This is a genomic window from Stakelama saccharophila, assembly GCF_032229225.1.
Classification (GTDB): Bacteria; Pseudomonadota; Alphaproteobacteria; order Sphingomonadales; family Sphingomonadaceae; genus Sphingomonas; species Sphingomonas saccharophila.
In genome coordinates this window covers 1,914,346-1,970,379 of the sequence record NZ_CP135076.1, presented here as the reverse complement: position 1 = coordinate 1,970,379, position 56,034 = coordinate 1,914,346, and the positions used below count along the sequence as shown (strand labels likewise).

The 56,034-nt window shown below is 65.0% G+C and carries 55 protein-coding genes and 4 tRNA genes (2 of these 59 cut by a window edge); 37 read left to right on the top strand and 22 right to left on the bottom strand.

Going from position 1 to position 56,034, the window contains the following annotated elements; genetic code table 11:
* A protein-coding gene (locus tag RPR59_RS09170) for an SPOR domain-containing protein (protein ID WP_313913290.1) crosses the window boundary here: on the bottom strand, positions 1-175 show its start. It extends 815 nt beyond the left edge of the window; 175 of the gene's 990 nt are visible here — the first part of the coding sequence; it begins with the start codon at positions 173-175; its stop codon lies beyond the left edge, outside the window.
* A 159-nt stretch (positions 176-334) separates the two neighbouring features.
* On the opposite strand from RPR59_RS09170, the gene RPR59_RS09165 reads away from it, so the two are divergent.
* From RPR59_RS09165 to RPR59_RS09155, 3 genes are read left to right on the top strand one after another with little or no spacing between them, the layout of a single operon-like run.
* A complete protein-coding gene (locus RPR59_RS09165; protein WP_313913288.1) occupies positions 335-1,051 on the top strand; it encodes an AAA family ATPase in 717 nt (238 codons plus the stop codon).
* 3 nt (positions 1,052-1,054) lie between these two features.
* The gene (locus RPR59_RS09160; protein WP_313913286.1) at positions 1,055-1,663 is read left to right on the top strand and encodes a hypothetical protein; all 609 of its coding nucleotides are present in this window, start codon (positions 1,055-1,057) and stop codon (positions 1,661-1,663) included.
* A 16-nt stretch (positions 1,664-1,679) separates the two neighbouring features.
* Positions 1,680-2,996 carry an SPOR domain-containing protein gene (locus RPR59_RS09155; protein ID WP_313913284.1) on the top strand — a complete coding sequence of 439 codons (1,317 nt, stop codon included), beginning with the start codon at positions 1,680-1,682 and terminating at the stop codon, positions 2,994-2,996.
* Positions 2,997-3,012: 16 nt separating this feature from the next.
* On the opposite strand, the gene RPR59_RS09150 is transcribed toward RPR59_RS09155, so the two are convergent.
* The 5 genes from RPR59_RS09150 to RPR59_RS09130 form a co-directional block, all read right to left on the bottom strand.
* Positions 3,013-4,224 carry a dihydroorotase gene (locus RPR59_RS09150; protein WP_313913282.1) on the bottom strand — a complete coding sequence of 404 codons (1,212 nt, stop codon included), beginning with the start codon at positions 4,222-4,224 and terminating at the stop codon, positions 3,013-3,015.
* Complete coding sequence (locus RPR59_RS09145; protein ID WP_313913280.1) at positions 4,221-5,210, bottom strand: aspartate carbamoyltransferase catalytic subunit; 990 nt, start codon at positions 5,208-5,210, stop codon at positions 4,221-4,223. The genes RPR59_RS09150 and RPR59_RS09145 overlap by 4 nt, the downstream gene beginning before the upstream one ends.
* A gap of 49 nt (positions 5,211-5,259) precedes the next feature.
* Complete coding sequence (gene ruvX / locus RPR59_RS09140; protein WP_313913278.1) at positions 5,260-5,730, bottom strand: Holliday junction resolvase RuvX; 471 nt, start codon at positions 5,728-5,730, stop codon at positions 5,260-5,262.
* Between the two features lie 88 nt (positions 5,731-5,818).
* A complete protein-coding gene (locus tag RPR59_RS09135; protein ID WP_313913275.1) occupies positions 5,819-6,169 on the bottom strand; it encodes a DUF4168 domain-containing protein in 351 nt (116 codons plus the stop codon).
* Between the two features lie 109 nt (positions 6,170-6,278).
* Positions 6,279-7,391, bottom strand: coding sequence for a DUF3089 domain-containing protein (locus RPR59_RS09130; protein ID WP_313913273.1), 1,113 nt, complete (start codon positions 7,389-7,391; stop codon positions 6,279-6,281).
* Positions 7,392-7,543: 152 nt separating this feature from the next.
* Here RPR59_RS09130 and gatC point away from each other — a divergent pair, with 152 nt between their 5' ends.
* The 5 genes from gatC to RPR59_RS09105 all read left to right on the top strand — a co-directional run bounded on the left by gatC (position 7,544) and on the right by RPR59_RS09105 (position 12,106).
* Positions 7,544-7,831 (top strand): Asp-tRNA(Asn)/Glu-tRNA(Gln) amidotransferase subunit GatC, encoded by a 288-nt coding sequence (gene gatC / locus RPR59_RS09125; protein ID WP_313913271.1) that lies wholly within the window; start codon positions 7,544-7,546, stop codon positions 7,829-7,831.
* Positions 7,832-7,957: 126 nt separating this feature from the next.
* Positions 7,958-9,442: an Asp-tRNA(Asn)/Glu-tRNA(Gln) amidotransferase subunit GatA gene (gene gatA, locus RPR59_RS09120; RefSeq protein ID WP_313913269.1), complete on the top strand. Its 1,485-nt coding sequence runs from the start codon at positions 7,958-7,960 to the stop codon at positions 9,440-9,442.
* Positions 9,439-9,807 carry a hypothetical protein gene (locus RPR59_RS09115; RefSeq protein WP_313913267.1) on the top strand — a complete coding sequence of 123 codons (369 nt, stop codon included), beginning with the start codon at positions 9,439-9,441 and terminating at the stop codon, positions 9,805-9,807. Before gatA ends, RPR59_RS09115 begins: the two co-directional genes overlap by 4 nt.
* Complete coding sequence (gene gatB / locus RPR59_RS09110) at positions 9,804-11,306, top strand: Asp-tRNA(Asn)/Glu-tRNA(Gln) amidotransferase subunit GatB (protein WP_313913265.1); 1,503 nt, start codon at positions 9,804-9,806, stop codon at positions 11,304-11,306. The genes RPR59_RS09115 and gatB overlap by 4 nt, the downstream gene beginning before the upstream one ends.
* Positions 11,307-11,446: 140 nt before the next feature.
* The gene (locus RPR59_RS09105) at positions 11,447-12,106 is read left to right on the top strand and encodes a peptidylprolyl isomerase (protein ID WP_432280255.1); all 660 of its coding nucleotides are present in this window, start codon (positions 11,447-11,449) and stop codon (positions 12,104-12,106) included.
* A 209-nt stretch (positions 12,107-12,315) separates the two neighbouring features.
* On the opposite strand, the gene RPR59_RS09100 is transcribed toward RPR59_RS09105, so the two are convergent.
* Together RPR59_RS09100 and RPR59_RS09095 are read right to left on the bottom strand one after the other, a co-directional pair.
* A complete protein-coding gene (locus tag RPR59_RS09100) occupies positions 12,316-12,531 on the bottom strand; it encodes a hypothetical protein (RefSeq protein WP_313913263.1) in 216 nt (71 codons plus the stop codon).
* Positions 12,528-12,800, bottom strand: coding sequence for a hypothetical protein (locus RPR59_RS09095; RefSeq protein WP_313913261.1), 273 nt, complete (start codon positions 12,798-12,800; stop codon positions 12,528-12,530). Before RPR59_RS09095 ends, RPR59_RS09100 begins: the two co-directional genes overlap by 4 nt.
* 115 nt (positions 12,801-12,915) lie before the next feature.
* Between RPR59_RS09095 and RPR59_RS09090 the strand changes: the two genes are divergently transcribed.
* The 5 genes from RPR59_RS09090 (at position 12,916) to clpX (ending at position 17,988) form a co-directional block, all read left to right on the top strand.
* A tRNA-Leu gene (locus RPR59_RS09090) sits at positions 12,916-13,000 on the top strand.
* A gap of 65 nt (positions 13,001-13,065) precedes the next feature.
* The gene (gene tig / locus RPR59_RS09085; RefSeq protein ID WP_313913260.1) at positions 13,066-14,745 is read left to right on the top strand and encodes a trigger factor; all 1,680 of its coding nucleotides are present in this window, start codon (positions 13,066-13,068) and stop codon (positions 14,743-14,745) included.
* Positions 14,746-14,858: 113 nt separating this feature from the next.
* On the top strand, positions 14,859-15,782 hold the full coding sequence (locus RPR59_RS09080; RefSeq protein ID WP_313913258.1) for a glycosyltransferase family 2 protein: 924 nt from the start codon (positions 14,859-14,861) through the stop codon (positions 15,780-15,782).
* Between the two features lie 78 nt (positions 15,783-15,860).
* Entirely contained in the window at positions 15,861-16,523 is a 663-nt protein-coding gene (locus RPR59_RS09075) for an ATP-dependent Clp protease proteolytic subunit (protein ID WP_313913256.1), read from the top strand.
* A gap of 190 nt (positions 16,524-16,713) precedes the next feature.
* Complete coding sequence (gene clpX / locus RPR59_RS09070; protein WP_313913254.1) at positions 16,714-17,988, top strand: ATP-dependent Clp protease ATP-binding subunit ClpX; 1,275 nt, start codon at positions 16,714-16,716, stop codon at positions 17,986-17,988.
* A 135-nt stretch (positions 17,989-18,123) separates the two neighbouring features.
* On the opposite strand, the gene RPR59_RS09065 is transcribed toward clpX, so the two are convergent.
* Both RPR59_RS09065 and RPR59_RS09060 read right to left on the bottom strand, forming a co-directional pair.
* Entirely contained in the window at positions 18,124-18,426 is a 303-nt protein-coding gene (locus RPR59_RS09065; protein ID WP_313913252.1) for a hypothetical protein, read from the bottom strand.
* 8 nt (positions 18,427-18,434) lie between these two features.
* Positions 18,435-20,120: a M1 family metallopeptidase gene (locus RPR59_RS09060; RefSeq protein ID WP_313913250.1), complete on the bottom strand. Its 1,686-nt coding sequence runs from the start codon at positions 20,118-20,120 to the stop codon at positions 18,435-18,437.
* 109 nt (positions 20,121-20,229) lie between these two features.
* Here RPR59_RS09060 and lon point away from each other — a divergent pair, with 109 nt between their 5' ends.
* The 5 genes from lon to RPR59_RS09035 all read left to right on the top strand — a co-directional run bounded on the left by lon (position 20,230) and on the right by RPR59_RS09035 (position 27,985).
* Positions 20,230-22,626: an endopeptidase La gene (gene lon, locus RPR59_RS09055; RefSeq protein WP_313913249.1), complete on the top strand. Its 2,397-nt coding sequence runs from the start codon at positions 20,230-20,232 to the stop codon at positions 22,624-22,626.
* A gap of 145 nt (positions 22,627-22,771) precedes the next feature.
* Complete coding sequence (locus RPR59_RS09050) at positions 22,772-23,044, top strand: HU family DNA-binding protein (RefSeq protein ID WP_313913247.1); 273 nt, start codon at positions 22,772-22,774, stop codon at positions 23,042-23,044.
* An 80-nt stretch (positions 23,045-23,124) separates the two neighbouring features.
* Positions 23,125-23,199 (top strand) — tRNA-Val (locus RPR59_RS09045).
* 403 nt (positions 23,200-23,602) lie between these two features.
* The gene (locus tag RPR59_RS09040; RefSeq protein WP_313913244.1) at positions 23,603-25,198 is read left to right on the top strand and encodes a hypothetical protein; all 1,596 of its coding nucleotides are present in this window, start codon (positions 23,603-23,605) and stop codon (positions 25,196-25,198) included.
* 84 nt (positions 25,199-25,282) lie between these two features.
* Positions 25,283-27,985, top strand: a complete 2,703-nt coding sequence (locus tag RPR59_RS09035; RefSeq protein WP_313913242.1) for a TonB-dependent receptor domain-containing protein — start codon at positions 25,283-25,285, stop codon at positions 27,983-27,985.
* Positions 27,986-28,075: 90 nt separating this feature from the next.
* On the opposite strand, the gene RPR59_RS09030 is transcribed toward RPR59_RS09035, so the two are convergent.
* Entirely contained in the window at positions 28,076-28,750 is a 675-nt protein-coding gene (locus RPR59_RS09030) for a prolyl hydroxylase family protein (RefSeq protein ID WP_432280311.1), read from the bottom strand.
* A 184-nt stretch (positions 28,751-28,934) separates the two neighbouring features.
* Between RPR59_RS09030 and RPR59_RS09025 the strand changes: the two genes are divergently transcribed.
* The 9 genes from RPR59_RS09025 to RPR59_RS08985 all read left to right on the top strand — a co-directional run bounded on the left by RPR59_RS09025 (position 28,935) and on the right by RPR59_RS08985 (position 34,973).
* A tRNA-His gene (locus RPR59_RS09025) sits at positions 28,935-29,011 on the top strand.
* A 34-nt stretch (positions 29,012-29,045) separates the two neighbouring features.
* On the top strand, positions 29,046-30,101 hold the full coding sequence (locus RPR59_RS09020) for a Glu/Leu/Phe/Val family dehydrogenase (protein ID WP_313913240.1): 1,056 nt from the start codon (positions 29,046-29,048) through the stop codon (positions 30,099-30,101).
* Positions 30,102-30,185: 84 nt separating this feature from the next.
* A complete protein-coding gene (ccmC, locus tag RPR59_RS09015; RefSeq protein ID WP_313913237.1) occupies positions 30,186-30,911 on the top strand; it encodes a heme ABC transporter permease CcmC in 726 nt (241 codons plus the stop codon).
* Entirely contained in the window at positions 30,908-31,036 is a 129-nt protein-coding gene (locus RPR59_RS09010) for a hypothetical protein (RefSeq protein WP_313913236.1), read from the top strand. Before ccmC ends, RPR59_RS09010 begins: the two co-directional genes overlap by 4 nt.
* Positions 31,033-31,467: a cytochrome c maturation protein CcmE gene (ccmE, locus tag RPR59_RS09005; RefSeq protein WP_313913234.1), complete on the top strand. Its 435-nt coding sequence runs from the start codon at positions 31,033-31,035 to the stop codon at positions 31,465-31,467. The genes RPR59_RS09010 and ccmE overlap by 4 nt, the downstream gene beginning before the upstream one ends.
* Positions 31,464-33,398, top strand: a complete 1,935-nt coding sequence (locus RPR59_RS09000) for a heme lyase CcmF/NrfE family subunit (protein WP_313913231.1) — start codon at positions 31,464-31,466, stop codon at positions 33,396-33,398. The genes ccmE and RPR59_RS09000 overlap by 4 nt, the downstream gene beginning before the upstream one ends.
* Positions 33,395-33,922, top strand: a complete 528-nt coding sequence (locus RPR59_RS08995) for a redoxin family protein (protein WP_313913229.1) — start codon at positions 33,395-33,397, stop codon at positions 33,920-33,922. Before RPR59_RS09000 ends, RPR59_RS08995 begins: the two co-directional genes overlap by 4 nt.
* Positions 33,919-34,332: a cytochrome c-type biogenesis protein gene (locus tag RPR59_RS08990; RefSeq protein WP_313913227.1), complete on the top strand. Its 414-nt coding sequence runs from the start codon at positions 33,919-33,921 to the stop codon at positions 34,330-34,332. The genes RPR59_RS08995 and RPR59_RS08990 overlap by 4 nt, the downstream gene beginning before the upstream one ends.
* Positions 34,332-34,973 carry a tetratricopeptide repeat protein gene (locus RPR59_RS08985; RefSeq protein ID WP_313913225.1) on the top strand — a complete coding sequence of 214 codons (642 nt, stop codon included), beginning with the start codon at positions 34,332-34,334 and terminating at the stop codon, positions 34,971-34,973. Before RPR59_RS08990 ends, RPR59_RS08985 begins: the two co-directional genes overlap by 1 nt.
* A gap of 66 nt (positions 34,974-35,039) precedes the next feature.
* Here the strand turns inward: RPR59_RS08985 and RPR59_RS08980 are convergent, their stop codons facing one another.
* Positions 35,040-35,258 (bottom strand): DUF3072 domain-containing protein, encoded by a 219-nt coding sequence (locus RPR59_RS08980; RefSeq protein WP_313913223.1) that lies wholly within the window; start codon positions 35,256-35,258, stop codon positions 35,040-35,042.
* Between the two features lie 43 nt (positions 35,259-35,301).
* Positions 35,302-36,414 (bottom strand): alanine dehydrogenase, encoded by a 1,113-nt coding sequence (ald, locus tag RPR59_RS08975; protein ID WP_313913221.1) that lies wholly within the window; start codon positions 36,412-36,414, stop codon positions 35,302-35,304.
* A 144-nt stretch (positions 36,415-36,558) separates the two neighbouring features.
* On the opposite strand from ald, the gene RPR59_RS08970 reads away from it, so the two are divergent.
* The 4 genes from RPR59_RS08970 (at position 36,559) to RPR59_RS08955 (ending at position 39,731) form a co-directional block, all read left to right on the top strand.
* Entirely contained in the window at positions 36,559-37,032 is a 474-nt protein-coding gene (locus tag RPR59_RS08970; RefSeq protein WP_313913219.1) for an Lrp/AsnC family transcriptional regulator, read from the top strand.
* Between the two features lie 156 nt (positions 37,033-37,188).
* Entirely contained in the window at positions 37,189-39,084 is a 1,896-nt protein-coding gene (locus tag RPR59_RS08965) for a potassium transporter Kup (RefSeq protein WP_313918432.1), read from the top strand.
* On the top strand, positions 39,081-39,599 hold the full coding sequence (locus RPR59_RS08960) for a 2'-5' RNA ligase family protein (RefSeq protein WP_313913218.1): 519 nt from the start codon (positions 39,081-39,083) through the stop codon (positions 39,597-39,599). Before RPR59_RS08965 ends, RPR59_RS08960 begins: the two co-directional genes overlap by 4 nt.
* 55 nt (positions 39,600-39,654) lie before the next feature.
* Positions 39,655-39,731: transfer RNA gene (locus tag RPR59_RS08955), tRNA-Met, on the top strand.
* Positions 39,732-39,757: 26 nt separating this feature from the next.
* Here RPR59_RS08955 and RPR59_RS08950 read toward each other — a convergent pair.
* Both RPR59_RS08950 and tyrS read right to left on the bottom strand, forming a co-directional pair.
* Complete coding sequence (locus RPR59_RS08950; RefSeq protein ID WP_313913215.1) at positions 39,758-40,054, bottom strand: PilZ domain-containing protein; 297 nt, start codon at positions 40,052-40,054, stop codon at positions 39,758-39,760.
* A 113-nt stretch (positions 40,055-40,167) separates the two neighbouring features.
* A complete protein-coding gene (gene tyrS, locus RPR59_RS08945) occupies positions 40,168-41,403 on the bottom strand; it encodes a tyrosine--tRNA ligase (RefSeq protein ID WP_313913213.1) in 1,236 nt (411 codons plus the stop codon).
* 76 nt (positions 41,404-41,479) lie between these two features.
* Between tyrS and RPR59_RS08940 the strand changes: the two genes are divergently transcribed.
* From RPR59_RS08940 to RPR59_RS08920, 5 genes are read left to right on the top strand one after another with little or no spacing between them, the layout of a single operon-like run.
* The gene (locus tag RPR59_RS08940) at positions 41,480-42,034 is read left to right on the top strand and encodes a DOMON-like domain-containing protein (RefSeq protein WP_313913211.1); all 555 of its coding nucleotides are present in this window, start codon (positions 41,480-41,482) and stop codon (positions 42,032-42,034) included.
* 3 nt (positions 42,035-42,037) lie between these two features.
* Positions 42,038-43,234, top strand: a complete 1,197-nt coding sequence (locus RPR59_RS08935) for an exo-beta-N-acetylmuramidase NamZ family protein (protein ID WP_313913209.1) — start codon at positions 42,038-42,040, stop codon at positions 43,232-43,234.
* Between the two features lie 60 nt (positions 43,235-43,294).
* Positions 43,295-44,470, top strand: coding sequence for a hypothetical protein (locus RPR59_RS08930; protein ID WP_313913207.1), 1,176 nt, complete (start codon positions 43,295-43,297; stop codon positions 44,468-44,470).
* A 35-nt stretch (positions 44,471-44,505) separates the two neighbouring features.
* Positions 44,506-45,606 carry a DUF2336 domain-containing protein gene (locus RPR59_RS08925; RefSeq protein ID WP_313913205.1) on the top strand — a complete coding sequence of 367 codons (1,101 nt, stop codon included), beginning with the start codon at positions 44,506-44,508 and terminating at the stop codon, positions 45,604-45,606.
* 5 nt (positions 45,607-45,611) lie between these two features.
* On the top strand, positions 45,612-47,000 hold the full coding sequence (locus RPR59_RS08920) for a sensor histidine kinase (protein WP_313913204.1): 1,389 nt from the start codon (positions 45,612-45,614) through the stop codon (positions 46,998-47,000).
* A 78-nt stretch (positions 47,001-47,078) separates the two neighbouring features.
* Here the strand turns inward: RPR59_RS08920 and RPR59_RS08915 are convergent, their stop codons facing one another.
* A complete protein-coding gene (locus tag RPR59_RS08915) occupies positions 47,079-48,362 on the bottom strand; it encodes a citrate synthase (RefSeq protein ID WP_313913201.1) in 1,284 nt (427 codons plus the stop codon).
* Between the two features lie 35 nt (positions 48,363-48,397).
* The gene (gene gltX, locus RPR59_RS08910) at positions 48,398-49,825 is read right to left on the bottom strand and encodes a glutamate--tRNA ligase (RefSeq protein ID WP_313913200.1); all 1,428 of its coding nucleotides are present in this window, start codon (positions 49,823-49,825) and stop codon (positions 48,398-48,400) included.
* 29 nt (positions 49,826-49,854) lie between these two features.
* Here gltX and RPR59_RS08905 point away from each other — a divergent pair, with 29 nt between their 5' ends.
* The gene (locus RPR59_RS08905) at positions 49,855-52,017 is read left to right on the top strand and encodes a ComEC/Rec2 family competence protein (protein WP_313913198.1); all 2,163 of its coding nucleotides are present in this window, start codon (positions 49,855-49,857) and stop codon (positions 52,015-52,017) included.
* 23 nt (positions 52,018-52,040) lie between these two features.
* Here the strand turns inward: RPR59_RS08905 and lexA are convergent, their stop codons facing one another.
* The 5 genes in view from lexA to trpD are tightly spaced (at most 54 nt apart) and all read right to left on the bottom strand, a layout consistent with a single transcriptional unit that may run on beyond the window.
* Positions 52,041-52,715 carry a transcriptional repressor LexA gene (gene lexA / locus RPR59_RS08900; RefSeq protein ID WP_313913196.1) on the bottom strand — a complete coding sequence of 225 codons (675 nt, stop codon included), beginning with the start codon at positions 52,713-52,715 and terminating at the stop codon, positions 52,041-52,043.
* Positions 52,716-52,769: 54 nt separating this feature from the next.
* Entirely contained in the window at positions 52,770-53,948 is a 1,179-nt protein-coding gene (locus tag RPR59_RS08895; RefSeq protein ID WP_313913194.1) for a molybdopterin molybdotransferase MoeA, read from the bottom strand.
* Positions 53,945-54,415, bottom strand: coding sequence for a cyclic pyranopterin monophosphate synthase MoaC (gene moaC, locus RPR59_RS08890; RefSeq protein ID WP_313913192.1), 471 nt, complete (start codon positions 54,413-54,415; stop codon positions 53,945-53,947). Before moaC ends, RPR59_RS08895 begins: the two co-directional genes overlap by 4 nt.
* A complete protein-coding gene (gene trpC / locus RPR59_RS08885; RefSeq protein ID WP_313913190.1) occupies positions 54,412-55,197 on the bottom strand; it encodes an indole-3-glycerol phosphate synthase TrpC in 786 nt (261 codons plus the stop codon). Before trpC ends, moaC begins: the two co-directional genes overlap by 4 nt.
* On the bottom strand, positions 55,194-56,034 hold the 3' portion of the coding sequence (gene trpD / locus RPR59_RS08880; protein ID WP_313913188.1) for an anthranilate phosphoribosyltransferase. The gene runs 155 nt beyond the window's last position; 841 of the gene's 996 nt are visible here — the last part of the coding sequence; its start codon lies beyond the right edge, outside the window — the gene reads right to left on this strand; the stop codon is at positions 55,194-55,196. Before trpD ends, trpC begins: the two co-directional genes overlap by 4 nt.

Sequence of the window (56,034 nt, the reverse complement as noted above, 5' to 3'; positions counted from 1 at the left end):
CGGCGTCGCCCTGTTCGGCCGGCTTGCGCCACTCAGCCACCGCTTGCGTATAGTCGCCACGTGTCCACGCCGCCACGCCGTCCTTCACGTCGGCATGCGCGGGCGCGGCCGGTGCCAGACTAAACCAGGCCATGCCCGCGGCGATCGCGATCTGTCGGGTGATGGAGGTACGCATCGTGTCATCCCTTCGGGTATCGGACATTAACCATGCCCGGCAAAACTTTCATCTTCGCTAATCGAGCCTGCCCGGCGGACGATCCCCCGTCGCGTTAACCGCTTCTTATCCCCCGCCATGGCATCGCAGTACCGGAACAGGAAAAGATCAGGGGATCCAATGCGCGTTCTCGCAATGGCATCGCAGAAGGGCGGGTCCGGCAAGACCACGCTTTCCGGCCACCTGGCCGTGCAGGCACAATTGGCGGGACAGGGGCCGGTCGTGCTGATCGACATCGATCCGCAGGGTTCGCTCTCCGACTGGTGGAACGAGCGCGAAACGGACTATCCCGCTTATGCGCAGACGACGGTTGCGCGCTTGTCTGCCGATCTGGAGGTTCTGCGCCAGCAGGGCTTTCACCTGGCGGTGATCGACACCCCGCCGGCCATAACCATGGCTATCCAGAGCGTCATCCAGGTGGCCGAACTGATCGTCATCCCTACCCGGCCGAGCCCGCACGACCTGCGCGCCGTCGGCGCCACGGTCGACCTGTGCGAACGCGCCGGCAAGCCGCTGATCTTCGTCGTCAACGCCGCCACGCCGAAGGCGCGGATCACGTCGGAAGCGGCCGTCGCGCTGTCGCAGCACGGAACGGTCGCCCCGGTCACGGTGCATCAGCGCACCGATTTCGCATCGTCGATGATCGATGGCCGCACAGTCATGGAGGTCGACGCCAATTCGCGTTCGGCTCGCGAAATCGTCGAATTGTGGACCTACGTCTCGGACCGGCTGGAAAGGAATTTCCGCCGCACGGTCTTCCGCGCCCCGCCGCAGACTCAAGGCTTCGCGCCGCAGCGCCAGGCGGGAAGCGGCTTCGGTCGCCGGGTGGTGAGCTGAGCCATGAACATGTTCGCCAATACCAAGCGTACCGCCTCGCTTTCATCGTCGCTCCTGGCGCGCAAGGGTCAGGCCAGGCCGGCGATGCGCCCACAGGGCTTCGTGGGCATGAGTACGGAGAATCTCGAGGATCTCGGCTGGAACGACATGGGCGATGCCGCGGTCGCCGAGCAGATTTCGCCGAAACCGATGCCCGACCCCGCAGCGGCCGAGGTGCCGCAGGTGCTTCGCCAGCGTGAGGAACTGGGGTCCCGCATTTCGTCGCCGGAGCCGGATGGTGCTCGTGGGGCAGGGGAGCCGCTGAAGGTGGCGGACGAGAGCGAAACCGTCACCCAGGCGGCGGTTGTGATCGAAACCGAAGATACCGAGTGCGAGCGGCCGGTGTCGTTGAACACGGCGGCGCGGTTGCGGCGCGAAACGCGCAAGAAGCGCGGCAAGGCGGCCTTCACATTGCGGCTCGATCCCGACAGGCATCTGCGCCTGCGGCTCGCTGCCGCGATTCGCGGTCGATCGGCGCAGAATCTCGTCACCGAGGCGCTCGACGCCTTTCTCGACACCATTCCGGCGGTGGACGGCCTGTATCAGCAGGTCGCGGCCGACAAGCGACGCTGAGTCATTGGGGGAACACATGAACAGCCGAACGATTCTCAGCCTGAGTGTATCGGCGCTGATCCTTGGCGGCACGGTGGTGGGCTGCGCCAGCACCCACCCGACGCTGGCCCGCGCCGCAGCGTCGTCCGAACAGCTCGACAGCATGGCTGGCAAGGCGCGGGAGGCATTGGCGGCCGATAAAAATGCCGATGCGGTGCATTATGCCGAGCAGCTCGTCGCGGCGGCGCCGCGCAACGCGAACTACCGCGCCTTGCTCGGGCGCAGCTATCTTGCGTCCGGCCGCTTTCTGTCGGCGGAGCAGGCGCTCGGCGACGCGCTCAGCCTGTCGCCGCGCGATGGCAACGTCGCGCTGAACCTGGTCCTGGCTCAGACGGCGCAGGGCAAATGGGATGCGGCGCGCGAAACGCTGACCGATCATGGCGATCGCATCGACCCGATCGATCGCGGCCTGGCACTCGCGCTGGCCGGCGATCCGGAAGGCGCACTGGGCATATTGAGCCAGGCGGCGCGCGGTCCCTCGGCGAGCGCGCGTGCGCGCCAGAATTATGCGCTGGCATTGGCGCTGGCGGGGCAGTGGTCGGCGGCGAAGGCGGTCGCCTCCGTCGACGTCCCAGCATCCCAGCTCGACGCGCGGATGACACAATGGGCGCAGTTCGCGCAGCCGAAGCGTGCCTCCGATCAGGTGGCATCGCTGCTCGGCGTACAGCCCGTCGCCGATAGCGGGCAGCCGGTGCAACTGGCGCTGAACGATTCCGGCGCGCAACTCGCGGCGGCGTCGGTAGTCTCGCCCGGCGACGATTTCGTCGCCGTATCGCCGGCCGTCGAAAACGACATGTCCATTGCGGTAGCGGAGCCCGACGCCGTGCCGGCGCCGGTCGCTACTTCCGCAGCCCCGGCCGCGATGCCGGAGATTCGCTTTGCAGCGCGTCGCGAGGTCGTGCAGGACATCCCGGTGCGCGTCCCTCATGCAGCGCCGCAGGCGGTGGCGAAGGCGGATCGTACCGCGTCCGAGCCGCGCGCGCCGAAAGCCCTGACCAGCGGCAACTTCTACGTCCAACTGGGCGCGTATGAGAATGCCGCAGTGGCGAAGGACAAATGGCGGCACATGCGTCACCGCATCCAGCGTCTGGCAAGCCTGACGCCTTCGGGTATGAGCGCGAGCGTGGACGGCCGGCAGTTCTACCGTCTTTCCGTGGGCGGCTATTCCCGCGGAGATGCCGTTTCGCTTTGCCGGCAGGTGCGCGCACATGGCGGCAACTGCTTCGTGCGCGGCGACGCCGGCGATCAGATGGCGCAGTGGGTGCGCAAGGATGTGCAACTCGCCTCGCGCTGACCGACGCGTTCCGACGTCAGTGCTCGACGCCGCCCTTGAAGCGCTTCAGGACGCGCCCCTGCACGGGTAAGCCGTCGAACGGGGTATTGCCCGCCTGAGCCGCCATTCTGTCGGCGTCGATCCGCCAGGGCCTGTCCGGATCGATCACGATCAGATCGGCGGGCTGGCCGGGGCGCAACAGGCCTGTATCCAGTCCGAGAACTTCCGCAGGATTGCGCGCCAGCAGCGCGAACAGGCGGTCGAGCGTTAGATGTTCGTCGCGTACCAGTCCCAGCCCGAGCGCCAGCAGGGTGTCGGCTCCAGCCGCGCCCGGGGCGGAATCGGCGAAAGGCAGTCGTTTGGCCTCCGGCCCGCGCGGGTCGTGGCCCGAACTCAGAACATCGATCGTGCCGTCCGCCAGCGCGGCGAGCGCCGCCTGGCGATCCTCTTCGCTGCGCAGGGGCGGTGAAAGATGGGCGAAGGTTCGGAAATCGCTCATGGCGATATCGGACAGGAAGAGGTGGGCCGGTGTAACGCCGCATGTAACGGCCACCCCGCGGCGCTTTGCCTGACGCACCAACTCGAAACCGGCGGCGGTCGTGACCTGGCGAAAATGCAGGCGGGCCCCGGTTTCCTCCGTAAGCGCGATATCGCGGGCAATCGCAAGCGGCTCGGCAAGGGCGGGAGCAGCGGATAGTCCCAGACGGGTCGCCGTCTCGCCTTCCGTCGCCACCGCGCCGCGCGTCAATCGACCGTCTTCGGCATGGGCGATGACCGTCAGGCCGCAATCGCGGGCATAGCCGAGTACCTTGCGCATCACGCCCGAATCTTCGATCCAGGTGCGGCCCGTCGAGACGGCCCGGGCGCCGGCCTGCTGCATGGTCGCCATCTCGGAAAGGTCGCGGCCCGCCAGCGCCTGTGTCGCGGCCGCGATCGGGTGGATCCACAGGTCCGGCTTGCCCATCATCGCCGCGCGCTGGACGATACCGGGATCGTCGAGCACCGGCGACTGGTCCGGCATAAGGCCGACGCGGACGATGCCGCCGAAGGCGAATGCGGCCTTGTCGATGGCGAACGCCCCCAGATCCACGATGCCGGGCGCCAGGATGGCGCCGCCGAGATCGATCGTCTCGCCCTCGGCTTCCGCGGAGGTCGTGGCGGCGATTTCGTCGCCGGCGACGACGAGATCGCCGTTGCGTTCCCCGCTTTCGGGACAAACCAAGCGCGCATCGGTGAAGCGCAGGCTCATGCCCAGCCCTCCACGCCGCGGGCGCGCCGGGTCAGCACGTCCAGGCAGGCCATGCGTACGGCAACGCCCATCTCCACCTGTTCGGTAATGGCGGAACGCGCCGTATCGTCGGCGACCTCCGAGCTGATCTCCACGCCGCGATTCATCGGGCCGGGATGCATCACCAGCGCGTCCGGCCGGGCGTGCTGAAGGCGTTCCGGCGTAAGGCCGTAGCGCAGATGATATTCGCGCGTGGACGGGATGAAGGCCCCGTTCATACGCTCGTTCTGCAGGCGCAGCATCATGACCACATCGGCCCCTTCCAGCGCGGCGTCGAAATCCGTGAACGGCGTTACCGCCATGCGATCGACCGCCGCCGGCATCAGGGTCGAGGGTGCGACGACGCGAACTTCGGCTGCCAGTGCGGTGAGGGCGAGCATGTTCGAGCGCGCCACCCGGCTGTGCAGCACATCGCCGCAGATTACGATGCGCTGTCCGGCGATGTCGCCGCGCCGTCGCCGTATCGTCAGCGCATCGAGCAATGCCTGGGTGGGATGTTCGTGCCAGCCGTCCCCGGCATTCAGGACCGGGCAGTTCACCTTGTCGGCGATCAGTTGCACCGCGCCCGAACTGCCGTGGCGGATGACGATCACATCGGCGCGCATCGCGTTCAGCGTCATCGCCGTGTCGATCAGGGTTTCGCCCTTCTTCACGCTCGACTGCGCGGCGTGCATGTTGACGACATCGGCGCCGAGCCGCTTGCCGGCGATCTCGAACGACAACAGCGTCCGCGTCGAATTTTCGAAAAACGCGTTGATCTGCGTGATGCCGTCGAGGCGGTGGTCGCTCTTGGCGCGGTCGCGGTTGCGCTCCACCCACTGCTCCGCCTCGTCGAGCAGGAACATGATCTCGTGCGGTTGCAGGCCCGCGATACCGGTCAAGTGCCGGTGCGGAAAGGCTTCACTGCCGTTCAGCACGGCGGCGGGGCGGTGGTCGGATGCTGGCATCAAAGGGACCGCGTAGCGACGCCGGCGCGGCCAGGCAAGAGGCGCCGCATCAACGCTCGGTGACGTTCGCAAGCGCGTCGATCGCGCCTTGCAGGATATAGGAAGCCGCCATCTTGTCGACCAGATCGGCGCGCCGTGCGCGGCTGCGATCTTCGGCGATCATTTGCCGTTCGACGGCCTGGGTCGACCAGCGCTCGTCCCAGAGCAGGATCGGCGGTCCCATGTCTTCGCAATTCCGGGCGAAGGCCCGTGTCGATTGCGTGCGAGGCGAATCGGTGCCGTCGAGGTTGAGGGGAAGGCCGATGACCAGCCCGCGCACCGCCTGGCCGGCGATCAGGTCCGCGAGCGCAGCCTTGTCCCTGGTGAATTTCGTGCGGCGGATAAGGGCGGCGGGATTGGCGAAATGCCAGCCGGCGTCACAAAGAGCCGTGCCGATCGTCTTGCTGCCGACATCCAGCCCCATCAATCTGCCGCCGAGCGGCAATACATCGCGGAAGGCGTACGCATCGGTGGTGATCATGCCGACGGCTCTAGCGCCCCGCGGGGAAGAGGTCGATGGCAAGGAGCGCGCCGTCTTTCGGCGTCCGCTCCCTGCCGTCGCGCAGCGGTTACTTCGCCGGCTCGGCCTTTGCCACGACCGCGGACTGGACACGCTTTTGCAGTGTCTTGTCGCTCTGGGCGGCCTTGGCGATGGCATTGAAGCGTGCGGGCTTCAGCCCATGCGATTGCAGCGCGGCGATCATCTTCTTCTGCTTGGCGGCCGGCTGCAACGAGCCGTCTTGCTGGATGCCCTGCAAGTCCACCACGGTCGAGGCGAAAGCATCGACTTCCGTGTCGCTCACATCCTTGGCCGGCGTGATCGTCTGCGGTGCGGCCGGCGCGGCATCCTGCGCCTGTGCCATCGGGGCGGCGAGCGTGCAGCCCGCAAGAATGAACGCCGAAAAAATCGGGGTCTTCATGTATCGATCTCCATATTCGGGGAAAAACGCGGACGCGAGTGGGTGTTTGCGGAGGCGCGGGTCAAGCAAAGCGATGACGGCCCGTGCCGAAGACAGGGTGGGCCGTTCCTCAGTGATGTCCCGCTTCGAACGCCTTGAACCGGCGCGCCGCATCCTTGCGAACATTCGCCCAGAACAGCGAATAGTCGAACACGTGATAGTTGTTCCCCGGCAGGACATAAGGGCCGACTTCCGGCGGGGCGCCGATCTTCAGAATGCCGCGCCCGGTACACCGCGCCGGAACCCGGCCCGCAATGATCCGGGCCGACTTCATATCGGCGGAAGGATAGAGCGTGCCGAGATTGGCATCCGCGGATGCCGTTTCGTCGGCGCCACCGGTCAGCGGATTGGTGCAGACCACGGGCGTGTCCTTGCGCGGCTGACCGGTGAATCCCCGCGTCGCATCAAACGTGTCGAAGATCAGCGACGGATCGGCAGGTTCGGCGAAGCTTTGCCAGGAAAGAATGCAGCCCGCCTGGTCCGCCGTTTGGCAGGCGGGCAAGCCCATGGCAGGAAGATCGGCCGTCTCCGACACCGGCCAGCCCACGACATAGGCGGCGACGATACGGTCGGCGAGCGGCGTGCCGGCGATCCGCTCCTTCAGCAGGCGCGACAGGTGCAGGGCGCCCTGGCTGTGCCCGGCCAGGATGATGGGGCGGTCGGGGCCGATTTCCCGCAGGAACTGGTCGAAAGCAGAGTCCACGTCGCCATAGGCGAGGTCGAGCGCCTGGTTCGCGGCCGCCTCGTCGGTCAGGAAGGCGCCGAATGTCGCCTGCCGATAACGCGGTGCCCAGATCGCGCCGATGGCGTTGAAGGCGCTCGCCTGTCCGCGCAGGAACAGCGCGGCACGGCTGTTCGCTTCCTTGTCGTCCAGTGGCGCGTTCCAGTGGGTGCGCTTCAGGTACGAGGTCGGATGGATGAAGAACACGGCCGCCGGTGGATCGCCGGCCGGTTCATACCCGTCGGGCGTCCACAAGGCGGGATTGCCCGGTTTGTCCGGGCGCGCGATCCACATGGCCGGATCGGCATAGGCGCTGGATTGGGTCTCCGGCTGCGATTCGAAGCCGACACGCGGCACCATCGTCCGGCGGAGAATCTCGGCTCCGAAATAACGATAGGCAAAGGCGGCGGCGAGGGCGAGCATGACAAGGATCGCGATCAGGTAGAGGAATTTCCGGGCCAACGCGGCGCTCCGTGTTGCGGTGCAGCATAAACGTGTGAAGTGCAATTCCGCTCCCGTGCGCCATGCTTGCCGATTGTGCAAGTTGGGCAGGGCGTGGCCGGCCGCTCTTTGCCGTTGCGCTCCCCGCGCGCACGGTGCTAGCCGCATGACCCATGTCCGTAACCAAGGAAACCGTCGCGCGCGTGGCGAATCTCGCCCGGATCGCGCTGACCGAGGAAGAGCTGGAGCGCCTTGCGCCCGAACTTGACAACATCATCGGCTGGGTGGAACAGCTCGGCGAGGTCGACACCGCCAATGTCGAACCGACCACCGCCGTCATTCCCAATCGCTTACGCCTGCGCGAGGATGTCGTGACCGACGGCAATTGCCGCGCCGACGTGCTCGCCAACGCGCCCCAGGCCGAACATGGCTTCTTCGCCGTGCCCAAGGTGATCGAATAGTGAATTGCTTCCGGAATTCCTCCGTCCGCACTGGGCTTGTCGAAGTGCCGTCCTTCTGCTCGATCGGGCAAGAAGAAGTGCGGGGAGTCGACGCGCTCAGCCCCAATGGTTTCGGGAGGCGCGATCATGACTGAATTGACCGATCTCGGCCTGCGCGCCCTGCGCGACGGCATCCGTGCGGGCGAATTCTCGGCGCGCGAAGTCGCCGATGCGCATATCGAGCAGGTGGCGAAGGCGAAGGAACTCAATGCGTTCCTCGTCGACACGCCCGACCATGCGCTCGCCGCGGCCAAGGCAGCCGATGATGCGAAGGCGAAAGGTGACACGCTCGCCCCGCTCGCCGGGGTGCCGCTGGGCATCAAGGACCTGTTCTGCACCAAGGGCGTCGCGGCGACCGCCGGCAGTCATATCCTCGAAGGGTTCAAGCCGCCCTACGAATCCAGCGTCTCGCAGCGCTTGTGGGACGCGGGCGCGGGCATGCTCGGCAAGCTCAACATGGACCAGTTCGCGATGGGCTCGTCGAACGAGACGAGCGCCTTCGGCAATGTGAAGTCGCCTTGGCGGAGGAGCGACGGCGGCAATGCCGTGCTGACGCCGGGCGGTTCGTCTGGCGGATCGTCGGCGGCGGTCGCGGCGCGGCTGTGTCCGGCGGCGACCGGCACAGACACTGGCGGGTCGATCCGCCAGCCTGCGGCGTTCACCGGCATTGCCGGGATCAAGCCGACCTATGGCCGCTGCTCGCGCTGGGGCGTGATCGCCTTTGCCAGCTCGCTCGATCAGGCGGGCGCGATGGCGCGCGACGTGACCGACTGCGCGATCCTGCTCGAACAGATGGCGGGCTTCGATCCCAAGGACGCGACCTCGCTCGACGCGCCGGTGCCCGATTGGGAAGCGGGATTGTCGAGCGATCTCAAGGGCAAGCGCATCGGTGTTCCCAGGGAATATCGCATGGATGGCATGCCCGCCGAGATCGGGGCGCTGTGGCAGCAGGGCATCGCTTGGGTGAAGGATGCCGGCGCCGAGGTGGTCGAGGTGTCGCTGCCGCACACCAAATACGCGCTGCCGGCTTATTACATCATCGCGCCGGCGGAGGCGTCGTCGAACCTCGCGCGCTATGACGGGGTTCGTTACGGCCAGCGCGACCTGCCTGACGGCGCGAACCTGCAGGAAATGTATGCGGCGACGCGCGACCACGGTTTTGGCGACGAGGTGAAGCGGCGGGTGATCATCGGCACCTATGTGCTGTCGGCGGGTTTCTACGACGCCTATTACACGCAGGCGCAGAAGGTCCGCACGTTGATCGCGCGCGACTTCGACATGGCCTGGGAGAGTTGCGATCTGCTGCTGACCCCGACCGCACCGTCTGCCGCATTCGGGCTGGGCGAGAAGTCGGACGATCCGATCGCCATGTACCTGAACGACGTCTTCACCGTGCCGAGTTCGCTTGCCGGACTGCCGGCGATGAGCGTGCCGGGCGGCCTCGACAAGCAGGGCCTGCCGCTGGGGCTTCAGATCATCGGCAAGGCGATGGACGAACAGGGCGTGCTCAACGCCGGGCTGGCGCTGGAAGAGCGCGCCGGGTTCACCGCGCGGCCGGAGGCCTGGTGGTGACAAAGCCTTCAATAGACAGCGACGAGCTTACGGCATTCGTGGCTTCTACCTTGAAAGCCATAGCGGCTGGAGTCGAGGATGCCTCCGACCAGACCAGCGTCGAAATGAACGACTTCGTGTTTGGTTTTGACATGCCCGAAGCGGTGAGCTTCGATTTGGCAGTTTCGGCCACAAGGAATATTGCGAAGGGCGGTGGTCTAAAAGTCCATGTAGCCTCGTTGATCGCTGGCGAAGGGAAGCTATCGAGCGAGCAAAAAGCGGAAGAAATTTCGCGGATTGCATTCGACGTGAAATGGAAAGCGGTCGATCGGGTGGCGAAGCCCGATGCCCATAAATACGATCGTTACAGCGAGCTAAAAGAATGACCGAGAGTTCTTACCGCATCCAGGGGGCAACGGGCGAGTGGGAGGTCGTGATCGGCCTCGAGGTACATGCACAGGTCACGTCGAAGGCCAAGCTGTTTTCGGGCGCATCGACCGCATTTGGGGCGGAGCCGAATACGCAGGTATCGCTGGTCGACGCGGCGATGCCGGGCATGCTTCCGGTGCCGAACAAGGAATGTATCCGCCAGGCGGTGCGCACCGGCATGGCGCTGAATGCCGTCATCAACAAATGGTCGCGTTTCGACCGCAAGAATTACTTCTACGCCGATCTGCCGCAGGGATATCAGATTTCGCAACTTTACCACCCGCTGGTGGGCGAGGGCGTGATCGAGGTGAGCCTCGACGAAAAGGATCCGGAAGCCGAGATCAAGGAAATCGGTGTCGAGCGTATCCATGTCGAGCAGGACGCCGGCAAGCTGATGCACGACCAGCATCCAACACGCTCCTATGTCGATCTCAACCGGTCGGGTGTGGCGCTGATGGAGATCGTCAGCCGACCTGACATGCGTTCTCCTTCCGAAGCAGGTGCTTACGTCAAGAAGCTCAGATCGATTCTCCGTTACGTCGGCAGTTGCGACGGCAATATGGAAGAAGGGTCTATGCGCGCCGACGTCAACGTGTCGGTGCGCAAGCCGGGCGGCGACCTGGGCACGCGGACGGAGACGAAGAACGTCAACTCGGTCCGCTTCGTCATGGCCGCGATCGAGTTCGAGGCGCAGCGCCAGGTCGATGTGCTGGAGGGCGGCGGCAAGGTGGTGCAGGAAACGCGCCTTTTCGATCCCGACAAGGGCGAGACGCGGTCGATGCGTTCCAAGGAGGAAGCGCATGACTATCGTTACTTCCCGGATCCTGATCTGCTGCCGCTGGTGCTCGACGACGCGTTTCTAGACGAGTGCCGCGCGACGCTGCCCGAACTGCCTGACGCCAAGCGCCGCCGGTACGAAAGCGAGTTGGGCCTGCCCGCCTATAATGCTGCGGTGCTGACCGCCGAGGCGGAGACGGCGCGCTGGTTCGAGGCGCTGCTCGCCGAAAGCGCGCGGTTGCAGAAGAAGGGTGAGGCAGAAGTCGCCAAGGCGGCGTCGAACTGGCTGATTTCCGAGCTGTTCGGTGCCTTGAATCGGCTCGGCAAGGACATCGAGAACAGCCCCGTCAGCCCGGAACACGGGGCGGAGTTGCTCGGGCTCGTCGCCGATGGCACCATCTCCAACACCATCGCCAAGCAGGTGCTGGAGATCATGCTCGAAACCGGCGACGCGCCCGCGAAGATCGTGGAGGACAAGGGGCTCAAGCAGACCAGCGACACCGGCGCGATCGAGGCCGAGATCGCCAAGGTGCTGGAGGCGAACCAGGACAAGGTCGCCGAATATCGTGGTGGCAAGGACAAGCTGTTCGGTTTCTTCGTCGGCCAGACGATGAAGGCGATGGGAGGAAAGGCCAACCCGCAGGTCGTCAACGAACTGCTCAAGAAGGCTCTGGGATAGAGGGTATGCGCGGCCACGCCACATCCGTTCGCCCTGAGCCTGTCGAAGGGCTGATCTTGCTTGCGCGAGGCAGAAGGGCAGTGCTTCGACAAGCTCAGCACGGACGGACTGGTGCGATTATGTGCTTCATTGCGGGGGTGATGGTAGCGGTCGCGGCACTGCTCGCGATGCCGGCGCTGGCGCAGGATACACCTGCACCGAATGCCAAGGGGCAGGTGTTCGTCCGGCTCGACACCAGCGCGGGGCCGATGACGCTGGCGATCGAGACGGAGAAGGCGCCGGTCACGGCGAAGAATTTCCTGCGTTACGTCGACTCCGGACGGCTCGACGGGCGCAGCTTCTACCGGGTCGTGAAGGTGCAGGACGAATTCGGCTTCGTGCAGTTCGGGATGGATGGCGATCCGAAGCTCAGCTATCCGCCGATCGCGCACGAACCGACGATCGAGACGGGGCTGCATCACACCGACGGCACCATTTCGATCGCGCGGCTGGAGCCGGGCAGTGCGCGCGGCGAGTTCACCATCGTCGTCGGCGACAACCGCCCCTCCTTCGATGCGCATCCCGGCAAGCCCAGGGACAATCTGGGCTATGCCGCGTTCGGTCGCATCGTGTCGGGCCGAGATACGCTGATCAAGATACTCGACACGCCCGTCGATCCCGACAAGGCGGCGGACAGCGGCGTTTTCAAGGGAGAAATGCCCGCCGATCCCGTAAAGATCGTCCAGGCGAGGCGCGTGCCGGCTCCGGCGGAGGTGGCGCCGGACCTCCCGACAGCGGCAGGCAGCGGGGCGTCCGAATAAGCTCGAATCCAGGGTTTCGGGCGGCGGCGCTTGCGGCTTTGGGCTCCTGCCTGCGCAGGAGCACGGCCGGGATGTCGCACCTCCCGGTGCGCGAGCCGGCTCCTGCACTGCAATCGCTCCTGTTCTTGCGGACGTCGAGACGTCGCCGGCACGTCCATCTGTGCAAACGGACGCTGGGTCGAGTCCGGCAAAACGCCCGAGGGTAGGCGCTATTGCGCGTCGTCGTCCTGGTTCTTCACCCGTCCGCCGGTGCCGCCGACGCCGTCGGCCAGCCCGGGATCGGTGAACGTTTCAGGCTCCTCGCCGCCTTCGCCGCGGTCCACGGCGTCGGATCGGCTTTCGACGATCTGCTCGATGTCGCTGCGCTCGTCCTGATCCGGGCGAGGCGGGCTGTCGGGGTGCGGTTTGCGGTCGTCGTCTGTCATCCAATGTCCTTTCCATCGATAGGCTGGCCCGGCGCCGGGTTCGGCATCGGCGTGTGCCCCGGTTCGGGCACGTCCACATCCGGACCCGGCGGATTGATCTCGGGCGGCGGCGTTACCGGCTGTCCCGGCTGCGGCTCGCCGGGCGTCTCCGGCGGCGGGGTGGTCGGCTGCGGCCCGGGTTGCGGCGGGGTTTCGGGCGGGTGGGTGCCGGGAAGCGGGAAGGGCTCCGGATTGGGGGCAGGGGCTGGTTCGGCGGGGTTGGTCGCCATTGTGCGTCTCCATCATTCGGTATTGGGAACGCTTGCCCGGGCGCTGGGTTGCTTCGCACCTTGCCCCGGCCGTCCGCCGTGCGTATAGACCGCCGCCGACCGGCGGTGTCCGCTAGCGGGCGTGGCGGAACTGGTAGACGCGCTTGGTTTAGGTCCAAGTATCGAAAGATGTGGGGGTTCGAGTCCCTTCGCCCGCACCAGTCTCGCCGCGTTGCGCGGGACTGGACACCGTGATCCGAAATTCTTTAGATTTGAAAGCGTAGGAATGCAGACTGTCGAGACGTTGAACGAAGGCCTCAAGCGCGCCTACACCCTGACGATCACCGCCAAGGACATCGACGCGAAGGTCGATGCCGAGGTCAAGCGCGTCGCGCCGCAGGTCCGCATGCCGGGCTTTCGTCCCGGCAAGGTGCCGGCCAACCTGATCCGCAAGATGCATGGCGAGGCGCTGGCGGGCGATGCGCTGAATTCGACGATCCAGGAGGGCGTGCAGTCGGTGATCGCCGATAACAAGCTGCGCCCGGCGATGCAGCCTTCGGTCGAACTTGCCGACGGCTATGAGCCCGGCAAGGATGCCGAGATCAAGATCGAGATGGAGGTCCTGCCCGACGTTCCCACGCCGTCGATCGACGGCCTGAAGCTGGAACGCCTGACGGTGCCGGCAACCGACGAGCAGATCGACGAACAGACGCAGAAGCTCGCCGAGCAGCAGAAGCAGTTCGAGGACGCGCCCAAGAGCCGCAAGGCGAAGGAAGGCGACCAGGTCGTCATGGATTTCGTCGGCAAGGTCGATGGCGAGCCGTTCGAGGGCGGCACCGGCGAGGACATGGCCGTCGAGATCGGCTCCGGCCGCCTGATCCCCGGCTTCGAGGACCAACTCGTCGGCGTGAAGGCGGGCGAGGAAAAGACCATCGAGGTCAATTTCCCCGAGGATTACGGCGCCAAGGAACTGGCCGGCAAGGCGGCGACGTTCGATCTGAGCGTGAAGGCGGTCAAGGTCGCCGGCGAAACCAAGGTCGATGACGAATTTGCCAAGAATCTGGGTCTCGAAAGCCTGGAGCAGCTCAAGGGGCTGTTGAAGGGTCAGATCGAGCAGGAACTGAACGGCCTGACGCGCACGCATATGAAGCGCAAGCTGCTCGACCAGCTCGCCGAAGGACATGACTTCCCGGTGCCGCCGTCGATGGTCGAGGCCGAGTTCAACCAGATCTGGCAGCAGCTCGAGCACGAAGCGAGCCACGAGGAGGACCCCGAGGCCGCGAAGAAGGAGCTGGAAGACGATCGCGACGAATATCGCGCGATCGCCGAGCGCCGGGTTCGCCTGGGCCTGCTCCTGTCCGAAATCGGCCAGGAAAACGGCGTGGAGGTGACGCAGCAGGAAATGAGCCGCCTGATCATGCAGGCCGCCCAGCAATATGGTCCCGAGGATCGCGAGCGTTTCATCCAATATGTCCAGCAGGAGCCGATGGCCGCCGCGCAGCTCCGCGCGCCCCTTTATGAGGACAAGGTCGTCGACTTCCTGTTCGACAAGGCGGAGATCACCGAACGCGAAGTGACGCGCGAGGAACTGGAAGCCGCGATCGAGGCCGAAGACGACAGCGAGGCGGAAAAGGCCAAGGCCGCGCCGAAGGCTGCCGCCAAGAAGCCGGCGGCGAAGAAGTCCGCTGCGAAGAAGGCGGACGACAAGCCGGCCGACGAGAAGGCGGAGGCCAAGGCTCCCGCGAAGAAGGCGGCGGCGAAGAAGGACGAAGCCGAGGACGAGAAGCCCGCAGCGCCCGCCAAGAAGACGGCAGCGAAGAAGGCTCCGGCCAAGGCTGCGGCTACGAAGAAGGCGTCGTCGAAGGATGCTGCCGAAGAGAAGCCGGCGGCTAAGAAGCCCGCTGCCAAGAAGGCATCCACGGCGAAAAAGCCGGCCGCGAAGAAATCCAGCGCGGCGGAAAAGTGATCTGACGATCCGGCCCCTCGTTCCAGATCGGAACGAGGGGTTTTCGTTTCGATGGGATATCGCAACGGCACAAAAGGGTCGAACCGGTTCCGGAATGGCTCTATGGCGGGGCGATGACGATGCGTATCGCGGTGCTGCTGCCCTGCTACAACGAAGAGGCCGCGATCGGGCAGACCGTCGCGGCCTTTCGTTCGGCGCTGCCCGACGCTGCCATCTATGTGTACGACAACAATAGCGGCGACGCGACGGTCGACCGGGCGCGCGAAGCGGGTGCGCTCGTGCGCCGGGAACGCATCCAGGGCAAGGGAAACGTCGTGCGGCGGATGTTCGCCGATGTCGATGCCGATATCTATGTCATGGCCGATGGCGACGCGACCTACGACGCGGCTGCTGCACCCGCGATGGTCGACCGGTTGGTGACGGACCAACTCGATATGATCGTCGGCACGCGGATTCATCAGGCAGCGGATGCCTATCGGCGCGGGCACGTGATGGGCAACCGGATGATGACCGCTCTGCTCGCCAGCCTGTTCGGGCGCAGCTTCACCGATATTTTCTCCGGCTACCGCGTTTTTTCGCGCCGGTTCGTGAAAAGCTTTCCGGTCCTGTCGGAAGGTTTCGAGATCGAGACCGAGATCAGCGTTCATGCGCTGGAGCTGAAGATGCCGGTGGGCGAGGTGGAAACCGCTTATTGCGCGCGGCCCGAAGGGTCGGCGTCGAAGCTGAACACCTATGGCGACGGTTTGCGTATCGCGCGCACGATCCTGACACTCTACCGGGTCGAGCGGCCCTTGTGGTTTTTCGGCACGGTCGGCGCGATGCTCGCGCTGATCGCGATCATCCTCGCCGTTCCGCTCGCGGTGACGTATCTGGAGACCGGGCTGGTGCCGCGCTTTCCCACGGCGATCCTGGCGACCGGCCTGATGATCCTCGCCTCGCTCAGCGGCTTCGCGGGGCTGATCCTCGACACCGTGGTGCGCGGCCGCAGGGAAGTGCGGCGGCTCGCTTATCTGTCCCAACCGGCGCCCGGTTCGTGACGCAAACCTGTCAAGGCCTTGCGCGCGCGGGTGCGAGCGCCGATGTTCCACGGCGATAACCTCAAGAGACGGATTCACATGCACGACAATTTCGATCCCATGAGCGCCCTCGTTCCCATCGTCATCGAGCAGTCGAGCCGCGGCGAGCGCAGCTTCGACATCTTCTCGCGCCTCTTGCGCGAACGGATCGTCTTCGTGACGGGGCCGGTAGAGGACGGCATGGCGGCGCTCATCACCGCGCAGCTCCTGTTCCTCGAATCGGAGAACCCGAACAAGGATATCTGGATGTACATCAACTCGCCGGGCGGCGTGGTGACGGCCGGCATGGCGATCCACGACACCATGCAATATATCCGGCCGCGCGTCGGCACGGTGTGCATCGGCCAGGCGGCCTCCATGGGCAGCTTTCTCCTCGCCAGCGGCGAGGCGGGCATGCGAGTCGCGCTCAACAACGCGCGGATCATGGTGCATCAGCCGTCGGGCGGGGCCCAGGGCATGGCGTCGGATATCGAGATCCAGGCCAAGGAAATCCTGCGTATCCGTCAGCGCATGAACGCGCTCTATGCCAAATATACCGGGCAGCCGCTCGAAAAGATCGAACGGGCGATGGACCGCGACACCTTCCTCGAAGCCGAGGAGGCGAAGGAATTCGGTCTGGTCGACGAGGTATATGACAAGCGGCCGACTGCTCCTGGCGAAGGCGAGGGCGGTTCGCCTGCCCCGACCCCGTCCGAGGGCTGACACAGGTGCCGGTGAAGGGCCACGCCGGCCGCGCGATGCCCTTCAAGCCCTTGTATGGAAATCGATGCTGGACATATTGGCTTTCGGCACGGCAGTCTTGCTATTAGGATAAACGGGTCCGGATAAGGCGTTCTTCCATCGATCGGATGGAGGGGTGGATCGCGAACCGGACTGAAAAGGTACGCTTTTTATGACGAAACTGAGCGGCGGCGGCGACTCGAAGAGCACGCTCTATTGCTCCTTCTGCGGCAAGTCGCAGCACGAGGTTCGCAAGCTCATCGCCGGCCCGACCGTCTTCATCTGTGATGAATGCGTCGAGCTGTGCAACGATATCATCCGCGAAGAAACGAAGTCGGCGCTTGTCTCGAAAAAGGACGGCGGCGTGCCGACGCCGCTGGAAATCTGCGATGTGCTGGACGATTACGTGATCGGCCAGACGCAGGCCAAGCGCGTGCTCTCGGTCGCGGTGCACAACCATTACAAGCGGCTCAACCACGGCGCGAAGGGCGCCGATGTGGAGCTCGCCAAGTCGAACATCCTGCTCGTCGGGCCGACCGGGTGCGGCAAGACGCTGCTGGCGCAGACGCTGGCGCGCATCCTCGACGTGCCGTTCACCATGGCCGATGCCACCACGTTGACCGAGGCCGGTTATGTCGGCGAGGATGTCGAGAACATCATCCTCAAGCTGCTCCAGGCGTCGGACTATAATGTCGAGCGGGCGCAGCGTGGCATCGTCTATATCGACGAGATCGACAAGGTCAGCCGCAAGGCGGAGAACCCGTCGATCACGCGCGACGTGTCCGGCGAAGGCGTGCAGCAGGCGCTTCTAAAGATGATGGAGGGCACGGTCGCCTCCGTCCCGCCGCAGGGCGGGCGTAAGCATCCGCAGCAGGAATTCCTCCAGGTCGACACGACCAACATCCTGTTCGTGTGCGGCGGCGCGTTCGCGGGGCTGGAAAAGATCATCGGGGACCGGCTGCAGCGCAAGTCGATCGGCTTCGGCGCCTATGTGTCGGCGCCCGAGGACCGGCGCACCGGCGAGGTGCTGCGTCAGGTGGAGCCGGAAGATCTGCTGAAATTCGGTCTGATTCCCGAATTCGTCGGTCGTCTGCCGGTGATCGCCACGCTGGAGGATCTCGACACCGAGGCGCTGGTGGAGATCCTGACCGAGCCGAAGAACGCGCTCGTCAAACAGTATCAGAAGCTGTTCGACATGGAGGACGTGAGGCTCAGCTTCAACGACGACGCACTCGCCGCCATCGCGAAGAAGGCGATCGAACGCAAGACAGGCGCGCGGGGGCTGCGCTCGATTCTGGAGGGCATCCTGCTCGACACCATGTTCGACCTGCCGTCGATGGACGGGGTCGACGAGGTGATGATCGACAAGGACGTGATCGAGGGTCGTAAGGACCCCATCCGGGTCTATGCCAAGAAGGAAGAGAAAGCGGGCGGCGGCGCGGCGTAATCGCCGGGTCGCCGGTCGCGCCCTGTCAGAGGGAAGCGTCCGTTGTATTCCCGCGAAAGCGAGACTTCTGCGAAAGGCGCGAAGCGGAAACCTCTTTCGTCATGCTGAACTTGTTTCAGCATCCACTTCAAATGCTTAGACTGAGCGGCACGGTGGACCCCGGCCTTCGCCGGGGTGACGAGAATGGGTTTCGCGGAGGCCTCGCGAAAAGCTCGCCTGCGCCATGCGCTGAATGATCGTGCGGAAGCCGTCATTGTCCAGGTTCACGGCCTCGTAGGAAAAGGCGCGAAGACCGGCCGATCGCAGACCAACCGTCTCCACTTCCTCCAGCCTGTCCGCCAGCATCCCGGCGGCTTCGGTCGTGCGCCCGTCCGCCCGCGCGGTGCCGAGCAGGATCAGCGTGTTGCCAGCCTTTCCACCGTTCAATACCGGACGCATCCGTGCCGTCACGGGCGCGCCGAATGGGCCTTCTGCCACCGGTGATACGCCTCCACCGTGTCGGACTGTTTGAGGGTGCGCGCATGCGGATCGACGATGACGTGCGCGCCCTGGGGCACCGGGATCGCGCCGGTGCCGCCGGTCATCGGTAGCCGCGTGACGCGGTCGCCCACCTGCACTTCGACCGGCAGCGGGAAGGGCTTGGCGTTCGGCGCTTTCCAGGTCAAGCGCAGGATGCCGTCCGCGCGGTGCTGCTGGAGTTCGGGCAACGCCGCTTCATACAGGTAAACGTCGAAGAACCAGCCATAATCCTTCCCCGTCACCTCCTTGACGATCCGTTCGAACTCCCCCGTCGAGCCATAGCGCGGATGGAAATTGCCCGGTTCGGGATCGGGCCGGCCGTAAACGATCCGGCGCGTGACATCGAAAAAAGCATCATTGCCGATCGCATTGCGCAGAGTATGCAGCACCCATGCGCCCTTGTTGTAGATATCCTGACCTGGTCCGCCATTTTCGGTTTCGTAGACCTGTTCTTCGGTCAGCGCGCGGCCGGAGACGAGCGGCGCTTCGTTCATGATGTTCATGCGCAGATCCTGCATCATCGCGGCGTAGCGTGCTGCGCCGTCACGCCATTCGCCGTAGAGCGGCTGCATATAGGTGCCATATCCCTCGTGCAGCCAGTAATCGTCCCAATTGGCGGCGGTGAGCTGATTGCCGAACCATTCGTGCGCCAGCTCATGCTGGAAGATGGTGTCGAAACCTGCCTCCGTCGCGCGGTAGCCGTTGCCATAGGCGTTGATGGTCTGGTGCTCCATGCCGAGATGCGGCGTCTCGACCACGCCCACCTTTTCGTCACCGAAGGGGTAGGGGCCGATCAGGCTTTCGAAGAAATCGAGCGTCGGTGCGAATTCCGCGAACAGCCGCCTGGCGCCGGCTTCGTGGCTCGGCAGATACCATAGCCGCAGCGGAATTTCGTTGCCATAGCGGCTGTCATAGGTCGCCCGTAGTGCCTTATAGGGCGCGACGTTGAGCGCGATGGCATAGGTATTCGGGTTCTTGATCGACCAGTTCCAGGTCGTCCGGCCGTCAGGCAAGGTGTCCACGCCCTTCAGCACGCCGTTCGACGGCGCTTTCAGCCCCTTGGGCACCGTGATGTGCAGATCGACGCGGCCCGGCTCACCGGTCGGAAAATCGAGGCAGGGCCAGAACAGATCGCAGCCATAGCCCTCCGCCGTCGTCGCCGCCCAGGGCCGGCCCGACGGCGTTTCGGACCAGACCAGGCCGTCGTCCCAGGGGGCACGAACGGCGACATGCGGCGTGCCGCCATAGGTGATGCGCGCGGTTACACGGTGCCCCTCCGCCACGATATGCGGCAGGCGGATCGACAATCGCCCCTGCGGATTGGCCCAGGCGTCCCGGCCGAGCGCGGTTCCGTCGATGCTGACCGCGGAAACCGGAAGGTTGCGGTCGAGATCGATCAGCAGCGCGGATAACGGCGCCTTCGCCGTAAACGTCAGCGTGGCGACGCCGCGCAACTGCTCGCGCTCCGGCAGCACCTCGATGGCAAGGTCGGCGACGTCGAAGCGCAGCTTTGCCTGTTGCGGATCGATCGGACCGCCGGACCTGGCGGTCTGTTCCGTGATGGGCGGCTTTCCCTTTTCCATCGGCGCGGCCGTGGCGGTGCTCGCGAGCATCAGGGTGGCCGACACAATCGGCGCCGATATGCGCCGCGAAGATTGATGCGCGGATGTCAGGCCCCATATATGACGGCAAAGAGCCCGAACCGGGCAAACCGGAGTATTCATGAAGACGTCATATCCTGTTCTGCCGCTTCGCGACATTGTCGTGTTCCCGCATATGATCGTGCCGCTGTTCGTTGGTCGCGACAAGTCGGTCGCCGCGCTCGAGGCGGCGATGAACGACGATAAGGAAATCTTTCTCGTAGCTCAGCTCGATCCCGGCGAGGACGATCCGGCCGGCGATGACCTTTACGATATCGGCGTAACGGCGGAGGTGCTGCAGCTCCTGAAGCTGCCCGACGGCACCGTGCGCGTGCTCGTGTCCGGCAAGGAGCGCGGCAAGCTGCAATCGATGGAGCCGACCGGCGATTATCTGACCGGCCATGTGGAACCGGTCGCCGACATGCCGGCGGAAGGGGCCGAGGTTCAGGCGCTGATGCGCTCTGTCGTCGATCAGTTCGAAAGCTATGCCAAGCTGAACCGGAAACTGCCTTCCGAAACGGCGGTGCAGCTCGGCGAGATCGACGAACCGTCGCGGCTGGCCGATGCGGTCGCCGCCAATATCGCCATCAAGGTCGCGGACAAGCAGTCGCTGCTGATCGAAGCCGATCCGGCCAAGCGGCTGGAGATGGTCTATGCCTTCATGGAAGGCGAACTCGGCGTCCTGCAGGTCGAAAAGAAGATCAAGGGCCGCGTGAAGCGTCAGATGGAAAAGACGCAGCGCGAATATTATCTCAACGAGCAGTTGAAGGCCATCCAGCGCGAACTCGGCAACGAGGACGAGGAGGGCGAGGGCGACGAGGTCGCCGAGCTTACCAAGAAGATCGCGAAGCTGAAGCTGTCCAAGGAAGCCAAGGCGAAGGCCGAGGCGGAGCTGAAGAAGCTCAAGACCATGGCGCCGATGTCGGCCGAAGCGACGGTCGTGCGCAACTATCTGGACGTGCTGCTGGGCCTGCCCTGGGGCAAGAAGTCGAAGCTCAAGAAGGATCTGGTCGAGGCCGAGACGGTGCTCGACGAGGACCATTATGCGCTTGAAAAGGTCAAGGACCGGATCGTCGAATATCTCGCCGTGCAGGCGCGCACCAACCGGCTGAAGGGGCCGATTCTGTGCCTGGTCGGGCCTCCCGGTGTCGGTAAGACCTCGCTCGGCAAGTCGATCGCGCGGGCGACGGGCCGCGAGTTCGTTCGCCAGTCGCTGGGCGGCGTGCGCGACGAGGCCGAGATCCGCGGCCACCGGCGGACCTATATCGGCAGTCTGCCGGGCAAGATCGTATCCAATCTGAAAAAAGCCGGCACCGGCAATCCGCTGTTCCTGCTCGACGAGATCGATAAGCTGGGCCAGGATTTCCGCGGCGATCCGGCCTCGGCGCTGCTCGAGGTGCTCGACCCGGAACAGAACAACAAGTTCCAGGATCACTATCTGGAGATCGACGTCGATCTGTCGGACGTGATGTTCGTGTGCACGGCCAACACGCTCAATCTGCCGCAGCCGCTGCTCGACCGCATGGAGATCATCCGGCTCGAGGGCTATACCGAGGATGAAAAGGTCGAGATCGCGCAGCGGCACCTGGTGGACAAGCAGGTCGAGCTTCACGGGTTGAAGGAAGGCGAGTTCGAACTGACCGAAGCGGGGCTTCGCGACTTGATCCGGTACTATACCCGAGAAGCCGGGGTGCGGACGCTGGAGCGCGAGATCGCGAAACTTGCGCGCAAGGCGCTGCGCCAGATCCTGGAAAAGAAGGTGGAGAGCGTCACGGTCACGCCGGACAATCTGCACGAATTTTCCGGTGTACGGAAATATCGCTTCGGCATTTCCGAGGAGGAGCACCAGATCGGCGCCGTCACGGGCCTTGCCTGGACCGAGGTGGGCGGCGAACTGCTGACGATCGAATCCGTCACGGTGCCCGGCAAGGGCAACATCAAGACGACCGGCAAACTGGGCGATGTGATGAAGGAATCGGTCGAAGCGGCGTTCAGTTTCGTAAAGGCGCGCGCGCCGGGCTACGGCATCAAGCCGAGCCTGTTCATGCGCAAGGATATCCATGTTCATCTGCCCGAGGGGGCGGTGCCCAAGGACGGCCCCTCTGCCGGTATCGGCCTGGTCACGTCGATCGTGTCGACGCTGACGGGCGTTTCGGTGCGCAAGGACATCGCGATGACCGGCGAGGTGACGCTGCGTGGTCGGGCATTGCCGATCGGCGGGCTGAAGGAAAAGCTGCTCGCGGCGCTTCGCGGCGGTATCAAAACCGTCCTTATCCCGGCGGAGAACGAGAAGGACCTCGTGGAGATTCCGCAGAACATCAAGGACGAACTGGAAATCGTCCCGGTGTCGCATGTCGACGAAGTGCTGAGCCGGGCGCTGACCGATTCGCTGGAACCGATCGACTGGACCGATGCGGATGAACTGGCCGTTCAACCCGTAGGGGACATGAGCGCTTCGGGCGCGTCTTTGCGGCATTGATCGGGCGGTTTTTTCCGTTTTTTCGGCCTGAAATGGCGGAATTGCTTTGACAGCGGGGACTCGAACCGCCTTACTGGGCACTCGGCCTCGCGCCGGGACACATTCATTCGAGTAACCGTGTAACAAAGCAGGGGTTCAAAGGGACATGAACAAACAGGAATTGATCGGACAGGTCGCCGACCACTCGGGCCTGAACAAGGGCGATGCGAGCAAGGCGGTCGAAGCGGTTTTCGACTCCATCACCGGCGCATTGAAGAAGGGCGATGAAGTCCGCCTCGTCGGTTTCGGCACCTTTTCGGTCAGCAAGCGCAAGGCATCCACGGGCCGCAATCCGCGCACGGGCGAGCCGATGACGATCAGCGCCTCCACCCAGCCGAAGTTCAAGGCCGGCAAGGGCCTGAAGGACGCCGTCAACTAAGGCGTTTTGCGACTGGACAGAGGGCGCGTGCTTGCTTAGAGGCACGCGTCCGGTTCCCTGATGCAAAACAGGAACCAGGCGGGCGCGTAGCTCAGTGGTAGAGCACTGTGTTCACACCGCAGGGGTCGCTGGTTCAATCCCAGCCGCGCCCACCAGATAAAACCCTGGATCACGAGGCTTTGTCCGAGTGGTCCGGGGTTTTCTCGTTTGGGGGCGGGACCGTCCTTCTGGTCCGATCCTTTCGATACGGTTCATCCGGAAACGAAATGGCCGGATCGCGAATTCCGCGGCCGTTTGCGCCGCAGGTCGCCGCCGGCGCACTCGATCCGAACTGCGGTCCCGCGAAAAGGAATCCGCGGTTCCCAATGATGCTCCGTGCGGCCTCGCTGCCGGCCGACGCGAATGTCATAAAACCGAAACCGGTGCGTCATCAAACCTTCTCTGAACTGGCATCTTCGAGTCATCCGCCGCCGTTAGCCGGGTGACGGCGTCGACAGGGGGAGTTCCGAGTCGACGGGGGCCCTTGGCCCATCCAGCGAACCGGTAACGGAGAATTTGATGTCCAGCTTCAAACGCATGAGCCTTATCCTGATGACCGGCTGCGCCGGTGCCGCGCTGTCCGCTTGCGATGGCGCGAGCAGCGTCGCTTCGCCGGGCGACGGCGTGATCGTCACGCCCACACCGTCGCCGGCTCCGTCTCCGTCTCCGTCTCCGTCGCCGTCCCCCAGCCCGACGCCGACCCCGACGTCCGGCCCCGCCGCAAGCTGCCCCACGGGCACGACCGACGTCGGCGTCATCGCCGGCGCTTACCGCTCCTGCCGCCTGCCGTCGCAGGTTTCCGGCTCGGTCACGCTGCCGCAGGTCGCGGGTGTCGCATATGAAATCAGCGGTCGCGTCAGCGTCGGCGAAGATGTCGGCAGCACCGGAAACGATGGTTCCGCCGCAACGCTCACCATTGAGCCCGGCACGTTGTTCTACGCCAATGCCAACGATTCCGCCGACGACTACATCCTGGTCAACCGCGGGTCGAAGATCATGGCGCAGGGCACCGCCGATGCGCCGATCGTGATGACCGCGCAGCAGAACCTGACCGGTCAGGTCACGGATTCGAGTCAGGGTCTGTGGGGTGGCCTGATCCTCGGCGGCCGGGCGCCGATATCCGCTTGCGATACCCAGGGCGTCGCGGGCGGTGCCGCCGACTGCGAGAACATCATCGAGGGCACCGGCGACGCACTTTACGGCGGCAACGTCGCGGACGACAGCAGCGGCGTGGTCCAGTACGTCCAGATCCGCTATTCGGGTCGTCGTCTCACGACCGATGTCGAGCTTCAGGGGCTGACGCTGGCCGGCGTGGGCAGCGGCACCACCATTGACCATGTCCAGATCCACAACAGTTCGGACGATGGCATCGAGATCTTCGGCGGCACCGCCAATCTGAAGAACCTGGTCTTCACCGGCGCCGACGATGACGGCTTCGATACCGATCAGGGCTGGCAGGGTTTCGCGCAGTTCGTCCTGAACATCCAGGCGGCCACGCAGGAGAGCGACAGCTTCTCCACCGAGATCGATTCGAACGGCTCGGAGGACGCGCTGCCGCGCCAGAAATATCACCTCGCGAACTTCACCTTCGTCCACAATGCGGAGAACACGCCGGCGGCGATGCGCATCCGCGGCGGCGCCGATGCGCACTTCTATAACGGTATCGTATCCACGCCGGTTTCCTGCATGACGATGGTCGCCGGTCCGGGCAACGCCACGATCCGCGATGCCGATGCCGGCCTGAACGACGACGGTCCGCCGACCTGGGACTCGGTATATTTTGGTTGCGCCGCCGCTGCCAAGTTCGCGGAATCGGAGACTTCGAACAACACGATCCCTGCGGCAACGCAGGAGCAGGTGTTCGACGCCAACTCGACCAATTCGACGGTCGAGGGAGAGCGCGGCAGCGCGGTCGAAAACGGCTTCTATCCGACCAGCACGACGCTGGGCGTCACCGCATATGATGCGAGCCAGGTCTCGGATTTCTTTGTGCCGACGAGCTATATCGGCGCGGTCGCCGGTCCGGGCGACTCCTGGTTCCAGGGTTGGACCTGCAATTCGAACCGCGCGAACTTCGGTTCGGCGAGCAGCGCATGCACCGGCCTGCCGAACTAAGGCGCAAATGACGAAGTCGGGGCGGTGGATCCAGTCCGCCGCCCCTTTGCGCATCCAATGAATTCCAGATCCGGAACCGAGACCATGAAAACGAAGCTAGCCTTTGGCAGTCTCCTCCTCTCCACCTCGCTGCTGGTCGCCCCGGCGGCGCTGGCGCAGACGGCGGGAGCGACCGGCGATGCCGCGACGGGGGGGCAGCAAGACGCTTCCGCGACGCAGCAGACCGAACAAGATCAACCGACCGAGGACCAGGTCGAAATATCGACGCCGGGCGCCGAAGGCGCATCGGAGATCGTCGTCACGGGCCGGTTCATCCCGAATGCGATCCGGGCCACATCGCAGGTGGTTTCGGTGGTCTCGAGCGAGGATATCGCCCGCACCGGCGAAGGCGACATCGCGGGTGCGCTGCAGCGTGCGGCGGGCCTCGACGTCGTCGGAAACGGTTATGTCTATGTCCGCGGTCTGGGCGATCGCTATTCCTCTTCGCTTCTCAACGGATCGCCGCTGCCCTCACCGGAGCCGCTGAAGCGTGTCGTGCCGCTCGACATCTTCCCGACCAACGTGATCGCCAGCGCGCTCGTCCAGAAGACCTATTCGGTCAATTACCCCGGTGAATTCGGCGGCGGCGTGATCAACCTGACCACCCGCGCGGTTCCCGAAGAACCCTTTTTCCAGCTCGGCGGGACGTTCGGCGTCGATACCGAGACGACGAGTGAACTCGGCTATGTCTATGACGGCGGATCGGCCGACTGGACCGGATATGATTCCGACGAGCGCGAAGTGCCGCGCGCCATCAAGCAAGCCGGCGCCAATCAGCAGAATCTCAGCCCGGAACAGACGGCACAGCTAACCAACGCCGAAACCACGCTGCTGCAAACCAATTATCACATCCCCGCCAACTGGGCGACGCAGTTCAGCACGGGGACATCCATCGACATGGGCGGTGGACGGGTGGGCGTGATCGCCGGCGGCGGTTTCAAGAATACATGGCAGACGCGCGCCACGCTGCAGCAATCCGCTCTCGATGAAAGCGGCACGCTTGCCAGCAGTTTCGACAAGGTTCTGACCGATGACCGCGCGATCGCGAACGGTCTGCTCGGCCTCGGTGCGGAATTCGGCGACCAGAAGATCCGCTTCACGAACCTGTATATCCACGACACCGTGAAACAGGCGTCGCTGGCATCCGGCACCCTGCAGAACAACCTGCAAACGCCGGACGGGGTCGATCCCTATATCCAGCAAACGACGTCCTGGTTCGAACGCCAATTGTTCGATTCGCAATTGGTGGGGGAATTCAAGTTCGGCGACTTCGGCCTCGATCTGCGCGGCAGCTATGCCAATACCAAGCGCAAGTCGCCTTATGAACGCGAGTTCCAGTACGAATATTCGAGCGCGGTCGGCGATTACGTGAACCGGTTGGGCGGAAATTCCTATGCCCGCGTCAAGTTCAGCGACCTCAATGAGGATCTGTGGTCGGGCGCAGTCGATCTCAGTTACGCCCTGCCGACTGCGCGGCCGATCACGTTGTCCGCCGGTTATAGTTACGCCGACACGGATCGCACGTCGTCGCGCTTCTCGTTTCTGTATTGCGCGAACCTGCCGTCGTGCAACGCGCTCGGCAATTTGCCGGCGCAGGGACGACCGGACTATCTCCTGTCCGATCTCTCGCTGTCGGCAAACGAGATCGGCCTATTGTTCGAACCGAACGAAGCCGGCGTCGGCGCGTCGCCGATCTATTCCGGCGAACTGACCGTCCACGGGGCCTATGGCCAGGTCGAAGCCGAAGTGGCGGACGGCCTGCGCGGCACGATCGGCGTCCGGTACGAAACGGGGCGTGAACAGATCGTCACCAGCCAGCCTTATGCGCCGATCAAGAACGATTACTGGCTTCCCGCGGCGACCATCACCTGGAATTTCGCGCCGGACATGCAGATCCGGCTTGCCGGATCGAAAACGATCGCACGCCCGCAGTTTCGCGAGCTGGCGCCGCAGACCTTCCAGGATTACGAGAGCAATCGCATCTTCTATGGGAATCCGTATCTTCGGGATTCGGAACTCTGGAACGCGGAAGCGCGGTACGAATGGTATTTCGGCGAGGATCAGCGGCTCAGCCTTGCCGGCTTCTACAAGAAGATCGACAATCCGATCGAAGCCGCTGCCTTCTATGCGGGCAGCCCGACGATCCAGACCGGCTTCACCAATGCACCGAGCGCGGAGCTGTACGGCGCCGAAGTCGAGCTGCAGAAATATTTCCCGCTGGATTCATTGGGCGGCGACTTTTTCAGCACGCGGCGGCTGCTGTTCATCGCGAACTATACCTATACGCAATCGTCGATCGAAGCCGGCGACGAGATGATCCCCGACATCATCCAGGGCGGCGGCGAGGTGCGGCTCAGCCGGGCGGCGGATCTGCTCCAGGACGGCGCGCCGCTCACCGGACAATCCGATCATCTCGCCAATGTGCAGTTCGGCATCGAGGATACGGAGCGCCTGTCGCAGCTCACGGTCATGGGCCGCTATGCCAGCAAGCGCGTCACCAATCGCGGTCCGGTCGTTTCGGGCGTGCGCCTGAACGACATCTACGAGGAACCTGGTTTCCAGCTCGATGTGGTCGCGCGGCAGGGGGTCAATTTCGGCGGTGCCGAATTCGAACTGAAGTTCGAGGCTCGCAACCTGCTGCACGAGGACTATGAGGAATATCAGAATGTCGACGCAGGCGGGCGGGTCTATCTCAACCGTTACGATCTCGGACGCATCTTCGAGATCGGCCTCAGCATGAAGATCTGATCCGAACGACACGAGGCGGGGCGCCGGTGCAGGTCACCGGCGCCCGTTTTCGTGCGCGCAAAGGACCTTCCATCCGCTCGCGGGCGGTGTTCATCCCCAGGGCCGCTCGCGAAACCACTTGGTAATGACATATTTCAGGCCACCGCGTACTTTCATGGCGTGATGGAGTGTGGACGGGTTGGGTGTGCCGTCGAGCCGCAAATTGTTCCACGCAAGCAGCTTTCCGGTTTCCGGTTTGACCATCTTGTCGACCGCCCTGAACCGGGTTGCGCCGCCGGCTTCCGGTTCGTTCAGATACAGCATCACCGTCCATGTCCGCTGGCCGGCGACGCTGCAATATTTGTCGTAGTCCAGCCCGTTGGGCTCGAAATAGTCCGTATGCGCTTTGAATTCCTGGCCCACTTCGTACCGTTGGCCCTGGACGGGTTCGCCGTGCGTGGGGTCGATTCCGGTAAAGGCGGTGATCCGCCGCTCGACTTCGGCAACGGCGGCGTCGCTGGAATCGAGGTCGCAGGTCTCGCTTGTGCGGAATAGCGGATCGCCGTTGGAGTCGCCGACGGTCGAGGGCCGACGACTGGCGTCGATCAAGTCGATGATTCGTTCGCAAAGCTCCGGCTCCAGAAACTGTTTCCGGATGAACAGCGTCAGTTTCGGACTTGGCACCTTCTGCACGCCGTCGCGGGTCATGATGTGGTCGATGACCGGCTCGGCCGGGTAGCCCGAGCCCAGGTTGACCTGATCGGATAGCGTATCGGGGGACGGCATAGTCTGTTCCATGATCGCATTGTGCCCAAACCATATGCGTAATTCCAGCGCTGCCTGATGACAGGACAATGACGTTTCCAACCGTGGAAAAGTCCCTTGCCGCACGATCATTGTTCTGCGATTGAAAGGGCGTTCGAGATGCTTGACGGGATGGAGTTCCGCCCGCTAAGCGCGCGACTTCACGGCGATCGTAGCTCAGCTGGTTAGAGCACTGGTTTGTGGTACCAGGGGTCGTGGGTTCAAGTCCCATCGGTCGCCCCACCTTTTTCGCGCAATAAATCCGGATCATCGACACGTGTCTATCGACTGGGGTTTCCCTGACTTCGACGACCATGAAGGCGTCCATCTGTTCACCGACAGCGAGTCCGGGCTCCAGGCGATTATCGCGGTGCATTCCACCCATCTCGGCCCGGCCGCGGGCGGGGTGCGCTTCTGGCACTATGCCGATCCGCGCGCCGCGATCACGGATGCGCTGCGCCTGTCGCGCGGCATGAGCTACAAGAACGCCATGGCCAACCTGCCGATGGGCGGGGGCAAGGGCGTCGTCATCGCCGAAAAGCCCGGCGATACCATCACGACCGCGCAGCTCGAGGCGTTCGGCCGTGCGGTCGAATCGCTGGGCGGACGCTATGTCACGGCCGAGGATGTGGGCATGTCCGAAGCGCGGATGAAGGTCATCGCCACGCAGACCAGCCATGTTTCCGGCCTGCCGGTGGGCGAGGGCGCCGCCGGCGGCGATCCGGGTCCTTTCACAGCCAAGGGCATCTATCTGGGCGTCAAGGCGGCGGCGAAGCGCGCATTGGGCGCCGACGACATGAAGGGTGTCCATGTCGCCATCCAGGGGTTGGGCAGCGTCGGCGGCGGCTTGGCCCGCCTGCTGGCGAAGGACGGGGCGAAGCTGACGCTTGCCGACGTGAACGCCGACCGTGCCGCCGCGCTGGGCGAGAAAGTGGGTGGCGACGTTGTCGCGCCCGACGCGATCCTCGGTGTCGAGGCCGATATCATTAGCCCCAACGCGCTTGGCGCGGTGCTGACGGAAGAATCGATCGCCGCGCTGAAGTGCAAGGCGGTCGCCGGCGGCGCCAACAATCAGCTTGCACGGCACGAGCACGGCAAGATGCTGCACGATCGCGGCATTCTCTATGCCCCCGATTATGTCATCAACGCCGGCGGCATCATCAATGTCGGTCTCGAATATCTCGGCAGGGGCGACCGGTCCGAAGTCGAGGCGCGCATCACGAAGATTCCCGAGCGGCTGGTCGAGGTGTGGGACGAGAGCGAGCGCTCCGGCGCCCCGGAATCGGAGGTTGCCGACGCAATTGCGCAGCGTCTGATCGGGCGGGGCGGCTGACCGGCCGCTGTCGTCACCGAAATGCGGCACAGGCATAGCAAGTTATGGAAATGGCCGGCGAGATAGCCTAGTCCCTCGCTGATCGTGCCTGCACTTCATGCCCTCGCCAATCCAGCGCGCTTCCTGAAGCTGGCCCGGCCGCTGACGCCGGCGCTGTTCTGGACCGGCGTCGCGCTGATCGCGTTCGGCGGCTGGGCGGGCCTGACGCAGACTCCGCCCGACTATCTCCAGGGCGAAACGGTGCGTATCCTCTATATCCATGTTCCCACCGCCTGGCTGGGCATGGGCGGCTGGTCCGCGCTCGCCGTTGCGAGTTTCGTCTATCTCGTCTGGCGGCATCCGCTGGCGGCGGTCGCGGCCCGCGCCATCGCCCTGCCTGGTGCGACGTTCGCGGCCCTGTGCCTCGCCACCGGTTCGATCTGGGGTCGGCCGACCTGGGGCACCTGGTGGCAGTGGGACGGGCGGCTGACCTCCATGCTGCTGCTCTTCTTCGTCTATCTGGCCTATATGGCGCTCGCGCGCGCCGATGCGGAGCGCGGTGGCGATGGGCGTATTCCGGCACTTTTCGGCATCGCCGGCACCGTCCTGCTGCCGATCATCCGCTATTCGGTCGTGTGGTGGAACACGCTGCACCAGGGCGAGAGCATCGGCCTGACCGGCTCCAGCATCGACGCTTCGATATTGTGGCCTTTGTGGTTCACGCTTTCCGGATTTACCCTGTTGTTCGCCGGGATCGTTTTGATGCGGATGCGCGCCATGCTGGCCCGCGCGAAGGTGGAAGCCCGCATGAAGCGGATGGCGCTGGCATGAATCCCTGGCCGTTCGTCCTGTCCGCTTATGGACTGACCCTGATCGGGACCGTCTCGATCGCGCTTGCAAGCTGGTTGTCGATGCACCGCGCGGAGCGCGCCGTCGAAGCGCTGCGACGGCAATGAAGGCAAAGCATCAGCGTCTCGCGCTTGCCATGCTCGCCGTCGCCGCGGTAATCGGCGCGGCGGTGCTGGCATTGTCGGCCCTTCAGGATCAGGCAGCGTTCTTCTATGCGCCGTCGGACGTCAAGCGGGACGAGATACCTGTCGGCCGCGCGGTACGGCTCGGCGGTATGGTCGAGAAGGGGTCGGTCGTGCGCCAGAAGGACGGTGTCACCGTGCATTTCGTCGTGACCGACGGCAAGGCGGAGGTTCCGGTGCGTTTCACCGGTGTCACGCCGGACCTGTTCCGCGAAGGATCGGGCGTGGTGGCGGAGGGAAGGTTTGAACCCGACGGCGGTTTCGTCGCCGACAATCTGCTCGCGAAACATGATGAGCGCTACATGCCGCCGCAGATGGCGGGTACGATGCACAAGACGGGAACGCTGAAGCAATGATCGCGGAAGCGGGCCTTGCCGCCTTGTGGCTCGCAGGGGCGCTCGCCCTGCTACAGCTCGTCCTGACCATTCTTGCGCTGGCCCAGGATCGGCCCGAATTGCGCGCGGCTATCCGGCCGGTGGCGGTGGTTCAGGGGCTGCTGACCGCGCTGGCGATGCTTGCGCTGATCCTGGTGTTCGCCCGGTCCGACATGTCGGTCCTGCTGGTCGCCGAGAACAGTCATTCGATGAAGCCCTTCCTCTACAAGGTCGCCGGCGCCTGGGGAAATCACGAAGGGTCGATGCTCTTATGGGTGACGATCCTCGGCATCGCCGGTGCCGCCGTCGCGTGGTTCGAACGGCGCCTCGACGAACGTACCCTGATCGCGACGCTGGGCGCGCAGGCGGCGATCGCGCTCGGCTTTTTTGCCTTTCTGCTGATCGCCTCGAACCCGTTCGCCAGGCTCGATCCGCCGGCGGCGGAGGGCAGGGGACTCAACCCGCTGTTGCAGGATCCCGGCCTCGCCTTTCATCCGCCTACGCTCTACGTCGGCTATGTCGGCTTGTCGGTGGCTTTCTCCTTCGCGGTGGGAGCGCTGATAACGCGCAATGTCGGCCCGGCCTTTGCTCGCGCGGTGCGACCGTGGATACTCGGCGCATGGATCTTTCTGACGCTCGGGATCACGGCGGGCAGCTATTGGGCCTATTACGAGTTGGGCTGGGGCGGCTGGTGGTTCTGGGATCCGGTCGAAAACGCGTCGCTGATGCCCTGGCTGGCGGCGACGGCGCTGCTGCATTCGGTCAGCGTGCTGGCCACGCGTGACGGCCTGCGCGCGTGGACGGTGATGCTTGCGGTGGTTGCGTTTTCGATGTCGATGATCGGCACCTTCCTGGTTCGATCCGGCGTGTTGACGAGCGTCCACAGCTTTGCGGTCGACCCGGCGCGCGGCACCTTCATCCTCGTTCTGCTGGCGCTCTACATCGGCGGCGCGCTGGCGTTGTTCGGTGCCCGGATCGGCACGGTGCGGGCGGGAAACACATTCGACCCGGTAAGTCGGGAGGCGGGGCTGGTCGTCAACAACCTGCTCCTGTCCGTGATCCTGGGCATCGTGCTGATCGGTACGCTGTACCCGCTGGTCGCGCAGGCTTTCGGGGTCAAGCTCTCGGTCGGAAAGCCGTTTTTCGACGAGACGGTGGGGCCGATCGCGCTGGTGCTGATGGCGGCGCTGGCGGCCGGGCCGCTGCTGCGCTGGCGGCGGGATCGGCTTTCCGCCCTTCGTGACCGGATGACGGTGCCGATCGCGGTCGCTCTCCTGTCCGTGGCGGGAATCGCCGTGTTCGCGCGCGGCGCCGGAGTGCTGCCGACGTTGGGTCTGGGTCTGGCCGCCGGTCTCGCGGTGGCGAGCGTGGCGCCGCTGTGGCGGCGGGCGCTGCGCCGGACGCCGCTGTTCACCTATGGCATGGTGCTCGCGCATCTGGGGGTAGCCGTGAGCGTCGCTGGCATGGCCGCCGAAAGCGCGTTCACGCAGGAACAACTCGTTGCGGTGCACGTCGGTCAGCCGGTCGATGTCGGGCCGTTCGTGGTGCGGCTGTCCGGCGTTCGGCCGACCGTGGGCGACAACTGGTCGGCGATCGAAGGCGTGCTTCGCGTTTCGCCGCAGGACGGCGGCCCGGACTTCACCCTGCGGCCACAGCAGCGCTTCTTTTCCGCACCGCCCACGGTGACCAGCGAGGCGGCGATCAAGACGACGCTCGGCGGGCAGCTTTATACCGTTCTGGGCGAAGCCGACGGGACGGGTCGCCGGCAATTGCGGCTGTGGTGGAAGCCGTTCGTCACGCTGATCTGGCTGGGCGGGGGCATGATCGCTGCGGGCGGCGCACTGTCGCTGATCGGGCGCGTCCGGCGCGAACGCAAGGCCGCCCGGCGCGAAGAGGAGATGGGCTGGGCATGACCAAATTCATTCTGTGGCTGCCACTCGCCTTGTTCGCGCTGCTCGTCGCCGTCGTGGCGAGCGGGGTGGTGCAGCCAAAGGACACGGCGATCCATTCGCAGATGGTCGACAAAACACTGCCGCAATTCGCCCTGGACCCGATGGTGAACGGCAAGCCCGGACTGTCGAGCGCGGATTATGGCAAGGGCGGGCCCCGTCTGCTCAATGTCTTCGCGAGCTGGTGCCTGCCCTGTATCGCGGAGGCGCCGCAACTGATAGCGCTCGAACAGCGCGGCGTGCCGATCGACGCCATCGCGGTACGCGATGATCCGGCCGATGTGCGCAAGTTCCTCGCCCGCAACGGCGACCCCTATGCCCGAATCGGCGACGATGCCCGGGCCGACGTGCAACTGGCGCTGGGATCGTCCGGGGTGCCGGAAACTTTCGTGATCGGCGCGGACGGCCATATCGTGGCCCAGCATATCGGCGCCATCCGACCCGAAGACATTCCAGAGATCATGCACCTGTTGGAGAAAGCGCAATGAGGCTGGCGGTGGCCGCTCTGCTGGTGCTTGTCGCCGCCTTTCAACCGGCGCGCGCGGAAACGCGGCGCCCGCCTGTCGACCTCGCCAACACCGAACTGCCCGATCCGAAGGCGGAGGCGCGCGCGCAGATGCTGATGGCCGAGCTTCGCTGCGTTGTGTGTCAGGGCCAGTCGATCGCGGACAGCGATGCGGACATGGCTGGCGACATGCGCGCGCTCGTCCGGCGCCGCATTGCGGCCGGCGAAAGCCCGGATGCCATTCGCGACTGGCTGATCGCCCGGTACGGCGCCTATATCACCTATGATCCGCCATTGGACTGGTTCACAGCGCCGCTATGGCTGGCGCCCGCGTTTCTGATCATTGCCGGCGCCTGGATCGCCCGGCGAAGTTTCAAACGGCGGTCGAACTGATGGGCTGGCTGATGTTCCTGATCGTCGGCGCCGTGTCGGTGTTCCTGCTGTTCGTGCTGGGCGTGCCCAGGCTGCTGTGGTCGCTGCTGGGCGCGGCGATTGCGCTGGGCGGGACGGGGTATGCGCTTCAGGGGCATCCGTTCGAGCCCGGACATCCGGTCGAGGGGGAAGCGGAAATACAGCCAATCGACCAGGGACTGATCGACTTTCGCCATACAATGTTCGGGCATTTCACGTTCGCCAACAGCTATCTGGTCGCATCCGATGCGCTCGCACGCAGTGGCGCCACCGATTCGGCAGTGGGGGTGGTCCTCGCCGGCATCCATCGCTCGCCCCGGGATGCTGCTTTATGGACATGGCTCGGCATGGCCTATTCCGAACATGATGGCGGGTTCGTCTCTCCTGCGGCGGAAATGGCCTTCAATCACGCAATGGCCATTGCGCCGCAGCATCCGGGGCCGCCATTCTTCTATGGCTTTGCGCTCGCCCGCGCCGGCAGGTTGGAGGATGCGCGCGCGACGTGGCGCAGGGCGCTTGCCCGCATGCCGGAGGATTCGCCCCTGCGGCGGGACGTCCGGCTGCGACTCCAGCTTCTCGACGGTTTCCTTTCGCAACCGGCCGGGACGCAGCCGGCGATGTAGGCGCTACTCCCGACCGTTGCCGTCCGGGCGGTGAGACCCCGTTCCGCGAAGATCCGCTCCGGCGGATCAGCGTCCGCGCCCGGTTCTCGCCTGCAATTCGTCGATCCGGCGCGATGCATCGGCCTTGCTCAGCCCGTCTTCGAACGGAATGCCGGCTTCTTCGCACAAGGTCTTGAGATAAGACGCTTGCGCACCCGTCATGGGCTCGTCGCCGGTGGTCCAGTCTTCGGGCTTCTTTTCAGTGTTCGATGCCGGTTGGTCGTCGGATTTCACATCATCGGTCACGGGATCGCTCCTTCATGCTTGCCCGTGACCAATGATTGTGTTCTCAATCCGTTCCGCCCCAGGGCTCATATGCCATGCCGAAGGCGTCAGCCACGGCGGAGTGCCGGACCCTCTCATCGGAGGCGTTCAGGCCGTTCAGCAAGTGGCGGTCTTCGCGCATCGCCTGTGCCGCACCCTTTTCGGCGATCCGAAGCACGAAGGGCAGGGTGACGTTGTTCAGCGCGAAGGCCGAGGTTCGCGCCACCGCGCCGGGCATATTCGCGACGCAGTAATGCGTCACGCCATCGATTTCGTAGACCGGATCGTCATGCGTGGTGGGGCGGGACGTTTCGAAACAGCCGCCCTGGTCAATGGCGATGTCGACGAGCACGCTGCCGCGCTTCATCAGCTTCAGCATATCGCGGGTGACGAGCTTGGGCGCCGCCGCGCCGGGGATCAGCACCGCGCCGATCACGAGATGCGCCCGCGAAATCGCAGCCTCGATCGCCGGCCTGGAGGCATAAGCAGTCTTGATCTGGCTTCCGAAATGAAGGTCGAGTTCCGCCAGCCGGTCATTGTTGATGTCGTAGATCGTGACATCGGCGCGCAGACCGGTCGCCATCTGCGCAGCATTGATGCCGGATATACCGCCGCCCAGGATGGCGACGCGGGCAGGGGCCACGCCCGGCACGCCGCCGAGCAGAATGCCGCGACCGCCCTGTTCCTTTTCCAGATAGTGCGCGCCCACCTGCACCGACATGCGGCCCGCCACCTCGGACATCGGCTTGAGCAGCGGCAGACCGCCGCGATCCGCGGTCACGGTCTCATAGGCGATGCAGGTGGCGCCGGATTTCAGCAGGCCGTCCGTCAGCGGCTTGCTGGCGGCGAGGTGGAGATAGGTGAACAGCGTATGGCGCGGCTCCAGCATGGCGATCTCGCTCGGCTGCGGCTCCTTCACCTTCACGATCAGGTCGGCCTCGGCAAAGACGGTTGTCGCATCGGGGGCGATGCGGGCGCCAGCATCGACATAATCCTGATCGTCGAAATCGATGCCGCCGCCGGCCGTGGTTTCCACCACGACATCGTGGCCCGCGGCCGTCAGTTCGGCGACGGACGGAGGCGTCAGACCGACACGGTATTCATGATTCTTGATTTCCTTGGGCACGCCAATACGCATTGCTGGGGTTCCTTCGATCAGTCTTCTGCTCGCCTTTCAGCATATCACCGATAGTCGACGGGCATCCATGCAAAATCAGGGCGTATGGCCTTGCTGTCTGCATGATATATCGACGAGATGGCCTGAATATCGTAAGAATATGCAATGGACCGGATCGATCACACTATATTGCAGCATCTGGCGCGCGATGCCCGCGCCAGCGTCAGCCAGGTCGCGACAGCCGCTGGATTGTCGCAGTCAGCCTGCACACGGCGGATACAGGCGCTGGAGGCATCGGGCCGAATCCGGGGCTATGCTGCCCGGCTGGATCATCGCGCCCTGGGTTTTCCGGTGACGGCGCTGGTCGATATCACCCTTGGCACGCAAGTCGGGGAGGACCTTGCGGCGTTCGAACGCGCCATCGCCGCGATCGACGGGGTTGTGGAATGTGCCTTGGTGTCGGGCGCGCAGGATTACCGGCTCAAGATTCTGTGCCGCGATCTGGACGATTATGAACGCCTGCACCGCGAACATCTCGGGCGGCTGCCCGGCGTGCTTACGATCAGTAGCAGCTTCGTCCTGCGAACGGTCGCCACGCGCAGCGAGGCCGATGCGCTGTTCGCGGTCGAACCGCGCTGAGTCGGAATATTGCCGGGGGGTGAACGGCGTGCTACCGCGCCGCGCCATCGGACGTGTTAGGACGAATATGAAGGTCGAGACGGGGCGTTCCGCATTGCTTCAGGCGCGAACCAGACGCCTGTGACTGCCGGCAATTCTCCAGATGGAGGCGCCGCGCTGGACCCGGCTGCCCGCCCGCCGGGGCAGCACGGCCATGAGCAAGCGCTTTGGAAGCTCGCAGTCGGAGCCATCGGCGTCGTCTTCGGCGATATCGGCACGTCGCCGCTCTATGCGTTCCGGGAAACCTTCGCCGGCCATCACGAACTGACGCTCGACACGGCCCATATCATGGGCGTCATCAGCCTGATGTTCTGGTCGATGATGGTCGTGGTGACGCTGAAATACGTGACCATCATCATGCGGGCCGACAATAAGGGCGAAGGGGGCAGCCTGGCGCTGCTCGCCCTCGTGTCCGGGCGAACCAAATCCAAGCGATGGACGCGCGGTATCATCCTGCTGGGCGTTTTCGCGACGGCGCTGTTCTATGGCGACTCGATGATCACGCCGGCCGTGTCGGTACTCGGCGCGGTGGAAGGCCTGGCGATCGCGGCGCCGCCCTTCGGCGACCTGGTGGTGCCGATCGCCGTCGTTATCCTGATCTTCCTGTTTTCGATCCAGCGAAGCGGCACTTCGCGCGTGGGCGCCTTTTTCGGGCCGATCATGATGCTGTATTTCGGCGTGATCTCGGTCCTGGGCATCATCAGCATCGTGCAGACGCCGTGGGTGCTGTGGGCGTTGCTGCCCACGCACGCGATCGAATTCTTCTTCCTCAGCCCCGTCCAGGCCTTTTTCGCCCTCGGTTCGGTGGTTCTTGCCGTTACCGGTGCGGAGGCGCTGTACGCGGATATGGGACATTTCGGACGCCAGCCGATCCGTGTCTCGTGGCTCTGGTTCGTGCTGCCCGCGCTGATGTGCAATTATATGGGGCAGGGGGCGCTGCTCATTCGCGACGGCGTGCTGGCGCTGCAGAATCCCTTCTATCTGCTTGCGCCCGCCAGCCTTCAGTTCCCGCTGGTCATCGTGGCGACCATGGCGGCGATCATCGCCAGTCAGGCCGTGATCTCGGGCGCGTTCTCGGTGACGCAGCAGGCGATCCAGCTCGGCTTCATTCCCCGCCTGCGTATCGAGCATACGAGCGCGGCGACGGCCGGCCAGATCTACATTCCGCTAGTCAACTGGCTGCTGATGACCATGGTCATCCTGCTCGTGCTGTTCTTCCAGACGTCGTCCAACCTGACCTCGGCCTACGGCATCGCCGTCACGGGCGCGATGCTGATCGACACCTGTTTGCTGGGCGTCGTGCTGCTGCGTCTGTGGGACTGGAAGAAGCGCTATGCGCTGCCGCTGCTTGCGCTGTTCTTCATCGTCGACGGCGCCTATTTCGCGGCGAACACCACGAAGATCCCGGACGGCGGCTGGTTCCCGCTTCTCATCGGCTTCATCGTCTTCACGATGCTGACGACCTGGGCCAAGGGGCGCAAGCTGATGATCCAGCGGATGCGCGAGGCGGCGATGCCGATCAAGATATTCATCCAGTCGGCGGCGAATTCCGCATCGCGCGTGCCCGGCACCGCGGTGTTCATGACCTCCAGCCCGGACGGGGTGCCGCACGCGCTGCTCCACAACCTCAAGCACAACAAGGTGCTGCACGAACGTGTCGTCCTGTTGACCGTGAAGATTCTCGACGAGCCGTATGTCTTGGACCAAAATCGCGTCGAGCTGGACGATCTCGGCCAGGGATTTCACCGCATGGTGATCCGCTACGGCTTCATGCAGGACGCCGACGTGCCCGCCGCGCTGAAACAGGTTCATAATTGCGGCGAGGATTTCAAGATGATGGACACCAGTTTCTTCCTCGCCCGGCAGACGCTGTTGCCGGCCGAGCGCCCCGGCATGATGATCTGGCGCGAAAAGATCTTCGCCTGGATGCTGCGCAACGCGGAAAGCGCGATGGAATTCTTCAAGCTGCCGACGAACCGCGTCGTCGAGCTGGGCAGCCAGGTAGAGATTTGAACGTTGCGCCTGCACCCGCGCCGATCATCGTCACCGCGCTGTTCGGCGGTGAGGACCAGGCATTTTTCGACCAGATGCGTGCGAAGCATTTCCCGCCCGAGCGCGACCAGCTTGCCGCGCATCTGACGCTGTTTCACCATTTGCCGCCGTCGCTGTCGCCCGAACTTGACCGGCGCCTTGCCCAGGTGACGCGCGGTGTGCCGGCGCCGGGGGCGAGGCTGGCCGGGCTGATCGACCTCGGACGCGGCGTGGCTTTCCGGATCGAATCGCCCGGACTGGACGATGTGCGCGCCGCCCTGGCCGATGCGTTCCTTCCTCTGCTGACGCCGCAGGACAGCGTGGGATGGCGGCCGCACGTCACGATCCAGAACAAGGTCGCGCCCAGGGAAGCCCGCTCGCTGAAGGCGGAACTGGAGCGGGGATTCCGGCCGCGCGACGTCCGGCTGGCGGGCCTGGCAAGCTGGTCCTATCGCGGCGGTCCATGGGAGGCGATCAAAGCGTATAAGTTTGCTTGACCGATCGCGAAGCCCGGCCTATGTCGCCGGCTCCCGCGCAGGGTTGCGCTGTTACGGCGGAGTAGCTCAGGTGGTTAGAGCAGCGGAATCATAATCCGCGTGTCGGGGGTTCGAGTCCCTCCTCCGCTACCAGCCCTGCCGGTTTTTCCGTGCTTTCGTCAGCGCTTTTCGATCATCCGGGTGAGCATTTCGTAATAGCTGGCGAGGTCGATCGCCGTGTCGAAGTGAAAGCCCATGCGACCGCCGAGCGACCACCGGATCTCGGCCGTCGTTACCCCGACCACGGGCAGGGTGACGCGCATGCGCTGACCGGGTTCATAGTCCGCATCGATACGCGCCATCAGACCGTGCGGCGAGATGTTGACGACGAGCAACAGGTGTTCGCGGGCATCGGGGCCGAAGCCGCGCGCGCGATAATGCACTTCGTCGCGGTCGACCGCGCGCTGGTCGACCATCGCAAGATTTCCCGTCGTCCTCGTCATGTACCCTCAATCCCGGTTCGCGGCCCGTCGGTAACGCTACCGCCGTGAAGGTGAATTCCGCGGCAACAAACGGGCTTAATACCGGGTTACGGGGTCTGGGCCGGGACCAGAAGGCCGTGCTTCTTCTTGCCGGCGGAAATGCGGATTTCACCGTTCGCCACATGCACTTGCGCGGCTTCGTCGGCCACCTTTTCGCCATCGGCCCGTGCGCCGCCGCCCTTGATCAGCCGGCGGGCTTCGCCCCTGGATGCGCAAAGGCCAAGCTCGGTCAGCGCGTCGACGATACCGATGGTGCCGGACACCTGAAGCCGTGGAAGGGCCTCTCCCGACGCGCCTTCCTCGAAGGTCTTGCGGGCGGTTTCGCCGGCCAGCCGGGCCGCATCCTCGCCCCGGCACATTGCCGTGGCCGCGTCGGCGAGCGCCTTCTTCGCCTCGTTGATTTCTGCGCCTTCGAGTTGCTCCAGGCGCGCGATTTCGTCCAGCGGCAGGTCGGTGAAGAGTCGCAGGAAACGGCCAACGTCGCGGTCGTCGGTGTTGCGCCAGAACTGCCAGTAATCATAAGCCGGCAGCCGGTCCTCGTTCAGCCAGACGGCGCCTGCCATGGTCTTGCCCATCTTGCCGCCGTCGGCCGTGGTGATGAGCGGGGTGGTGACGCCATAAACTTCGGCGCCGTCGACGCGGCGCGACAATTCTATGCCGTTGACGATATTACCCCACTGGTCCGACCCGCCCATCTGCAGATGGCAACCGTGCCGGCGCGAAAGCTCCAGGAAATCATATGCCTGCAGGATCATGTAATTGAATTCGAGGAAACTGAGCGACTGTTCGCGGTCAAGGCGCAGCTTCACCGAATCGAAGCTCAGCATCCGGTTCACCGAGAAATGGCGGCCGATATCCCGCAGAAAGGGAATATATTCCAAACGGTCGAGCCATTCCGCATTGTCGAGCATGACGGCGTCGGTGGGGCCGTCGCCGAAGGTCAGGAACCGTTCGAACACGGTCTTGATCGAGGCGGCATTGGCCGCGATGACGTCGTCGGTCAGCAACTGGCGCGCTTCGTCCTTGAAGCTGGGATCGCCGATCTTGCCGGTTCCGCCGCCCATCAGCACGATCGGCTTGTGCCCCGCCTGTTGCAGACGGCGTAGCAGCATGATCTGCACCAGGCTGCCGACGTGCAGCGACGGTGCGGTCGGATCGAAGCCGATATAGCCGGGAACGATCCGTTCGGCCGCGAGTGCGTCCAGGCCCTGCGCATCGGTCAGTTGATGGATATAGCCGCGTGACGCGAGCAGGGTGAGCAAATCGGATTTGTATTCGGTCATGACGCGCAATCGGATAATGCCGATTCCGCCGTTTTGCACCCCCAAAGCGTGGCGCGCCGCGAACGGGAGGAATGGATTGAAGACGTCACTGCTCTGCCACCGCGCTGCGCCGCAATCGACACTGACGAGGATCGAGGTGACAGTGGCGCCGCCGCGCGGTGATTGCATCGGGCTGAGCTTTCGTGCCGTCGGCGATGTCGATGCGATCCGCTGGCCCGGCGATCGCGACTGCGGTGACGGACCCTGGCATCGCGGCGACCGGTTATGGGAGAGCACCTGTTTTGAGGCGTTCTTGCGCCGGGCAGGCGGAGCCGGCTACCGCGAGATCAATCTCGCGACGTCCGGTTGTTGGGCGGCATATGCTTTCGAAGGGTATCGCGAAGGAATGGCCGAGGCGGACGACATCCGCATGCTAGGAGGGAAATGGCGCATTCGCGACGGCCGGGCGGAACTGCACGTGCTGCTGGGCCTGCCGCCGGGCTTTCGGCGCGAACCGCTCTCTCTTGGCCTGTCGGCGGTGATGAAGGGGGTGGACGGCGGCACATCCTACTGGGCGCTGGCGCATCCTCGGGAACGACCCGATTTTCACGATCCCGCTTGCTTCGCGCTCGAACTCCCGGCAGCAGGTTGAACCATGCAATTCGGTATCGATCGCCTGCTTGCCGAGGCCGCGCTTCGCAAGTCGCTGGACGGCCGACGGGTCGGCCTGCTCGCCCATCCCGCCTCGGTCACGGCGGACCTCACCCACACGCTGGACGCCTTGGTCGGAGCCGGGGTGAACGTGACCGCCGCCTTCGGGCCGCAGCACGGACTTCGCGGCGACAAGCAGGACAATATGGTCGAATCGCCGGACTTCGACGATTCGGTCCACGGTATTCCGGTCTTCAGCCTGTACGGTGAGGTGCGCCGTCCCACCGCCGCGTCGATGGAGACATTCGACGTGCTGCTCGTGGACCTTCAGGATCTCGGCTGCCGTATCTATACCTTCATCACGACATTGCTCTACGTGCTGGAGGCGGCGGCTGCGCACGGCAAAGAGGTCTGGGTGCTGGACCGTCCGAATCCGGTCGGTCGGCCGGTCGAGGGGCTGACGCTGCGCCCCGGCTGGGAAAGTTTCGTCGGGGCGGGACCGATGCCGATGCGGCACGGGCTGACGCTGGGCGAAATGGGGCGGTGGTTCATCGCGCAATATGATCTCGACCTGGACTACCGGGTTATCGAGATGATCGGCTGGGAACCGGAGGCGGCGCCGGGATATGGCTGGCCGGCCGACCGGCTGTGGATCAACCCCAGTCCCAATGCGCCCAATCTGGCCATGGCGCGCGCTTATGCCGGCACGGTGATGCTGGAGGGCACCAGCCTGTCGGAGGGAAGGGGCACCACCCGCCCGCTCGAACTGTTCGGCGCGCCCGACGTGGATGCGCGCGCGATCATCGCCGAAATGCGCGATCTGGCTCCGCAATGGTTGCAGGGGTGCATTCTCCGCGACTGCTGGTTCGAGCCGACCTTTCACAAGCATGTCGGCACCTTGTGCAGTGGTGTTCACATTCATGCCGAAGGGCCGGCCTATCGTCAGGATGCCTTTCGGCCGTGGCGGCTGCAGGCGCTGGCGTTCAAGGCTGTCCGGCGACTGTACGGCGACTATCCGCTTTGGCGCGACTTTCCCTATGAATACGCATTCGGCAAATTGCCGATCGACGTGATCAACGGCGGCCCATCGCTGCGCGAGTGGGTGGACGATCCGGAGGCGGCCCCGCCGGACCTGGACGCGTTGACGCAGCCGGATGAAGCGGCATGGGAAGACGCCCGGCGACCGCATCTCAGCTACTGATCGGCGTATTTCGTGCACGAGCGATTGCCGAGCAAGCGGACAGGCCCTAACAGCGCCGATATGCTCGCAGGGCTTATTTTCGCGATGGAAGAGGCCGAAGACCGGCCGGAAATGCTGGCGGCGACCCTGCCGTTCGGCGGGATGACGCTGCTCGAATATCAGGCCCGGCTGCTGATCACGGCCGGTGTCGGCCACATCCTGGTGGCGGTGGGGCGCGTGACCCCGGCATTGCTGGGCGCGGTCAGCCGGATCGGCAAGGGTGACGTCACCGTCGACATCGTCCGTTCGGCCGAAGAAGGCGTCGCACGCGTGCACCCGCTGGCGAGCGTGATCGTCGTCGCGGACGGCCTCGTCACCACCGACGTGGCGGTGCAGCAGATGGCGGGCGAGGCGGCCGATAGCCTGATGGTGATCGACGACGAGGAAGTGCCTGCATCGGTCGAGCGGGTCGACGCGCAGCATTGCTGGGCGGGCATCGCGACGCTGGCGGCGCAGCGCCTGGCCGACATCGCGGCGATGCCGCGCGAATATGATTTCCAGTCGACGCTCCTCCGTGTGAGCGTTCAGGCCGGCGCTCGCCACGTCAAGCTGCCGCCGTCGGCCAAAAAGGCCGGGCACGGGATCGAGCGGAACCGCGAAGCGCTCGCCAGCCGCAGTAATGCTGTACTGGCGGCGATGGCCAACCAGCGCATCGGCTGGGCGGACCGCTATGTCTTCACGCCGATCACCCGTCAGGCGCTGCCATTGATGGTCCGGCGCAACGTATCGAACTGGGCGGTGATCGCGGCTGGCACGCTGTTGTCGCTGGCGGCGATCATCCTGTTCGGCTTTCGCCTTCCTCCGATCGCGCTGTCGGTGGCGCTGCTGGCGGTGGCGTGCCTGTCCAGCGGTTCGCTGTTGAGCTGGCTGCGAGCCGAAGACCGGTGGGCGCGCTGGCAGGAAGCGGCGATCGTGGCACTGGCGGCCGTGTCCATTGCATTGACCGGGGCGGATCAGGTGCTGCGCACCGGAGAGCCGTCGCCCGGTATCCTTGCCGCGATGCTGATCGTGACGGCGGGCCTTGCCGACCGGGTGCCGGTCCGGCGGCGACCGTGGTTCGGCAACGCGCCGTCCTATCTGTTGCTGGTCACGCCGTTTGCCATCGCCGGCGTCGCGACGATCGGGCTGGGTGTTCTCTGCCTTTATGCGCTCGCTACCCTGGCGTTCAGCATCGAGGCGGTTCGCGAAAAAGCTTAGCCAGCTTTTAACGACATTTGCGCTATCCGAATTCCATGCCCGGTTCGAATGTCGACCACCTTTCCGGCAACGGCCCAGACGTTGCTTCCCTGTCCTGCTCGATTGCGGGTGGCGACTGGCGCATCCGCGACGCCCGCGCGTCCGCGCTGGCGGAGCTGGCGGTGTCGGATGCGCACCGCCTCGACGAGCAGCTTCGCATATCGATGGTGGGGCGGTTGAACGCGATGATCGACGCCGTCGCCCGCGCCTTGCGGGGGCGGGCCGTCCAAGAGTTGAAAGATTGCTCGCATCCAGCGCTGGCCGCGCGACTGGAAGACGCGCGCGATGTCGCCGCCGATGTCGCGGACCCGCGGTTTTTCATGCGTAGCGGCCTGGCCGATGAACTATATGCGCAGCAGGGCCTGACCCTTTTGGCGCGCAGCCTTCCGATATCTGCCGGGGAAGATCCGCAACGTCCGTCGCTGCTCGTCCGATTGACCGAGGACCATGATCGGGATATTGCCGCCGCCGCCCGCGCGATGCTGATCGCCGAGAGCGGTGATCTGGAGAGCGACGGCAGCGTATCCGATCTGCCGGATCACCTTCAACATCGTTTCGTATGGCAGGTGGCGGCCGCGCTGCGCCTGTCCGTGTCCCCCGTCGACGCGGTGGAAACCACTGCGTTGGACCGCGCAATCGAAGGGGCGGCAAACGCCTGCCTGACCGAATATGACGATCAGGTCCGCGCGGAGGCGGCGGCGATGTCGCTTGCGGAACGGTTCGATGGGGAGAAAGCAGGGCGGACCGACTTGCTGCTGGAAGCGTTGGAGGACAGGCGCCCGCGGCTTTTCGTGGCGCTGCTTGCATGTGGATTGCGAATGGAATTCCCCGCGATGCGCGATATCGTAGTGGATCGCGATGGGGCGCTTTGCTGGATGGCGCTGCGTGCGCTGGGCCTGGAGCGGCCGGAGATTGCGCGCGTCGGCTATCCACTGGCGGAGGCGAAGGGCGACCGGTTCGTGCAGGACCTGGCCGATTCGCTCGAGACGATTGCGGCGATGGAATCCGCTGCGGCACTGGATGCGCTGTCGCTGCACCGGGCCGGATCGGCGTACCGCGAGGCGGTACAAAGCGTCGCCACCTTGCGGAAGCGTTGAAAAGGATGCGCGACACCATGGCGGAGCCGGCACGCGGACGGACGGACCGCGAAGGCGTGCTGCGAGAAGCGGACGCGGGATTCGACCGCCTCAATGCGCGCGCGGGCGGAGCGCTGGGCGAACCGATACGGATGCCCTCGGTCGCCGCTGCGGCGCGCCTTGCCCAGCGTCTGGGCATTCCGGTGTCGCGACCGCTCGTCGCTGCCGACGAGGACGGCGAACGCGCGTTATGGGTTCGGGCCGAGCCGGAGGAAGATGGCGTCGTCGTCGAATTGATACCGGCCCGTGAAGCGGGACGGTGGGCCGAAGCCATGGCCGGCCGCGTCCAATCCGGCGGTAGCGAGGCGGTCTGGGGCGACTGGAAATGGGAAACGGATCGCGCCCTGCGCCTGACCCGCATGTCGCCAAAGGCGGCGGCGCTGCACGGTTTTGCACTTTCCGAGTTGCTCGGACGGCCGTTGACCCGATTGTTCGATCTGATGGGCGGTGCCGACGGTCAGTTTCCGTTGTTGGCGGCGGTAGCCGCACGTACCGCGGTCGACGGACAGGTGGCGAGAGTGCGGAGTGATGGACGGCGTGTCCGCCTTTCAGCCGTCGCGCAGACCGATCGTGCGGGAGGGTTTGTCGGCCTGCATGGTTCGGCAACGCTCCTCGATCGGGCGCCGGAACCTGTCGCGACCGCCGATTCGTCCCATCTTCACCCGGAAGCGCTGACCCAGAGCTTCCCCGACGGATTCACGCAGCGGCTCGACCGCGCCTTGCGTGGACCGCTCAGTCGGATCATCGCCACCGCTGATTCGATCCAGGCGCAGACGGAAGGTCCCTTGCGCGACGACTATGCCGAATATGCCGGCGATATTGCCGGCGCCGGGCGGCATCTTCTGGGCCTGATCGAGGATCTCGTCGATCTGCAGGCGGTCGAGCGCGACGATTTCGCCGTGGAAATAGAGCGGATCGACCTGGCCGATGTCGCGCGCAGAGCGGCGGGGCTGCTCTCCGTCCGGGCCAGCGAAGGGAAGGTGTCGATCGATCGGCCGATGACGGATACAGGCATTGTCGCTGCGGGGGAATTCCGGCGGGTGCTCCAGATCCTGGTCAACCTCGTCAGCAACGCCGTGCGTCATTCACCGCCGGGCAGCACCGTCTGGATTCGCCTGCAGGAAGAAGCGGGCAGCGCCTGCGTGATCGTGGCCGATCAGGGGCCGGGGATCGCCGCGGAGGACCATCACCGCATCTTTGAACGGTTCGAGCGGTTGCAGCCGCAACATTCCGGCGGCAGCGGCCTCGGCCTCTATCTCGCGCGGCGACTCGCCCGCGCAATGGGTGGCGAGCTATCGGTCGATAGCGCGCCCGGTCAGGGCGCACGCTTCATTTTGCGACTGCCATCCGCCTGACGGCCTGCGGTCGCGACAGAAAAGGGGCCGGCCCGGTGATCCCGAAACCGGCCCTTTCCAATTTCATGCAGGCGGAGGTCAGCGCTTGTCGACGGGGACGTAGTCACGCTGCGTCGGACCGGTATAGAGCTGGCGCGGCCGGCCGATCTTCTGCGCGGGGTCGGAGATCATCTCGTTCCACTGTGCGACCCAGCCGACGGTACGGGCAAGCGCGAACAGGGCGGTGAACATCGAAGTCGGAAAGCCGATCGCCGACAGTACCACGCCCGAATAGAAATCGACATTCGGGAACAGCTTCTTTTCGATGAAATAATCGTCGTTCAGAGCGATTTCTTCCAGCCGAAGCGCCGTTTCGAACACCGGATCCTGTACGTTCATCGCCTTGAACACGTCGCGCACGGTCTGCTGCATCACCGTCGCACGCGGATCGTAGTTCTTGTAAACGCGGTGACCGAAGCCCATTAGCCGGAACGGATCGTCCTTGTTCTTGGCGCGCGCGATATATTCGGGAATACGCTCGGGCGTGCCGATCTCGCGCAGCATGTTGAGCGCCGCCTCGTTCGCGCCGCCATGCGCCGGGCCCCACAGGCAGGCGATGCCGGCCGCAATGCACGCGAACGGGTTCGCGCCCGACGAACCGGCGAGCCGCACGGTAGAGGTCGAAGCATTCTGCTCGTGATCGGCATGAAGGATGAAGATGCGGTCCAGCGCCTTCTCGATGACCGGATCGACAGCATATTCCTCGGCCGGCACGCCGAAGGTCATGCGCAGGAAATTCCCGGTATAGCTGAGGTCGTTCTGCGGGTAGAGGAACGGCTGACCGATCGAGTATTTATATGCCATCGCCGCGATCGTCGGCATCTTGGCGATCAGCCGGTGGCTCGCCACCATGCGCTGATGCGGGTCGGTGATATCGGTGGAATCGTGATAGAAGGCCGATAGCGCTCCGACCACGCCGCACATGATCGCCATCGGGTGCGCATCGCGACGAAAGCCCCGGAAGAACTGAGCGAGCTGTTCATGCACCATCGTGTGACGGGTGATCGTCCAGTTGAACCGGTCGAGTTCATCCTTCGACGGCAACTCCTTGTTGAGCAGCAGGTAGGCGACCTCCATGAAGCTCGACTGTTCGGCAAGCTGGCCGATCGGATAGCCGCGATGGAGCAACACGCCTTCAGCACCGTCGATATAGGTCAGCCCCGACTCGCAGCTCGCCGTCGAGGTGAACCCCGGATCATAGGTGAAACGCCCAGTTTCGGCGTAAAATTTGCGGATGTCGACCACTTCGGGACCGACATTGCCCGACAGGACGGGATATTCGCTTTCTTCCCCGGAAACCTGCAGCTTGGCGGTGTCGGTCATCTGTGATCCTTTCTGTTTTGCTCTTGTACGGCCGTTCAGGCCATCTGGTCCGCGATACGGGCCAGGCTCTCTTCCCGCCCGAGAAGGACGAGCACGTCGAATATGCCCGGTGACGTCTTTCGCCCGGTCAGTGCAGCCCGTAGCGGCTGTGCCACCTTGCCCAGCTTAACGTCTGCACCCTCGGCAGTGTTTCGTACCGCGGTTTCGAGCGTTTCCGTATCCCAGTTTTCCACGGCGTCAAGCGCCCCGTGAACCCGGCTCAGAATCGCCCGCGCGTCGCCTTCTAGCAAAGCGGCGGCGGATTCGTCCAATTCGAGCGGACGGGAGCGAAAGAGGAATCCCGCGCCGTCGGCCAGTTCGATCAGATCGTTCGCGCGGACTTTCAGAAACGGTACGGCGCGCTCGAACAGCGCCATCTGGCGCTCGTCGGGCTCAAAGCCGAGGAAGGGACGCGCGAGTTTCGCCAAGCGCGCATCCTCGGCTTCGCGCATGTAATGGCCGTTCAGGTTTTTCAGCTTCTTGAAATCGAATCTGCTTGGCGATCTACCGATCCCGCTCAGGTCGAACAGGCCGATCGCGCGGTCGCGGCTGATGATCTCTTCGTCGCCATGCCCCCAGCCGAGACGGAGCAGATAGTTCGAGACGGCCTCCGGCAGGTAGCCCATTTCGTCGCGATAGGCGTCGACGCCCAATGCTCCGTGGCGCTTCGACAGTTTCGCCCCGTCGGCGCCGTGGATCAGCGGCACATGGGCATAGACCGGCTCCGACCACCCCATCGCGCGGATGATCGGCAACTGGCGGAAGGCATTGTTGAAATGATCGTCGCCGCGGATGACATGGGTGACGCCCATGTCGTGATCGTCGACCACCACCGCGAGCATATAGGTCGGCGTGCCGTCGGCGCGCAGCAGGACGAAATCGTCGATTTCGGCATTGTTGACGGTCACGCTGCCCTGGACGCGGTCGTCGATCGTCGTCGCGCCTTCCTTCGGCGCCTTCAGGCGAACGACGAACGACGCACCTTCGGGAGCTTCGGACGGGTCGCGGTCGCGCCAGCGGCCGTCATAGCGGATCGGCTTTCCGGCGGCGCGCTGCTCCTCGCGCAGTGCGGCCAACTCCTCCGACGAGGCATAGCATCTATAGGCATTGCCCGATGCGAGCAGCGCCTGTGCGACTTCCACATGCCTGGCCTGGCGCGAGAACTGATAGACCTCCTCACCGTCCCAATCGAGGCCCAGCCAGCGCATGCCGTCAAGGATCGCGGCGATGGCTGGTTCGGTAGAGCGCTTGCGGTCGGTGTCCTCGATCCGCAACAGGAACTTGCCGCCGGTGTGGCGGGCATAAAGCCAGTTGAACAATGCCGTGCGTGCGCCGCCGATATGGAGAAATCCGGTCGGCGACGGCGCGAAGCGGGTTACGACGGCGCCGCTTGCCGGCGCGGCGGTATCAGGTGTTGCGCCCAATCGCGCTTGCTCCCAAGCTGGAAAACGGAATGGCCAGTTCAGCCGCGCCTGCCCCTAGCACGGGCCTCGGCCCGCATCAATTCGCGGGCGCAGCACGCATTGGTGCGGTCCGCGATTCGGTTGAATGCTGGCTGGATGCGGAACGCGACCAGTTGCCGGTGTGGCTTCCCGTGGCCATCGGCGGCGGGATCGCGGCGTGGTTCCTGCTTCCATATCGTTTCCAGTGGATCGGTTTCTGCCTGGGAACCGCCGGCGTCGGACTGGCGGCACTGGCGGCGGGACGCGGCGGCAGAATATCGCGGGTCCTCGCGGTGGCGGCATTCGCGCTGGCATTGGGTTGTGCCCTCGTCTGGTGGCGGGCGGAGCGGGTGGCCGCTCCCGTCCTTGACCATGCCGGCGTTGCGCGGGTCGTCGGCGTGGTGGAAAAGATCGAGCGTATTCCGGCGCGGGACATCGTTCGACTCCGCCTGGCAGTGCGAAATGCGGATCTGCCGCCGGTGATCCGGATGAATGTGGCGGAACAGGATGTGCCCGCCGGGTTGGGAGAGGGCGCGATCATAAAGGCGCGGGGTTGGCTGATGCCGCCGCCGCCGGCGGCCGTTCCGGGCGCCTATGACTTTACCCGCGTGGCCTGGTTCGATGGTATCGGCGCGACCGGCCGGGCCTTTGCGCCCGTTACTGTGACCGAACCCGGCCAAAGGGCCGACGACACGCTGCGCAGCCGGCTGTCGCGATATGTGCGGGAGCGGGTGGGCGGCAGCGCCGGCGCCCTGGCGGCCACGCTCGCAACCGGTGATCGCGGCGCCATCGCCGAAGACGACGCCGAAGCGATGCGCAATGCAGGGCTGGCGCACCTGTTATCGATCAGCGGCCTGCATGTTACCGCCGTCGTCGGCGCGGTGATGCTGTTGGTGTTGAGGGGGCTGGCGCTTTTTCCGACCCTTGCCGGAACCGGGCGGATTCCCGTGATCGCCGCAGGCGCGGGGGCAGCCGCAGCGGTCGGGTACACCTGGCTGACCGGCGCGCACGTTCCCACGATCCGATCGTGCGTGGCGGCGCTGCTGATTGTTGCCGCCATCGTCTTCGGCCGGCAAGCGATTACCTTGCGGTTGGTGGCGGCCGGTGCGCTGCTGGTTCTGCTGCTATGGCCGGAAACGCTTGTCGGCCCCAGCTTTCAGTTGAGCTTCGCGGCCGTGACCGTGATCGTGGCACTCCACGAACATCCCGTCGCGCGGCGCTGGTTCAGCGGCCGGGACCGGGACGACCGTTGGCCGATCCGCTTCGGCCGGGCGGCGCTGTCGCTGCTCGTTACCGGCATCGTCGTGGAACTCGCGCTGATGCCCATCGCATTCTATCATTTCCATCGCGCCGGATTGTACGGTGCGGCGGCGAATATCCTTGCCATACCGCTTACGACCTTCGTCATCATGCCGGCCGAGGCAGTGGCGCTGCTTCTCGACCTTCTCCGACTGGGGGCGCCTGCATGGTGGGTCGCCGGCGAAGCGCTGGGGTTGTTGCTGAAACTGGCCCATGCGACCGCGTCGGCGCCGGGGGCGATCGCCGCGCTGCCCGTCACGCCGACCGGCGCGTTCGCGGCAATCGTCCTCGGCGGGCTGTGGACCGCGCTCTGGCGGACGGGATTACGCTGGATCGGCTTGGTATCGGTCGCAGTCGGCCTCGCCTGGGCGCTGATCACGCCGCCGCCGGACCTGCTGGTCAGCGCCGACGGCACGCACATGGCGCTGCGCAAAGCCGACGGATCCATGGCGTTGCTGCGCGATCGCAGCGGCGACTATATCCGGGATGTGTTTCGCGAAAACGGCGGCTCGGCCGAAAGCCTGACACCGATCGACGCTATGCCGAACGCGCGGTGCAGCCACGACAGTTGCCTGATCGATTACCGCGCCGGAGATGACCGCTGGCGCATTCTGGCCACGCGAAGCGACTATCTGATCCCGCGCGAATCGCTCGAACCTGCCTGCCGGGATGCCTCCATCATCGTCAGCGACCGATGGTTGCCACGGTGGTGCCGGCCACGCTGGCTGAAACTGGACGCGAAGCGCCTTGCCGCAACGGGCGGCGTCGCCATAAATTTCGCCGACCATTCCATCCGCACTGCGGTCACGTCGGGCGGCGACCACCCCTGGATCGATCCGCCGACCATCATGCCGCCCTATCGCCCGGATCGTTGAGGCGCAGGTCCGCCGCGCCGAGATCAGTAGCGGCGGAGCAATCCCGACAAGCGCCCCTGAATCCGGACCTGTTTCGGGCTGTAACGCTGCGGATCGTAGCTGCGGTTGGCGGGGTCGAGCCGGATCATCGCACCTTCGTGCCGGAAATATTTCAGCGTCGCTTCATTCTCGTCGATCAGGGCCACCACGATTTCACCGTCATGGGCCACTTCGGTTCGGCGGATCAGCGCATAGTCGCCGTCGAGAATGCCGGCATCGACCATCGAATCGCCGGCGACCTCCAATGCGTAATGTTCGCCCGAACCCAGCAATGCCGCCGGCACCGGCAACATCTGCGCCCCTTCCAGCGCCTCGATCGGCACGCCGGCCGCGATCCGGCCGTGCAGTGGAATTTCGACGACGTCGTTCGCCGGTTCCGGTGCGGGACCGGCGGCATCGCCCCGGTTGACGGCAGCGGCGGTGGCCGGCTGCTGCCGGGCCGCACGCTCCGGCGTCCGCAGCACCTCCAGCGCCCGCGCTCGATTGGGAAGGCGCCGCAGAAAGCCACGTTCTTCCAGCGCGCTGATCAGGCGGTGAACACCCGATTTGGATTTCAGGTCCAGCGCCTCCTTCATCTCCTCGAACGACGGCGAGACCCCCGTTTCAGTGAGGCGATCGGCAATGAAACAGATAAGTTGGTGCTGTTTGCGCGTCAGCATGGAAGCCCTCCGTCGGAACAGATGCGGAACTTCTAGGCAACGGTCGGGAACAAGTCAAGTAAGCGGCAGGATTTCCACTGAGTCGCCGGCGGCGGCCGGCGGGGCGTGCGGCGTCCGCAGGATCAGGCAATCCGCGCGCGCCAGCGTGCGCAGCATGGAACTGTCCTGGATGGCGGCGGCACAGGCGGCGCCATCCACCAGCTTCGCCCGCAGGTAATCGGTGCGCGGGCCGTTAGCGGGAAGGTCTTCGCCCAGGGGCACGGTGAAGGTTGCGGGTGCAACGTCGGACGCGCCGCCGAGCTTGGCGATCAGCGGCCGCAGGAACAGCGTGGCGGTGACAAAGGCCGAGACCGGGTTTCCCGGCAGGCCGAGCACCACCGCGTCCCGCAGCATGCCGGCCATCATGGGTTTTCCCGGCCGAAGAGCGATCCGCCAGAAATCGATGTTGGCGCCGGCGGCTTCGAGTGCAGGGCGAACGAGATCGTGATCGCCGACCGATGCACCGCCGGTGGTGACCAGGATGTCGGCATCGACCTGCCGGAAGGCGCTTTCGAGTAGCTCCTGGCTGTCCGGCAGAATCCCCAGGTCGACCACGTCCACAGGGAGGTCGTGAACCAGCGCCGTCAGCATCGTGCCGTTCGATTCCGGCAGCTTGCCGGCATCGGTCCGGCCGGGAGGCACGAGTTCGTCGCCCGTCGCCGCGATCGCGACCCGGATGCGACGACGCACGGGCACGGTGTCGTGCCCTCCCATGGCGCAAAGGGCCAGGCGGGCCGCCGTCAGGCGCTCGCCGGCCGCAATGAGAATTTCTTCGGTTCGAAAATCCAGCCCGCACGGCCTGACGTTGCGACCGACATGAGCGGGCCCTTCGCCCGTCAGGGCGACGACGGTACCGTCCCGGTCCGCTTCTTCCTGCACCAGCACCGCATCGGCACCCGGCGGCATGGTGGCGCCGGTGAAGATTCGCACGGCCTCGCCTTCGCCAAGCGTGCCGGAAAAGGGGTGCCCGGCCGCGCTTTCGCCCACCAACCGCCACGGACCGGGCAGATCCGAGAACCGGATGGCATAGCCGTCCATGGCGGAAAGGTCCGCGGCGGGCTGTGTGCGCCGCGCCGGAATCGCCTTCGCCGCCCACCGACCGGCGGCCTGGTGCAACGGCACTTCCTCGCAGGCCGCCAACGTCCCGAGCGAAAAGATACGATCGCGCGCTTCCTCGACGGGCAGGAGCGTCATGGCGCGCTCCAGTCGCCCGATTTACCGCCGCGCTTCGACAGCAGGTGCACCGATTCAATGGTCATCGCCCGATCGATGGCCTTTGCCATGTCGTAGATGGTCAGCAGCGCGACCGTCGCGGCGGTCAACGCTTCCATCTCGACCCCGGTCTTGCCGTCGGTCGCCGCGGTGGCGGTCGCCGTGACGCCGTCGTCCTCGATCGCGAGGTCGATCGAGACGCGGGTGAGGGGCAGGGGATGGCACAGCGGGATCAACTCGCTCGTCCGCTTCGCCGCCATGATTCCGGCGATCCGAGCGGTCGCCAGCACGTCGCCCTTCTTGACGTTGCCCGTGCGGATCGCATCTGCGGCCTCTGCCGACATGGTGATACGCCCGCCGGCGACCGCCTCGCGCGCCGTCACGTCCTTGCCGCCGACATCGACCATCCGGGCCGCGCCGTCTTCGCCCAGATGGGTAAGTTCGCTCATCCGACCAGTGCCCTCGTCGCGCTCTCCACGTCCTTCTGGCGCATCAACGCCTCGCCGACCAGAAAGCAACTGATGCCATGTTCGGCCATGGCATCGAGGTCGGCACGCGTGGTCAAACCGCTTTCCGCCACGAACGTACAGTCGGTGGGGGCCGACCCCACCAGCTCATAAGTCCGCTTAAAATCGACCGTGAAGTCCTTCAGATTACGGTTGTTCACCCCGATCAGCCTCGATTTCAGCCGCAGCGCCCGATCGAGTTCCGCGGCATCATGGACTTCGACCAGCACGTCCATGTCCTGTTCGATCGCCGCAGCCTCGATTTCCGCCATGACGCCGTCGTCGAGCGCGGCCACGATCAGCAGCACGGCATCGGCGCCGATCGCGCGCGCTTCCGCCGCCTGCCAGGGATCGACCAGAAAATCCTTGCGCAGGACCGGCAGCGCGCAGGCGGCCCGAGCTGCCGACAGATAGGCGTCGGCGCCCTGGAACCATGGCTCGTCAGTCAGGACCGAAAGGCAGGTCGCGCCGCCCGCGGCGTAGGCGGCGGCATGACTCGGCGGATCGAAATCCTCTCGGATCAGCCCCTTGGAAGGGCTGGCCTTCTTGATTTCCGCAATGAGCGCATGGCCCGTCCGCGCTCTTGCATCCAGCGCCGCCCGGAAGCCGCGCGGCGGGGTCTGCTCTGCGGCGGCGGCAACGAGGTCCGCCGAACTGCGCTCCGCCTTCCGGCGCGCCACCTCGGTGCGCTTGGTTTCGAGTATGCGGTCGAGCATCGTCGTCATCTGTACGCGATCCAGTCGTTCAGCAAGGCCCTGGCGGCACCGGAATCCAGCGCCTCCGCCGCGCGGGCGGCGCCGTCGACCAGATCGCCGGTTTGCCGGGCGATCACCAGGGCGGCCGCGGCGTTCAGAAGCACTGCATCGCGGTACGGGCCGCGGGCACCTGCCAGCAGATCGGCAAGGGCTGCGGCGTTGACCGCCGGGCTTCCCCCGCGAATGGCGGCGAGCGGATGGGCGGCGAGGCCGGCGTCCGCAGGCGTGATCCGGTCGGGAAGGCGTTCCTCGCCCACCGTGGCGACGATGCTTTCCCCTTCGCAGGACAGTTCGTCCAGCCCCTCGGCCCCGGAAACGATCGCCGACCCCTCGCTCCCCAACTGGGCGAGCGCACCGGCATAGACCGGAACGTAGTCCGGACGCGCGATGCCGATGAGCTGACGGGTCACATGGGCGGGATTGGCGAGCGGCCCCATCAGGTTGAAGATGGTGCGCCGACCGATCTGCCGGCGGATTGGGGTGATGCGCTTCATCGCCGGGTGATGGTTGCCTGCGAACAGAAAGGCGATTCCGAGATCGGCAAGCGTGCGCTCCGCCAGCGATCCGGCGCGCTCCATGTCCATGCCCAGTGCTTCCAGCGTGTCCGCCGCGCCGGACTTGCTGGAGGCTGCGCGGTTGCCGTGCTTGGCGACCGGCACGCCGCAGGCCGCGACGACGAGCGCCACGGCCGTCGACACGTTGAGCGTGTGGTGGCCGTCGCCGCCGGTGCCGCAGACATCGATCGCGCCCTCCGGCGCCTTCACCGGAATCATCCGATCGCGCAGTGCGCGCGCCGCTGCCGCGATT

Coding starts and splice junctions, on each gene's coding strand:
- RPR59_RS09165 (WP_313913288.1), top strand. CDS start 335: ATGCGCGTTCTCGCAATGGCATCGCAGAAGGGCGGGTCCGGCAAGACC.
- RPR59_RS09160 (WP_313913286.1), top strand. CDS start 1,055: ATGAACATGTTCGCCAATACCAAGCGTACCGCCTCGCTTTCATCGTCG.
- RPR59_RS09155 (WP_313913284.1), top strand. CDS start 1,680: ATGAACAGCCGAACGATTCTCAGCCTGAGTGTATCGGCGCTGATCCTT.
- RPR59_RS09150 (WP_313913282.1), bottom strand. CDS start 4,224: ATGAGCCTGCGCTTCACCGATGCGCGCTTGGTTTGTCCCGAAAGCGGG.
- RPR59_RS09145 (WP_313913280.1), bottom strand. CDS start 5,210: ATGCCAGCATCCGACCACCGCCCCGCCGCCGTGCTGAACGGCAGTGAA.
- ruvX (WP_313913278.1), bottom strand. CDS start 5,730: ATGATCACCACCGATGCGTACGCCTTCCGCGATGTATTGCCGCTCGGC.
- RPR59_RS09135 (WP_313913275.1), bottom strand. CDS start 6,169: ATGAAGACCCCGATTTTTTCGGCGTTCATTCTTGCGGGCTGCACGCTC.
- gatC (WP_313913271.1), top strand. CDS start 7,544: ATGTCCGTAACCAAGGAAACCGTCGCGCGCGTGGCGAATCTCGCCCGG.
- gatA (WP_313913269.1), top strand. CDS start 7,958: ATGACTGAATTGACCGATCTCGGCCTGCGCGCCCTGCGCGACGGCATC.
- gatB (WP_313913265.1), top strand. CDS start 9,804: ATGACCGAGAGTTCTTACCGCATCCAGGGGGCAACGGGCGAGTGGGAG.
- RPR59_RS09105 (WP_432280255.1), top strand. CDS start 11,447: ATGGTAGCGGTCGCGGCACTGCTCGCGATGCCGGCGCTGGCGCAGGAT.
- RPR59_RS09100 (WP_313913263.1), bottom strand. CDS start 12,531: ATGACAGACGACGACCGCAAACCGCACCCCGACAGCCCGCCTCGCCCG.
- RPR59_RS09095 (WP_313913261.1), bottom strand. CDS start 12,800: ATGGCGACCAACCCCGCCGAACCAGCCCCTGCCCCCAATCCGGAGCCC.
- tig (WP_313913260.1), top strand. CDS start 13,066: ATGCAGACTGTCGAGACGTTGAACGAAGGCCTCAAGCGCGCCTACACC.
- RPR59_RS09080 (WP_313913258.1), top strand. CDS start 14,859: ATGACGATGCGTATCGCGGTGCTGCTGCCCTGCTACAACGAAGAGGCC.
- RPR59_RS09075 (WP_313913256.1), top strand. CDS start 15,861: ATGCACGACAATTTCGATCCCATGAGCGCCCTCGTTCCCATCGTCATC.
- clpX (WP_313913254.1), top strand. CDS start 16,714: ATGACGAAACTGAGCGGCGGCGGCGACTCGAAGAGCACGCTCTATTGC.
- RPR59_RS09065 (WP_313913252.1), bottom strand. CDS start 18,426: ATGCGTCCGGTATTGAACGGTGGAAAGGCTGGCAACACGCTGATCCTG.
- RPR59_RS09060 (WP_313913250.1), bottom strand. CDS start 20,120: ATGCTCGCGAGCACCGCCACGGCCGCGCCGATGGAAAAGGGAAAGCCG.
- lon (WP_313913249.1), top strand. CDS start 20,230: ATGAAGACGTCATATCCTGTTCTGCCGCTTCGCGACATTGTCGTGTTC.
- RPR59_RS09050 (WP_313913247.1), top strand. CDS start 22,772: ATGAACAAACAGGAATTGATCGGACAGGTCGCCGACCACTCGGGCCTG.
- RPR59_RS09040 (WP_313913244.1), top strand. CDS start 23,603: ATGTCCAGCTTCAAACGCATGAGCCTTATCCTGATGACCGGCTGCGCC.
- RPR59_RS09035 (WP_313913242.1), top strand. CDS start 25,283: ATGAAAACGAAGCTAGCCTTTGGCAGTCTCCTCCTCTCCACCTCGCTG.
- RPR59_RS09030 (WP_432280311.1), bottom strand. CDS start 28,750: ATGCCGTCCCCCGATACGCTATCCGATCAGGTCAACCTGGGCTCGGGC.
- RPR59_RS09010 (WP_313913236.1), top strand. CDS start 30,908: ATGAATCCCTGGCCGTTCGTCCTGTCCGCTTATGGACTGACCCTGATC.
- ccmE (WP_313913234.1), top strand. CDS start 31,033: ATGAAGGCAAAGCATCAGCGTCTCGCGCTTGCCATGCTCGCCGTCGCC.
- RPR59_RS09000 (WP_313913231.1), top strand. CDS start 31,464: ATGATCGCGGAAGCGGGCCTTGCCGCCTTGTGGCTCGCAGGGGCGCTC.
- RPR59_RS08995 (WP_313913229.1), top strand. CDS start 33,395: ATGACCAAATTCATTCTGTGGCTGCCACTCGCCTTGTTCGCGCTGCTC.
- RPR59_RS08990 (WP_313913227.1), top strand. CDS start 33,919: ATGAGGCTGGCGGTGGCCGCTCTGCTGGTGCTTGTCGCCGCCTTTCAA.
- RPR59_RS08985 (WP_313913225.1), top strand. CDS start 34,332: ATGGGCTGGCTGATGTTCCTGATCGTCGGCGCCGTGTCGGTGTTCCTG.
- ald (WP_313913221.1), bottom strand. CDS start 36,414: ATGCGTATTGGCGTGCCCAAGGAAATCAAGAATCATGAATACCGTGTC.
- RPR59_RS08970 (WP_313913219.1), top strand. CDS start 36,559: ATGGACCGGATCGATCACACTATATTGCAGCATCTGGCGCGCGATGCC.
- RPR59_RS08950 (WP_313913215.1), bottom strand. CDS start 40,054: ATGGTCGACCAGCGCGCGGTCGACCGCGACGAAGTGCATTATCGCGCG.
- tyrS (WP_313913213.1), bottom strand. CDS start 41,403: ATGACCGAATACAAATCCGATTTGCTCACCCTGCTCGCGTCACGCGGC.
- RPR59_RS08935 (WP_313913209.1), top strand. CDS start 42,038: ATGCAATTCGGTATCGATCGCCTGCTTGCCGAGGCCGCGCTTCGCAAG.
- RPR59_RS08930 (WP_313913207.1), top strand. CDS start 43,295: ATGCTCGCAGGGCTTATTTTCGCGATGGAAGAGGCCGAAGACCGGCCG.
- RPR59_RS08925 (WP_313913205.1), top strand. CDS start 44,506: ATGCCCGGTTCGAATGTCGACCACCTTTCCGGCAACGGCCCAGACGTT.
- RPR59_RS08920 (WP_313913204.1), top strand. CDS start 45,612: ATGCGCGACACCATGGCGGAGCCGGCACGCGGACGGACGGACCGCGAA.
- RPR59_RS08915 (WP_313913201.1), bottom strand. CDS start 48,362: ATGACCGACACCGCCAAGCTGCAGGTTTCCGGGGAAGAAAGCGAATAT.
- RPR59_RS08905 (WP_313913198.1), top strand. CDS start 49,855: ATGGCCAGTTCAGCCGCGCCTGCCCCTAGCACGGGCCTCGGCCCGCAT.
- lexA (WP_313913196.1), bottom strand. CDS start 52,715: ATGCTGACGCGCAAACAGCACCAACTTATCTGTTTCATTGCCGATCGC.
- RPR59_RS08895 (WP_313913194.1), bottom strand. CDS start 53,948: ATGACGCTCCTGCCCGTCGAGGAAGCGCGCGATCGTATCTTTTCGCTC.
- moaC (WP_313913192.1), bottom strand. CDS start 54,415: ATGAGCGAACTTACCCATCTGGGCGAAGACGGCGCGGCCCGGATGGTC.
- trpC (WP_313913190.1), bottom strand. CDS start 55,197: ATGACGACGATGCTCGACCGCATACTCGAAACCAAGCGCACCGAGGTG.